Raw genomic sequence first — 57671 nt, forward strand, 5'->3', positions numbered from 1 at the left:
ACACCCGCGGGCGGCGACGCGTCCTATCGCCGCAAATTCACCGGCCGCTACGCGCACCGCACGCTGAAGGGCATCGGCCACAACGTGCCCCAGGAAGCCCCCGAAGCGTTCGCCCGGGCCGTCATGGACGTCGACGCCTTTTCGCGGCCCCGAGCGGAAGCCCGCCACGTGACACCCCGGCCGGCCGCTTCATGAACCGCGCGTCCACCGACGGCACCCGAACGGGCCAGCCGATTCGCTCCTCTGCTTCTCCGCGGGCGCGCGTGCGGCGCCGTCCGGAAAGGCTGGCGAGCGTCCCGCCCGTCCGGTGAAGGAGAGCTGCTGTGACGTCGTCCGCTGTGTCAAGGTCCCGTCGGCGTCGACTCCGCGGAACCGCCGCGCTGGTGACCGCGGCGGTGTTCGCGGTCTCGGCGCCCGCCGTCGCCGACGGGCAGCCCGCGGCCCTCGGTGGCGAGTCCCGCCCCGCCCGCGCCCGACCGACCGTCGTGCTGGTGCACGGTGCGTTCGCCGACTCCTCCAGCTGGAACGGGGTCGTCGCACGCCTCCAGAAGGACGGCTACCGCGTCGTCGCCGCCGCCAACCCGCTGCGCGGGCTGCCCACCGACTCCGCCTACGTGGCCGGCGTCCTGCGGAGCATCCAGGGCCCCGTCGTCCTGGTCGGCCACTCGTACGGCGGGGCCGTGATCAGCGCGGCGGCGACCGGGAACCCGCAGGTGAAGGCGCTCGTCTACGTCTCCGCGCTGATACCCGACAAGGGCGAAGTCCTCTCCACGCTGACCGCCAAGTTCCCCGGCAGCGCGCTCGACCCCGCCCTGCGGCGGGTCCCCTTCAAGAACGCGGACGGCACCACGGGCACGGACCTCTACGTCGCCCAGGAGGCGTTCCACGCGGTGTTCGCCGCGGACCTCCCTCGCACGACCACCTCGGTGATGGCCGCCACCCAACGGCCGATCGCCGCCGCGGCCTTCGCGGACCGGGCGACGTCCGCCGCGTGGCGCACCATCCCGTCCTGGGCCGCCGTCGCCACCCGCGACAAGGCCCTCCCGCCCGCCCTGGAGCGCTTCGAGGCCCGCCGAGCCGGCTCCCACACCATCGAGATCGACTCCTCGCACGTCGGGATGATCTCCCACCCCGACGCCATCACCGACCTCATCCGCGCCGCCGCCCGCGCCAAGTCCCCCGCCACGCCGTCCCCCGCCATGCCGTCCCTCGCCGGAACGGGCTCCCGCGCGCTCCGCCTGATCGGCGCGGCCGGCGGCCTGCTCCTCGCGGGAGCCGTCCTCCTCGCAGCCGGCCGCACCCGGCCGGCCTCCCGCCAGTGAGGACCGCGCCGACGACGGTCCGCCCGCCACACGAATCGGCGCCCTCAAGATGCGCAGGTCAGGATGGCGATGAGACTTGGGGTATGGCAGAGCAAGCCCGAACGCGGGGCGGGTCGGTGACGGCTGCCCGAAAGCGCAGGAAGACATCGGAGAACGGTCCCGGGGAAGCGGCGCACCGCGCCGCCGAACTGCTGCAGAGCCTCATCAATCACCGTGCCGAGGGTGTTTCGGCGGTACGGCGGACCGAGGACGGCTGGTGCGTCGAGGTCGACGTACTGGAGCTGGCGCGGATCCCGGACACCACGAGTCTTCTTGCGACGTACGAGGTGCGGCTCGACAAAGAGGGCGAACTCCTCGAGTACTACCGATGCCGCCGCTATCGACGAGGCGCGGCGGACCAGTGAACCCGCCCCTCCCCACCAGCTGAAAGGGCTGCTCAGATGGCCAGCACGTCTTATTCGGGATTGTCCGGTGAGGTCATTCCCTGCCCGCCCAGGGCGGGGACGCTGTACGACGTGATGGAACTCATCCTGGACCGGGGGATGGTCATCGATGTGTTCATACGCGTGTCCCTGGTCGGGATCGAAATCCTCAAGATCGACGCGCGCATCGTGGTGGCCAGCGTCGATACGTATCTGCGATTCGCCGAGGCGTGCAACCGGCTGGATCTGGAGAACACCACGCGCAGCACCACCGTCCCGGAACTGTTCGGCGGCCAGGCCGCGAAAAGCGCCGGAAAGAGCAAGGCCAAAAAGGCCGTCAAATCCGTTGGTGAGACCGTGCGCTCGGTGGTCGGCGCGGACGACGACTCGGATGACGAATCCGAGGAGGAAGCGCAGCCGGCGCGGCGTCGGCGCAGTACCGCGCGGGCGGGAGCCGGATCCCGCCGGCGTCGCTCGGAGGAGGAGTGAGCAGTGACCGACCACGGCGTCTACGTCTACGGCATCGTCCGGGCCGCGCACCCGCTGCCGTCGAACCTCGGCGGGGTGGGCGGGCCGCCGGGGATCGTGGCGAGGAGGGACGAGGGGCGGGTCGCCGCGGTCGTCAGCCCGGCGCCCCCGGACCTGCGGGCCCGCCGCCGCGACCTCATGGCGCACCAGGAGCTGCTGCTGGCGCTGGCCGCGGACGGCCCGGTCCTGCCGATGCGGTTCGGCATGGTCGCGCCGGACGAGGCAACGGTCCGCAGGCAACTGAGCGATGCCGAGGAGCGGCATCTGGCTGCCCTGGAGAGCCTCGCGGGCCGGGTCGAGATCAACGTCAAGGCGACGCCGGCCGACGATGCGCTCGCCGCACTCGTCGCAGCGGATGCCGGCATCCGCGGGCTGCGCGACGCGATGCGCCGGCGCCCCGGCTACGAGGCGAATGTGCGGCTCGGGGAGGCGGTGGCCACCGCGCTGGCACGCCGGGCCGCCGAGGCCGGTCACGACATCGTGGGTGAGCTGAGGAAGCGGGCCCATGCGAGCGCTGCCGGTCCGGAGGTCGCCGGGTGCCAGGTCAACATGTCGTTCCTGGTGAGCCGGGACGACAGTGCCGCATTCTGTGCGGAGGCGGAGCGTCTCGCCCGGCAGCGCCGGGACCGTGTCGTCCTGCGGGTGGCCGGCCCCCTGCCGTGCTACAGCTTCGTGGAACCGCGTACGCCGGTGAGCGCGGGGAGATGACATGGGGCTGATCAGCGGCGTGCTGACCCTGCCGCTCGCCCCCGTGCGGGGCGTGGTCTGGGTGGCCGACCAACTCGCGCAGGCGGCCGACCGTGAGCTGCACGACCCCTCAGTGATCCGTGCCCGGCTCGCTGCCCTGAACGAGGAGTACGAAGCCGGCCACCTCAGCACGGAGGCGTTCGAACGTGAAGAGCAGCAACTGCTGGACCTGTTGTACGGGTGCTGACCGGCCGCTTCTGAGAGGTGTCACGTGACCGACGTCGTTTCCGGACAGGCCGCCCCTCCCGCCTACGGCCCGGCCACCACGAACCTCGCCGACATCCTCGAACGCGTCCTGGACAAGGGCATCGTCATCGCCGGCGACATCAAGATCGACCTGCTCGACATCGAGCTCCTCACCATCAGGCTGCGCCTGTTCGTCTCCTCGGTGGAGACGGCCAGGAAGGCCGGCATCGACTGGTGGGAGACCGACCCCGCCCTCAGCTCCCGCGCGGCCCGGCACGAACTGCACGAGGAGAACCAGCGGTTGCGTGAGCGGGTGGCGGCGCTGGAGTCCGGTGACTCCGCCGGCTCGGCCGCTCCGAAGAGTGAGGCAGGAGCATGACCGGACACCCGGACGCGCCGGAAACCGCCACCGCGACCTATGTCTTCGCCGTGGGCCGGCGGCTCGACCCGGCCGTCCTGTCGGGCCTCACCGGCCTCGCCGCCGGCTTTCCGGTGCGCGGTCTGACGTTCGGGCCTCTCACTGCAGTCGTCCAGCACGTACCGGCCGACGAGTTCACCCAGGAGGCATGGCAGGAGCGGCTGTCGGACCGCGCCGAGCTGGAGCGGTGCGCACGCGCGCACCACGAGGTCGTGACCAGGGCCGCCACCTGCGGGCCGACCGTTCCGCTGGCGCTCGCCACCCTCTATCGCGGCGACGACAGGGCACGCCAGGCCCTCGCCGAGGACACCCACCGCTTCGCCGCGACGCTGGACCGCGTCGAAGGCCACGCGGAGTGGGGCGTGAAGGTCTGGGTGCCGGCCGCGGCGCCCAAGCGCCCCGAGACCGCGGCCGCGCCGTCCCTCCGGGGCGGTGGCGGGGCGGGCCGTGCGTACCTGGAACGAAAGCGAGGGCTGCGGCAGGCGCGCGAGCACCACCACGAGCGTGCCCTGCGGATCGCTGAGGACGTCGATGCCGCGCTCCGTCGCCTGGCGACCGCGGCCCGGCGGCTCCGCCCGCACACTTCGGAGATGACCGGCGAGAAGAACCGCGTGCAGGTCCTCAACGCCGCCTACCTGGTGACAGCCGTTCGGGAGAGGGAACTGCGCGACGCCGCGGAGACCTGGCGTCGACGCACCGGCGTGGACGTCGAGGTGTCGGGCCCCTGGGTTCCGTATTCCTTCGTGGGGGAGGGGTGAGCCGTGCTTGAGCGGGAGCCCGTCCCCTGGGACACCCCGGGTCCCCTCTCCGGGCCCCTCGGCGTACCGCTGGTCGACCTGCTGGACCGCCTCATGAACACCGGGATCGTGGTCAGCGGGGACCTGGTCATCGCCATCGCGGACGTGCCGCTGGTCCGGCTCTCCCTGCACGCACTGCTGTCGTCCGTCAATGAACGCGTACCTGCCCCCTGGGCGGACGGAGGCCCCCTGTGACGGAAGCGGTAACCGGCCCGTCCGTGGGCCGATTCGATATCGACCGCGACCAAATGGGCCGCGACCTGGTCTCGTTGGTGCTCACCGTGGTGGAGCTCCTGCGGCAGCTGATGGAACGACAGGCGATTCGCCGCGTGGAGCAGGGGGATCTGAGCGACGACCAGGTGGAACGCATCGGGGAGACGCTGATGTGTCTCGAAGAGCGCATGACTGAGCTGTGCGAACAGCACGGCCTGCGTCTCGAAGACCTCAACCTCGACCTCGGGCCCCTCGGCTCCCTCCTGCCACGCGACTGAGGCCCCGGCGGCCGCGGCCGGGCGACGGTCGAACGGTCCCGGAGGGGCCCTCGTCAGACGTCGACCGGCGGATAGGTCTCCACGTAGTGGTCGCATCAGCGCGCCATGCAATGACAACATATTCACTCACCGACAACATGTTGTCGATCTGCAGCTGCTCAGCATTGACAAAGCGGAACGCTGCTCCGTATGTTAATCGGAACAGTGTTCCGCTTTTGCTCGGCTGAAGCCGGACACTCCTGACCGCCTCCCTGCCCGCCGGTCGAACGGCACCGCCCGCAGGGGCCGTTGAAGGGAAGACGCCTCATGAGCGCATCGACGTACACAGCCGGCACCTTCGGCTCACCCGCTCCCGTCCTCTCGGTCAGCCCGGTGGTGCTGGCCGCTCCCGACCGAGCCGTGGACCTGGAGGTGCGGGTCTCCGCGCCCGTGACCGGGAGCGATCTGCCGGTCATCCTCCTCTCGCACGGCCAGGGCTACTCGAACCATCTCTCCTCACTGAACGGCTACGCCCCCCTCGTCAACTTCTGGGCGGCGCACGGCTTTGTCGTGATCCAGCCCACCCATCTGAGTTCCAGGACGCTGAGCCTGGATCCCGACACCCCCGGCGCGCCGTTGTACTGGCGATCGCGCGCCGAGGACATGCGGCGCATCCTCGATCAGCTCGACGTGATCGAGGCCGCCGTCCCGCAACTCCTCGGACGTCTGGACCGAAGCAGGGTCGCCGTAGCCGGGCACTCGATGGGCGGGCACACCGCGAGCCTGCTGCTGGGCGCCCGGCTCACCGATCCGCACGACGGAACGGAAGTGAACCTGGCCGAGCCGCGAATCAAGGCGGGGGTACTGCTGGCCGCACCCGGCAGTGGTGGCGATGCCGTCACCGACTTCGTGGCCGAGAACTATTCCTTCTTCCTGACCATGGAATTCTCCCAGATGTCGACGCCCACGCTCGTGGTGGCCGGTGACAAGGACGACTCCGCCCACCTGACGGTCCGGGGCCCGGACTGGCACGCCGATCCGTACGTCCTCTCCCCGGGCCCCAAGGCCCTGCTCACCCTGTTCGGCGCGGAGCACGGGCTCGGCGGGGTCTCCGGTTACGACGTCGCCGAGACCACCGACGAGAACCCGGAGCGAGTGGCCGCGGTCCAGCGGCTCACCTGGGCCTACCTCCGCACCGAGCTCTACCCCGGGGACTCCGCTTGGCAGACGGCGGGTGAGGCGCTGGCGAGCGCACCCGAACCGCTCGGACGCGTCGAATCCAAGTAGGCCGCAGAGATCCGTAAGTAAGCCGTAGAGGTCCGTTTCTGCAACGGGCCGGCGGCACGAGATGCCCGCCCTCATATCGGCGAGCAGGCTCGGCAACTCCTCCGTAAGGCTCCGGCCACCTCGCGTTCAATATCGCCAAGGTTTCCTGACGCGGGACGCGCTGGCATGCGCATGCCTAGCATGGCCGGTTGGATCGGATTCCCCCCTGCGGAAGGACAATCATGAGGAAGGCAACCGTCCGGAAAGCCACCTGGTACTTACTGCTCGCCCTGGGTGGCTGCGTGGTGGCGCTGGCCGGACCCGGCGAGGGCTCTGCCGCCGCCGTGCACCGTACCGCCGGAGCGGGAGGGCGGGCCGGTGGTGGGTGTGTGCGGGTGTACTTCGACCTCGGTGAGACGCTGGTGCACACCGCCGAGGACAAGAGCGTGCGCTACCTGCCCCACGCGGCCGAGCACCTGCGCGCTCTGCGTGCCCGTCACATCCCCGTCGGCCTGATCACCAACGTTCCGCCGTCCTGGGGCTCCACCGATGCGGAGCGCGCGGCAGAGCTGAAGAGGGTGGTCGACAAGGACTGGAAGGGCAGCCAGCCGTTCGCCTGGTCGGACTTCGGCGACCGTATCTTCACCCCGCGGACCGAGGCGGAACGCAAGCCCGCCCCCACCCTGTGGCAGCGCGCCAAGAAGGCCGCAGGATCCTGCCGGGTCGTCTACCAGGCGGAAACCACCGACGAGGTGGAGGCCGGCGCGTCGGCCGGCTATGTCTCCTATCAGGTCAACAGGCGCCACTGGCCGGCGTTCATGCCCGTACCGCTCATCGCCGCCCTGGCCCACCTGCCCGGCCGCGGACCGGATGAGGGCTGATAAGTACCCGTACGGGGCGTGGCGGTGAGCCGCGGGTCACTTACTCCCCTGACGGAAAGTCAATTCGGCACGTCCCTACGTCAGATGGCCCTGTGTGAGGTCGTCCCACTCGTCACTTGGCGGCGGAGCTGCAGTGCACCTCCGCCGCCGGGGGGCGGACCGAGCGGGGATCGGGGCGTTGTCAGTGGGCGCCCCTACAGTGGCGGCATGGTTCCTGAGACACCGCCGGGGGACTCCCCGCAGCAACTGCTTCAGCAGTGGATCGCGGACGTTCCGTATCAGCTTCTGCTCCTGGAGAAGGTGCTCCTTCCCGGGGCTTTCCTCTTCGACTACTCCGCCAGGTCGCTGGACACTCTGGAGGCGCTCCTGCTGGAGAAGTGTGACGAGGGATCTCCCCAACTGCCCGAGAGCCGGGCGGAGTTGCTGGGGAGTGCTACGGCCTACCTCGGTGAGGTGCTGCTCGGGATCGCGGGCGGCGGCTGGGGCTGGAACACCCGGCCGGTCGACGGTCTTCCGGGGCAGCCCGTCGTCTGGCCGGACCCGGAGCTGGCCCTCTCGCCCGTCGCGCCGCGGCTGCTGATCGCGCACGCTCTCCGCGTCCGCACCGGCACCGCGTTCGCCGAGGAGATCGCACGGCTGCGGCAGGCCGTGACGGCGCGGCAGCACGACGTGCCGGGGTGGGAGCCGGTCAAGGAGCACACGCCGCACGTGGACCCCGAGGCGCCGCTGCCGGAGGACCCCGTGCTGACGGCCTGGCTGGCCGAGCGGGAGGAGGCGCTGTACCCCTGGGCCGAGGACGCGTTCGAGGGAGCGTGGAGGTGGAACTTCCACCCCGACACGCTGGACTGGCTGGAAGTCGTCGTGAGGCGGCGGTTCGCCACGGTGGAGGAGTTCGACGCCGCGCGGGACGAGCCGTTCGTACAGGGCGCCTGCTGGTACCTGGGCGAGGTGATCCGGCGGAACAAGGGCGCGGTGTGGCAGTACGTCCCGTTCGACCCCGACGCCGAGCCCGGGGCCCCGGGCTCGCGGGAGAGTGTGTGGACCGAGGTGCCGTTCGTCGATCAGCCGGACAAACGGGTCGGGGGCGCGGCGATACCCCTGGGGTGCCTGCGCGAGCTGCTCCTCGATGCGGAGGGGGCGGACGGGGAGCAGGGGGACGACCGGCTGCGGGACGTGCTGGTCTGGTTCAGGGCGTCCTCGTACGCACACGTGGGAGCGCTCCTGCTGCGGATGGGCATGGTGACGCGGGAGAAGGTCGACAGCGTTCTCGCCGAGTACGCGGCATTCGCGCACGAGGAGCTGTCGCCCCATGAAGTGCCCGCCACGCTCGAAGCGTTCGGTGTGGCGATATCGGCCCACGGGGACGACGTCGACGATCTGGAGGAGAGCTACGCGCACATCCTGGAGAGGGCCGCGGCGCTCACCGACGGAGCCGTCGCCATCACCGATGTCCGGCTGCGTGCGGACAAGGAGCACGGCGAGGTCCTGGAGTTCGCCCGCAACGGCGTGGTGGTGACGCAGACCACCGACCACCAGTCGGACGACTACCTCGACCACCTGGCGATCATGGAGTTCATCGGCCACGTCGATCCCGACCCCGGCGACGACCCGCGCCGGTTCCACCTGGTCCAGTTCGTGCGCCTCATGGAGACCAACTTCGAGACCTACTTCGTCTTCGCCACGCCTGAACAGGCGACCGTGCTGGAGAAGGAACTCGGCCTGGCAATGCGCTGAGCGTGGCCCGGCGGGCGACCTCGGCACGCCGCTGGAGCGCGCGCATCGCGGGAAGCGTTCGGCTCGGGATTACCGTGTCGCCATGGTGCGCGCCGGCAGTCCCCAGGCCGATCGTCCGGACCGGCCCGCGGGTTCGGGCCGCCGGTCCCTGGCCCCACTGCTCGCGGTCTGTGCGGGCTACTTCATGGTCATCCTGGACGTGACCGTCATCAACGTCGCCGTTCCGGTGGTGGGACGGGAGCTGTCCGCCTCGCTCACCGGCATCCAGTGGATCACGGACGGCTACACCCTGGTCTTCGCCGGTCTGCTGCTCACCGGCGGCGCGCTGGGGGACCGGCTGGGCAACCGCCGGATCTTCTGCACCGGGGTGGTGGTCTTCACCGTCGCCTCGGCGGCCTGCGGCCTGGCCCGGACCGCCGGGTTCCTGGTCGCCGCCCGCCTGTTGGAAGGTCTCGGCGCCGCACTGATCGTGCCCGGTTCCCTCGCGCTCCTCCAACAGTCCTACCCCTCACCCGCCGAGCGCTCCCGGGCCTTCGGCCTGTGGGGCTCCATGGCGGGCATCGCCGCCTCCGCCGGCCCTCTCCTGGGGGGTCTGCTGGTCACCACCGTGGGCTGGCGCTGGGTGTTCTTCATCAACCTGCCCGTCGGCTGCGCCTGCCTGCTGCTGACGCTGCGTCGGGTGGCCGCTTCGGCCCGGCGGCCGGACCGCCCGGTGGACTGGCCGGCCCAGTGCGCGCTGATCGCGACGGTGGCCCTGCTGACCGCGGTACTCAATGAGGCCGGGCGGCGTGGCTGGGCGGACCCCCTGATCCTCGCCGGCGCCGGCCTGTGTGTGCTGGCAGCCGCCGGGTTCGTCCTGCGCGAGCGTCTGGCCCGCACCCCCGTGCTGCCCCTGCGGCTGCTGCGCTCCCGTCCGATGAGCGGGGGAGCGGCCATCGGCCTGCTGTTCAACTTCGCCTTCTACGGCATGATCTTCACCGCCAGCCTCTCCTTCCAGCACCACCGCGGGCTGACCGCGCTGCGCACCGGGCTCGCGCTCTTCCCGGCGGTGGCCATGACGATGTTCGCCTCCGTCCTGTCCGGGCGACTGGCACGCCGTACCGGCCACCGCCCGCTCGTGGTCACCGGCATGCTCCTGGGCGCGGCGGGACTGGCCGGCTGGGCCGCCGCCGGACCGGACCCGGCCTACCTGCTGCTCGTGACGCCCATGATGGCGTCGGGCTTCGGCACCTCCTTCGCCCTCACCGGCACCACCGCGACCGTCATGACAGCCGCCCCGGACACCTACTCCGGCACCGCGTCCGCCCTGTTCAACACCACCCGCCAGGTCGGCAGCGCGGCGGGCGTCGCGCTGGGAGGCTCCCTGCTGGCCGCCGCGGGCGGCTTCACCACCGGCCTCCGGATCAGCATGGCCACCGGCGCGGCGGCGTACCTGACGGCCGCCGCCCTCGCGCTCTTCTGCATCCCCCGACGGGCACCCGCCCGCGTCGGCGACGGTGCGACCTGACGGGGTGTCAGGTCGTGGCTCACCGGTCGCCGCGCCGTCGAGCGAGGGCGCCGCCGCCAGCCGCTCCCGGGCCGTGGTGGACCCGGCGTACCGCCCGTGCTGCCCTTACCGGCGTTCGCCTCGCGCCCGTCCCGAATACGTTCCGTAGCGACTCGTCACCACACCCCAGCAGTGGCCGCGGCGGCATGCGGGTGCGCCCCCGGGACATGTAACGCACGATGGAAGCGGGAACCCACCCAGGTGCCCCACAAGGTGACTCACATACCCGAATTGCTGGGGATTTCCGATGACGGAGCTTCCAGGAATTGCCTCTTCTGTGGTGACGACGTTGCGGATGGCGATGGTCGTGGCCCTCGTCGGCGTCAGCGCACTGTTCGGTGTCGTCCAGCCCCCCGGCACCGCCTCCGCGGCATCCAGGGCGCCGGGCGCCCCGGCCCACGCGGTCGCGGCGGTGCCCGGTCCGGTGGTGGCTCCTCCGCGGACACCGGTCGCTGCCTCGCCTCAGGCAGCGCCGATACAGCCCCAGCCCCAGCCCGATCCCGCGAACGTGGTCGTCTCATACTTCCTGGCCCTCAACGAGAATCAATTCGAAGCGGCCTGGGCGCTGGGCGGAAAGAACATCAGTGGCCAGCCGTACGAGAGCTTCGAGGCGTCGTACTTCGGCACGGACCACAACGTCCTCTCCGTCGTTCCCGTGGTCGGCAACGACGTCACCCTGACGCTTGAGGTGACGGAGAGCGATGGATCCCACCACCGCGAGGCCGGTACGTACACCGTCCAGGACGGGGTGATCGTCTCCGCCCGGACCCACCGCATCTGACGAGGCGAGGGCGGTCAGCGAGGGCGGTCAACTCCTGCCGTCATAGCGGGTTTACGAGCCGTGATCCGTCGTGGGAGGGCGCCGCAGGCCCGTAGCAGCAATCAGGATGGCAGCAGCCGGTCGGGCCTTCGCTCAACGCATTTCCAAAACTTGACGGGTTCTGTCAGGTATTGGCCGCAGAGTGGTACCCATCGGCCCGGCACACGGCGCGGGCTCGTATGAGAGGTGCCTCCCATGAACGCATTCGACCCCCGCCCCCAGTTCCTCGGCGCCCTGGACCAGTTGGAGAAGCTGGTGAGCGGCCTCGACCCGGCGCTCCTCGACCGGCCGACCCCCTGCGACGCGTACGACCTGAGGGGGCTGCTCGGCCACACCGTCGGCGCGATCCACCGCATCGCCTACATCGGTGAGGGCGGCCGCGGCTTGGACCTCCCCGCGGCGGTCGGGCAGATCGCCGACACCGACTGGGGCGGCGCGGTCGGCCGGGCCCGTGCCCGCGCGGCCGCGGCCTGGGCGAACGACGACAAGATCGACCGGGAGTTCGAGGTTCCGTGGGGCGTGGCCGCGGGCCGGATCGCCCTCAGCGGCTATGTGATGGAGACGGTCACCCACACCTGGGACATCGCCCAGGTCATCGCACCCGAGACGGAGCTGGACGAGGACCTGGCCGGCATGGCGTTCAGCCTCGCCCAGAAGATCCTGCCGGCCGAGCCGCGCGGCGGCGAGGTCCCCTTCGCCAAGGTCCAGCCGGTCCCGGACGACGCCGACATCCACCGCCGCCTGGCCGCCTGGCTCGGCCGCGCCGTCTGACCTCCCGGGCCGCCACCGAACGAAGCGAGACCTTGATGACCGACACCACCTCTTTCGAGGCGGAGGCGTTCGCCGCCCGGGCCGAGGACGCCGCGGCGTCCCGGCCGACCACCGGGCGGGGACGTGCCCGGACCGCGACCGCGTCGGCCACTGCGCCGGCGCCCGCACACTCGCGCACCCTCCGGCTGGCGGCCCGGCCCCCCTTCTCCTTCTCCGCCTCCCTCGCCTTCCTCCGCTCGTTCCCCGCCATGACGGGTCAGCAGGGCACGGCGCACGACGGGTTGACGCTGGCCCTGCGGGAGAACGGCACCACCCTGGGTGCCCGGGTGACGGCGGCTCCCGACGCGCCCGCCGTCGACTGCGTCCTCACCGCCGCCACCCCCCTCGGTGACGCCACCGCCGAGGCCGCCGCGAACCGGCTCTCCCACCACCTCGGCCTCGCCGACGACCTCACCGATTTCTATCGCCTGGCCCGTCTCGACCGGCCGTTCTCCCGTGTCGTGGAGCGCCTGTACGGCTACCACCAGGTCTCGTTCCCCTCGCCGCGGGAGCTGCTGTGCTGGGCGATCCTCTGCCAGCGCGTCCCCCTGCCGGTGGCCAGGACGATGAAGCAGGCCCTCGTCGAGGCGGCCGGCAACCGCATCACCGTCGACGGCGAACCCCGCTGGGCCTTCCCCGACGCCGAACAACTCGCCTGCTTCGACGAACCCACCCTCCAGCACCTCATCGGGAACCAGCGGAAGGCCGGCTACCTCCACCGCGCGATCCGCCAATGGCTCGACCTGGACGAGTCCTTCCTGCGCACCGGCCCCTACGACGAGGTCCGCGACCAGCTCCTGCGCCTCGCCGGCATCGGCCCCTGGTCGGCCTCCTTCCTCCTCATCCGGGGCCTCGGCCGCACCGAACACCTCACCCCCGACAAGGAAATGATGCGCGCCGCCCGACGCGTCTACGGCCACGACTTCGACGCCGCCGCCTTTGCCGCGCTCACCACCCGCTACGGCCGCCACCAGGGCTACTGGGGCCACTACCTCAGGGTCGGCGGCTGAGGAAACGACGATCCGGTCCGCGTCGGCGCTTCTCGGCGTCACCCGCGGCTTCGCCAAGAGGCCGCGGGAAGCGGAGTCACCGTCACTTCCCCGATCCTTCCCGGAGGGCTCCCGCGGCGTGGTTCAGAGCGACCTGACGGGATCCGATATCGGCAGCGACAAGTCATAAAATCGGAAAATGCTCTGCTAAGGTCCGGGTTCAGCGACTCGCGCGAAGGAATCCGCATGACCACGCCCGCCTCTCCCGAGGGCTCCTCGACCACGGGTCGACAGCCGCAGGACCACAATCCGTGGGCCCCGCCCTCCTCCCAAGCGGGCGAGGTGCGCCCTCTGCCGTACCCGGTGCCGACGGGGCAGCCCCGTAACGGCATGGGCATCACGGCGCTGGTGCTCGGCCTCGTCGGCCTCGTCCTCGGAATGTTCCTCATCCTGTTCTGGATCTCCTGGTTGCCGGCCCTGCTCGCCCTCATCTTCGGCGCGATCGGGGTGAACCAGGCGCGCAAGGGCCTGGCCACCAACAAGGCCATGGCAGTCAGCGGTCTCGTCATGGGCATCCTCGGTCTGCTGCTCGCCGCGGGCAGCGCGGCCTTCACCGTGGTGGCGATCAAGCATGTCGTCGACGACGCCCGAGGGAAGGTCAAGGAGGCCAAGGAGGAGCGGAAGGCGGCGGCGGCCGAGGAGAAGGCCCGGCATCTGTCCTTCGGCGAGCCGTACACCTTCGGCGACGGGCTGAAGGTCACGGTGGCCAAGCCGGAGCCGTTCACCCCTGACGCCTTCGCCCACGGCCACGCCAAGGGCAACAAGGCCGTACAAGTCACGGTCACCGTGGTCAACACCGGTAAGGAACGGGTCTCCGTCGAGACCGGGCTGCCGGACGTCAATGACGCCGACGGAGCCTCGGCCGAGCTGGTGATCGACGGCAGCGGCCGGCAGAAGGTCATCACCGGATACGTCCTGCCCGGCAGGAAGGCCGTCGGCAAGTACGCCTTCTCGCTGCCGCCCGCTGCCGCCGACCGGATCGAGGTCGAGTTCAGCCCGGACGCGATGCGGTGGGACGACGCCTACTGGAGCGGTTCCACCCGCTGATCGCCGTCCGCGTGACGCCCGGTGTCGTGGGCCCGGTGCGGTGGCCGACAACTGCGCCCTCTCATGACATCGGTTCCTCGCTGTCAGTCTTGCGGGCGGAGGACGCGAGGCGATCGGCGAACGCGACGACGAGGTCGCGCAGTTCATCGGGGCGCTCGATGACGAACGGCCGGTCGAGGGCGGCGAGCGCCGCAGGCAGCCAGTCGAGCCGCTCTGCCCGCAGTTCGACACGCCGCCAGCGCTCGGACGACCGGTCCTCACCTGCCGTCGGCTCGTACTCCTCCAGGCTCGCGACGGAGGCGGGAAGGCGGGCGCGGATCTGCTCGACCGTCCCGTGGATCCGCACGGTCACCTCATGCCGGTACGCAGCCGTGGCGAACCCTGACAGCACACGTTGTGCCGGATCGGGACTCCCGGGCCCCTCGAACGAGCCGGGCAGGGTCCTCGCGTCGGCGATGCGATCGAGCCGGAAAGTCCGGTCCTCGCCGGTCCCGGCGTCCGTGCCCGTGACGTACCACCGGCCCGCATGGGCGACGATCCCGTACGCGTGCAGCGTGCGTTCGCTGCGCCGGCCGCCGCCGTCGACGTATCTGAGGGAGACGGGTCGGCGGTGGCGTACCGCGTCGGCGAGGGTGAGCAGGACCCCGGCGTCCGGGGCGGCGAACTCACCGGGCTGATCCGTGAAGGCGAGCGAGTCCAGGAGCATGTCCAGCCGGCGAGCGAGGTGTTGGGGCAACACCCGCCGGATCTTGGCGGAGGCCGTCTCGCTCGCCGTGCGCTCCGTCGTCGTCAAGCCCGCTCGGCGGCCGGCGGCCAAGCCGAGCAGCACGGCCAGCGCCTCGTCGTCGCTGAGCATGAGGGGAGGCAGGCGGTACCCGGGGGCGAGCCGGTAGCCGCCGTACCGGCCGCGCACCGACTCCACGGGCACGTCGAGGTCGATCAGCTGGTCCACATACCGCCGCACGGTGCGCCCGTCGACGCCGAGCCGGTCGGCGAGTTCGGCCACCGTCCTGGTGCCGCCCGACTGAAGCAACTCCAGGAGTGTCAGCACGCGGCCGGTGGGTCGAGACATGTCCGCAGCCTAATGCGAATACAGGACCGATTCTGTCCACTATTTCTCCTAGCCTGCGAAGCCCAGTCACTCCAGCAGCCAAGGAGATCACCATGGACTTCGTCTCGATCCGCATCATCACCGGCGACGTCGCGCGCCTCGTCGAGTTCTACGAACGAGCCACAGGCGTGCGGGCGGTGTGGGCCACCGAGGACTTCGCCGAACTCAGGACCCCGCATGCCACCCTCGCGATCGCCGGTACCCGCACCGTCCCGTTGTTCGCTCCCGGCTCCGCCCGCCCGGCGGACAACCGCAGCGTGATCACCGAGTTCCTCGTCGACGACGTGGACCACGTGCACCAGAACCTGTCCGGCTTCGTCACCGACTTCGTCACCGAGCCCACCACGATGCCCTGGGGCAACCGGTCGCTGCTCTTCCGCGACCCCGACGGCAACCTCGTCAACTTCTTCACCCCCCTCTCCCCGGCGGCCAGGGAGAAGTTCGCACGGTGACGCCGCGCACCGCCATCGAGGACCAGGTGACCGCTCATCAGCGCGCGGAGGCGTTGTGGGCGGCCGGGCGCATCAGGAGGAGGTAGAGGGCCGAAGCGACGACGATGCCGACGGGGAGGGCGAGGTCGATGCCGCCAAGGGCCCGGGCGACGGGGCCGGTGTAGAGGGTGTTCATGCAGAGGGCGGCGCACGCGGTGCCGCCGATGAGCGCGAGGGCGCCCGCCCCGTTCACCCCGCGGGTGTACCAGAAGGGGCTGTCGGGGGTCTCGTCGGTGAGCGTGCGGCCGTCGTAGCGGTTGCGGCGCAGCAGGATGTCGGTGGCGTAGACGGCCATGGTGGGGCCGAGGAGACCGACCGTCAGCTGAAGGACGTTGCTGACGGTGTCGAGGAAGTTGGAGACCAGCAGCGCGTACAGGGTCAGGGAGACCGAGACGGTCCCGTCGGCGAGCACGCTGAGGGAGCGGCGGACCCGGAGGCCGACGGCCTGGAGGGCGAGACCTGCGCTGTATGCCGTCAGGGCGTTGAGGGCGACGGTGCCGAGGACCAGGGCGAGGAGGAAGAGCGGGACGAACCAGCCGGGAAGGAGCTTCTCCAGTGCGCGCTGCGGGTCGGTCATGTCGACCGCGGTCGCGGCGAACGCCCCCAGTGAGCAGACGAGCACGCCGGGCAGGAAGCCGCCCAGGGCCGTCCATCCCGCGACCGCCTTCGCGGAGGTGGAGCGCGGCAAGTAGCGGGAGAAGTCGGCGCTGGTGGTGTACGACAGCGGGCCCGAGGCGATGAGGGTGACGCCGCCGAGGAGGGCGGCCCAGAGGCCGGTGCCGGTGGGCGGTGTGGCGGGGGCGTACGAGAAGTCGGTGTGCCGGAGCACGTGGAAGGCGACGACGGCGAAGACGGTGGTGAGGACCAGGGTGATGGGGAGGTAGAGCTTCACGATCAGGGCGTGGCCGTAGACGCTGATGGTGAGGGTGAGGGCGGCGATCGCCACCACCACGGCGACCTTGACGCCGGTGGTGGTGGGGATGCCGGTCCTTGTGACGAGGGAGAAGGCGGCCGTTGCGGCGGCGGCCAGGTTGAGGGCGAAGTAGCAGACGGAGATCATCCACCCGGTCACCGCGTTGTTCACCCGGTTTCCGAGGATGCCGTACATCGCCCGTGTGATCACTTCGCTCGGTGCGCCGGCGGCCGGGCCGGATATGGCGAGCAGGCCGGTGAGGGCCCAGAAGAGGTTGCCCACCACGATGACGACGAGGGCCTGCCACAGGCTCAGGCCCATCAGGACCAGCGCGGCGCCGGTCACCAGGCTGAGGTAGTTGACGTTGGCCGCCGCCCAGACGGAGAACAGCTCGTGCGGGCGGCCGTGGCGTTCCGCGTCGGGGATGTGATCGATGCCGTGGGCCTCGACGTGACCTGCGCGGTCGGTGGCCGGGGGAGCTGCCGCGGGTGTGCCGTGTGTGCCGGGGTGCGGGTCGGGAAGTGTGGACGCCATGGTCCCTCCGGGATCTGGTCGGACCGACCTGGTTGCTTATTGGTCGCACACTCAATAGCATCCCGGGTATGTCGTCAAGCGTTCAACGGAAGCGGGTTCGCAAGGATCCGGCGGCACGGCGCGCGGAGATCGTCGCCATGGCGGCCACCGTCGCCCTGACCGAGGGGCTGGAGTGCATCACCCTCCGCAGGATCGGCGAGGAACTCGACGTCCGGCCCGGACTGATCAGTCACTACTTCCCGTCGGCCGAGGATCTGGTGGCGGAGGCTTTCGGCTACGCCGCCACCGCCGAGCTGGACAGCCTCGTGCCCGCCGAGCGGACCGGGGACAGCGCGGCCCGGCACCTGGCCCGGTTCTTCGCGCGTACGACGGGGGAGCGGTACGACGCCGTCAGCCGCCTCTGGCTCAACGCGCGCCACCTCAGCCGCTACCGCCCGGTGCTCCGCGACCGGGTCGCCGTGCAGGAGGCCGCCTGGCGCGGCCGGCTCTCCGACCTCATCGGTGACGGCGTCGAGCGCGGTGAATTCCGCACGGAGGAACCGCATATGACGGCAATTCAGATCCTGGTGGTGCTCGACGGGCTCGGGGCCCACGCCAACACCGACACCGGCGGCCACCCCGAAGCCGTGGCCCGCATGGCCGTCACCACGGCCGAGCGGGAACTCGGCCTGGCCCCCGGCACCCTCACCCGCCCCACCGACGCGGCCGGTTCCTGAGCGCGCCGGCCGCGGCACCCCGCCACCACCGTCACCCTCTTTCCCCTCCTCTCCTGTGTTTCCTGGAGCCGCTGTGCGCACCCCGCTCGTCCTGCTCTCCGCCCGCCTGCTCGACCCGCTCACCGGCACCTTCCTGCCGGAGACCGCCCTCGCCGTGTCCGACGGGCGGATCGCCGCCCTGGGCGACGACCGCGAGATCCGCGCGCTCGCCGGCCCCTCGACCACCGTGATCGACCTCAAGGGCGCCGTGGTGACGCCCGGCCTCGTCGACGGACACCTCCACCCGGTCTCCGGCGCCGAACTCACCCACGGACTCGACCTGTCGGGCTGTACCGGCCTGGACGCCGTACGCGAGGCACTGGCGGGCGAGGTGCGCCGGCTCGCCCCCGGGGCCTGGCTGCGCGGGTGGGGCCTGGACCCCAACGTCTTCGGGGACCGGCCGGTCACCTCCGCCGCCCTGGCCCCCGTCCTCGACGGCGTACCGGCCCTCCTCCAGCTCTTCGACGCGCACTCCGTGCTGGCCAGCGCGCGGGCCCTGGAACTCGCCGGCGTCGACGGCCCGCGGACCTTCGACCAGGCCGCCGAGGTCGTCTGCGACGACGCGGGCCGGCCGACCGGCCTGCTGCTGGAGGACGCCGCCTGCGAGCTGGTGGAGCGCGCCGCCCCGCAGCCCACGCGCGCGGAGCGGCGCGCCCGCCTCGCCACCGTCCTGGGGGCCATGGCCGCGGCCGGCCTCACCGGCGGCCACGCGATGGACGCGAACGGCGACAGCCTCACCTTCTACGCCGAACTCGACGCGGCCGGCGAGCTGCCGCTGCGCCTGCGGGTCGCTCCGTGGTGCCAGCCCGGCACCGACGCCGCCGGGATACGCGCGCTCATCGACGGGCAGGGCACCGGCGGCGCGCTGTGGCGCACCGAGGGCGTCAAGCTCTTCATGGACGGCACCATCGACAACGGCACGGCCTGGCTGGAACGCCCCGACTGCCACGGCGAGTCCACGCACGCCTTCTGGCCGGACCCCGACGCCTACACCCGCGCCCTCGGCCAACTCCACGCGGCCGGCGTGCCCACCGCCACCCACGCCATCGGCGACGCGGCCGTCCGGCACGCCCTCGACGCCGTCGAAAAGGCGCAGGCCGACGGGGGCCGGGGGGTGCGGCACCGGATCGAACACATCGAGACCGTCCCGGACGACACGCTGCGCCGGTTCGCCGAACTCGGCGTCATCGCCTCCATGCAGCCCACCCATTGCTGCGACTTCACCCGGGCCGACCACACCGACAACTGGTCACGCCGCCTGGGTGAGGAGCGGGCCTCCCGCGCCTGGCGCTGCCGTGACCTGAGCGATGCCGGAGCCACCGTCGTCCTCGGCTCGGACTGGCCCATCGCCCCCTATCCGCCGCTGGGCGTCATGGCGGGCGCCCGCCACCGCCGGCCCAGCCGCGACCTCACGAGGCCCCCGCACGGCCCCGACCAGGCACTCACCCCTCTGGAAGCGCTCCAGGGGATGACCGTCAACGCCGCCCGGGCGGCGGGCGAGGAGCACGAGGCCGGCCGGCTCGCCCCCGGCTTCCGCGCGGACCTCACCGTCCTCGCCGACAACCCGCTCACCACCGCCGCCACCGACCTGCCCGGCCTGCCCGTACTGCTCACCGTGCTGGGCGGGCGCCTGACCCACCGCGCTACGCGTCTGTGAGTCGGCGGCGGTGCCGTGGGGACGGTGGAGCGGCGCGCAGGCCCGACGGCCCACCGTAAGAAGGCAGTTGACGGGACGTCGGGCCGGTGTGTGAGGGGGCGCGGTGCCGCCCGACCGCCCTGCGGTGGCCGGCACCCCGGGGGGCGTGCGGTGCGGGCGTGTGGGGTGGCCGTGGCCGTCCCGGTCGGCCTGACCGTCGTTGCTCTCCTCATCGGGGAGGCGGCGTGACGGGGCGGCTCCGGCTGCCCCGGCCCGTGCCTACGCGGCGGGTGGCGGGGCCGGGCGGCGCTGCCGGGTGATCGCGAGAATGGCCATGTCGTCCTCGTGCGCCCCCTGGGTCCAGCGGCCGACGTCCTTGGTCAGGGCGTCCACCAGGGCCTCGGGCTCCGTGAAATGCCTGCGCATGCGCCGGGAGAGCACCGGATCGTAGAACGTACCCCGTTTGTCCCGCGCCTCGGTGACCCCGTCGGTGACCAGCAGCAACGAGGCCCCCGGGGGCAGCCGCACCACGTCGACAGGCACCGGGTCGACCGCGCTGAGGTCACCCAGCCCCACCCCGAGCGGCAGTTGCGGGACGGTCGGGTCGAGCCGTACGAGGGCCCCGCCCTGCACCAGGTACGGGGACGGATGGCCGCGGTTCACCAGGCTCAGCTCCTCGCCGTCGGGGGCCACCTCGGCAAGCACCGCGGTGGTGAAGCCCTCACTGGAGGTCACCGGGCCGCTCCGGGCCGCTGCCCTGGCCAGCGCCTCGTCCATCCGCTGGGCCAGCGTCACCAAGGAGAGGGCGTACTCGGCCTCCTGGCGGAACGCGCCGATCGCGACCGAGACCGCGGCGACCGCCGCGATGCCCTTGCCCCGCACATCGCCGATGATCAGCCGCACCCCGAAGGGCGTGTCCTGCACCGCGTAGAAATCACCGCCGATCCGCGCCTCGGCCTGCGCCGCCGTGTACCCGGCGGCCACGGCCAGCGGCCCGGCCTCCCGCGGCGGGGTCGGCAGCACCGCCCGCTGCACCGCCTCGGCGACGTCCCTGGCCAGCGCCAGATCGCGGCCCTGCCGCACGATGAGCCGGTTGACCCCGAGGGCCAGCACACCGATCAGGCCGACCACCGCCAGATCGACCAGCAGGGGCGTCGCCGGACGTCCCCGCTCGATGTCCACCGCCACCGAGACCACGCAGGTGACCACGACGACGGCGAACGCCGAGCGAAAGGAGAGCGTCGCGCCCGCGACCAGCGGCGCGGCGGCCAGCAGCGGGAGTCCGGTGTAGGGCTCCGGCGCGAGAACGTCCAGCAGGACGCCGATCACGAGGGCCAGTGCCGTGAGCAGCCACGGCACCTTCGCCGGCGTGGGTTGCAGGTCATTCACGGTGCATCTCCTGCTGCCGGGTCGCCCTCGCGAACCGGAAGGAACGGAGCCTTCACACAGCGTGCACTATCCATCATATGGGTACTTTCCGGTGACTTCAGAGGGGTGCCCCTGCGGGCCCGTACGGTGGGGCCGCTCTCAGTGCGGAGGCGAGTCGGGGGACGCGGTCAGGGGCTGTTCGGTCCAGATGATCTTTCCTTCGGGCGTGTAGCGGGTCCCCCAGCGTTCGGCGAGGTGGGCCACGAGATAGAGGCCCCGTCCGCCCTCGTCCGTGGTGGCCGCGTAGCGCAGATGCGGTGAGGTGCTGCTGGCGTCGAAGACCTCGCAGGTCAACACGCGGTCGCGCAGCAGGCGGACGGTGACCGGCGGGGTGCCGTAGCGGATCGCGTTGGTGATCAGCTCGCTGAGGATGAGTTCGGTGGTGAACGCCGCCTCCGCAAGGCCCCATTGGTGCAGTTGCCGGACGGCGGCCGTGCGGACGGGGGCGACCGCTTCGGGTTCGTGGGGCACCTCCCATACCGCGACGTGATCGGCGGGCAGCCGACGGGTGCGGGCGACGAGCAGCGCGATGTCGTCCTCCGCCCCCGGGGTCAGCAGCGCCCGGCACACCTCGACGCACGTCTGCTCGGCGGACCGGTCCGTGCGGGAGAGGGCCGCACGCAGGAGGTCCAGGCCCTCGTCGATGTCCCGGTCGCGGTGCTGGACGAGACCGTCGGTGTAGAGGACGAGGCGGCTGCCCTGGGGAAGGTCGATCTCGGTTGCCTCGAAAGGGAGTTGGGACAGGCCGAGGGGCTGCCCCGGGGGGACGTCCGGGAAGGTGACGGTGCCGTCCGGCCAGGCGACCGCGGGCGGCGGGTGGCCGGCCCGCGCCAGGGTGCACCGGCCGGAGACCGAGTCGTAGACGGCGTACAGGACGGTGGCGCCGGTGACGGAGAATCCCTCGCTGCCGTTCCTCCGGTCCTGGTCGATCCGGGCGACGAGTTCGTCGAGCCGGCTCAGGAGTTCGTCGGGCGGCAGATCCAGGGCGGCGAAGTTGTGGATCGCGGTGCGCAGGCGGCCCATGGTCGCCGCGGCGTGCAGACCGTGCCCCACCACGTCACCGACGACCAAGGCGACGCGCGCGCCCGGCAGCGCGATGACGTCGAACCAGTCGCCGCCCACGCCGCCCCTGGCCGGCTGATACCGGTGGGCGACCTCCAGGGCGTTCTGCTCGGGCAGCCCGCGCGGGAGCAGACTCCGTTGGAGGCTGACGGCCATGGCGTGCTCACGGGTGTACCGGCGGGCGTTGTCGATGCAGACCGCCGCGCGGGCGACCAGTTCCTCCGCGGCGGACAGGTCGTCCCTCTCGAACGGAGCGCGTGCGCCGGTGCGCCAGAAGTGGGCCACCCCCAGGGTGACCTCTCCCACGCAGATGGGCACGACGACCAGCGACCGCATGCCGTGCTCCAGGAGAGCCCGGGCCTGCTGCGGGTGCGGGCCGCGCCATCCGCTGTCCGCGGTCAGGTCGGCGAACAGAGCGGCCCGGCCGCCGTTGAAGGGCTGCGGGGTGTCGGGCAGGAAGGTGGCCGGCTCGTCCGGGAGCGGGGGAACGCCGGGTGCCGCGGCGGCGGCCGTCCGGCTCAGGGCAGTGGGCGCCTTCCCGCCGGGCTCCTCGCCGTGCAGGACGGGTTCCAGGAGGTCGACGGTCACGGCATCGGCGAAGCGCGGCACGGCCACCTGGGTCAGTTCCTCGGCGGTGCGGGTGACGTCCAGCGTCGTACCGACGCGTACCCCGGCGTCGTAGAGCAGTTGCAGCCGTTCGCGTGCCACCTCCGCCCGTCCGGTGAGCGCGCGCAGCTCCGTGGTGTCGCGCAGGGTGGCGACGCTCCCGCCGAGCTGACCGGTGGGCCGGCAGCTGATGGCCAGCAGACGGTCGTGGACCCGGTGGACCTCGTCGGTGACCTCCCGGCACGCGGCCAGCAGGTCGGCGAACTCCGGGGCCAGGCCGAGGTCATGGACCGGGCGTCCTTCGGAACGCGCGGGCAGTTCCAGCAGCCGCCGTGCTTCGTCGTTGGCCAGGAGCAGACGCTGGTCGCCGTCGACGATGAGGACCCCCTCACGCACGGAGTGCAGTACGGCGTCGTGGTGCTCGTACATGCGCGTCACCTCGGCGGGTTCCAGACCGTGCGTCTGCCGCTTCAGCCGTCGGCTCACCAGTGCCGCGCCGCCCACCGCCAGGGCGAGCGCCACGGCACCCGCTCCCAGGAGGAGGGGCAGCTCGCGGTTCACCACCTCCGAGACCGTCGTGACCTGGACGCCCGCGGTGACCACGCCGACGACCGAGCCGCGGGCATCGGTGACCGGAACCACGGCCCGAATCGCTTCGGAGGGCGCCCCCTTGAACTTCTCCGTGAAGGACTCGCCGCGCAGCGCCCGGGGCCAGTCGCCGGCGGCGCGGCGGCCGATCAGCCCGGGGGCGGGGTCGGTGTAGCGGATCCCGGAACGGTTCAGCACGGAGACGAAGTCCACGCCGGACGCACGCCGCGCCCGCTCCGCCGGCTCCTGGAGCACGGCCGTGGGATCGGCGGAGCGCAGCGCCGCCGGCACGCCCGGGGCCTGCGCGAAGCCCTCCGCCACGCCGAGCGACCGATGGCGGGCGTCACTCTCGCTCTCGTGGCGAGCGTGCAGCGCCAGGGCGAACGCGGTGGCGGCGATCACCAGCACCACGATGACCGACTGCAGCAGGAACACCTGGCCGGCGACGCTGCGCAGCCCGTACCAGTGGTGCTGCCGCCTCCCCTCAAGGGGCCCGGTGGGCGCGGCGCGTGACCGGCGGAACGGGTGCCTGATCTGACGTAGTTTGCGCCACATGTCGATACTTCTAGCACGTATGCACCGGCTCGTGACCGGCGGTCAAGGGGGAGTCGCGGGCGGACATGGCGACCCCGGCGCACGAGCGACCAATCTTCCGGGGAGCGGACCGGGCCGGCCACACCCGGACCGGGGGCGCGGGCACTCACTTTCCGCTTGAATTCCCGCTCAGACCCCTCCATGGGCCGCTCCGTGTCGAATCATGGGTGACCACATCGCAGTCAGGAGGTGTCCATGCCCGTCGCAGCCCGCGGCGACCGCTCCCCAGTGCCGCGTTCCGGGGCCCTGGAAGACCTGCTCGACCGTGTCTCACGCGGCGACCAGCAGGCGTTCGACAATCTCTACACGGCGGTCGCCGGTACGGTGCTGGGCCTGGTCCGGCGGGTGGTGCGGGACCCGGCGCAGTCCGAGGAGGTCGCGCAGGAAGTGCTCATCGAGGTGTGGCGGTCCGCCGCCCGCTTCGACGCGCGCCAGGGCAGTGCCATGGCCTGGATCATGACACTGACCCACCGGCGCGCGGTGGACCGGGTGCGGACCGCGCAGGCCGCCGCCGTCCGCGACCACAAGGTCGGCCTGGGCTCCTACACGCCGCCCTTCGACGAGGTGAGCGAGCAGGTCGAACGGCGCCTGGAGCGCGAGCAGGTACGCCGTTGCCTGCATCAACTGACCGACCTGCAACGGGAGTCGGTGACCCTCGCCTACTACCGCGGCTACACCTACAAGGAGACCGCGGACCTGCTGGGGACGGCGCTGGGCACCGTCAAGACGCGGTTGCGGGACGGCCTGATCCGGCTTCGCGACTGCCTGGGGGTGTCGGCATGAACACGGTCGACCCGCACACCCTCACCGGCGCCTACGCCCTGGGGGCACTGCCCGAGCACGAGGCGGCGCAGTTCGCCCGCCACCTGGCCCGGTGCCCGGCGTGCGACCTGGAGGTACGAGAGCTTCAGGAGACCGCGGCCCGGCTCGCGCTGGCGGTGGCCGAAGTGCCCCCGGCCGGTCTGCGCGCCCGGGTGCTGGCGGCGCTGCCCGAGGTACGGCAGCTGCCGCCGGTACCGCACCGGGCCACCGTGGTGCCGCTGCGCCCCCGGGCGCGGCCGCGGCTGCCGTACCTCGCGGCCGCCGCCTGCCTCGCGGCCGCCGTGGCCGCCGGTGGCCTGGCCGTCCGCGCCCAGCACGAGGCCGACCAGCAGCGCGACCGCAGCACCCGCGCGGAACAGCAGACAGCCGCGCTCAGCGCGCTGATGGCCGCCCCGGACGCCACCTTCCACACCACGGCGCTCAAGGGCGGCGGCAGCGGCACCGTCGTCGTCTCCGAGCAGCAGGGCCGTACCGCCTTCGTCTACCACGGCCTGCCGAAACTGCCCGAGGCGCGGGTCTACCAGCTCTGGTACAGCCGCGAGGGCGGCATGGTGCCCGCCGGACTCGTCGAGACGGGACGGGCCGGCGGCGCGATGCTGCTGACCGGCACCCCGCGGGGCGCCGTGGGGGTCGGCGTGACCGCCGAACCCCGCGGCGGCTCCAGCCGCCCGACGAGCCCGCCGCTGGCACTGGTTCCGGTGTAGTCGCCGGTGCCGACACGTCCGGTCGGGGAGTCAGCCTGTCGGGGAGTCAGCGGTCCGCCGACTCCCCGGCCGGAGGGGGCGTGTTCCGGGCCGCCAGGTCGTGGGCCGCGACGGCCGCGCGGTCCACCTTGCCGTTGGTGTTGAGGGGCAGTTCGGCGAGGTGGGTGAAGGAGCCCGGGATCATGTAGACGGGCACCAGGCGGCGCAGGAACGTGGTGAGTTCGGCGGCGGTGGTGGGGTCGCCTGAGTAGTACGCGACCAGGACGGAGTCCTCGCCGGTCTCCCGGACCAGGGCGACGGCATCGCGTACGGCGGGGTGGCGGGCCAGCGCCGCGTCGACATCGCCGAGTTCGATGCGCTGGCCCCGGACCTTGACCTGGTGGTCGAGGCGGCTGAGGAACACCAGGGCGCCGTCCTCGACCTGCACCCGGTCGCCGGTCCGGTACCAGTGTTCCGGCGTCAGGGGCGCGGTCCCGTCGTGGATCACGGCACGCTCGCCGGGACGCCAGGCCAGAAACCGGCCGATGTCGTCGGCGGGTTCCAGATAGCCGTCGAAGCGCTGGCTGCCGCGCAGGCACAGTTCACCCGTGGCCGCGGGCTCGCCCGACTCGTCGAGGACCACGTGCTCCAGATGGTCCGGTACCCGGCCGATCGGCAGCGTCCCGTTGGAACCGGCCGGCCGCAGCGAGGTGCCGCTGCCCAGTTCGTGTGCCGTGGAGACGATCGCGACCTCGGTCGGGCCGTACAGATTCCACAGCCGCGCGCCGGGCGCAGCCGCCGCCCACTGCTGGGCCTGCTCGCTGAGCAGCCGTTCGCCGCCGAACATCACCCCCACCATCGTCGGCATCGAGTCCGGCGTCAGCGCGCCCGTCCGGGCCGCGACGCTGCCGACCGACGGCACGCAGAACCAGCGCGTGATCCGCTGGGCGCTGACGAACGCCGACGGCCGCACCACGTCGTTCGGCCGCGGCACCACCAGCGCCGCACCGACCGACCACGTCGTGAAGAGTTCCAGCACGGCGACGTCGAAGGAGAGCTCGACGTTCTGCGACAGCCGGTCCTCCGGCCCGAAGCCGTGCTCCTCGACCAGCCACCGCAGGGTCGGCAGGACGTTGGCGTGCCGGATGGGAACCCCGCGGGGCCGGCCCGTCGAACCGGAGGTGTAGAGCACGTAGGCGATGTCCTGCGCCGATGTGGGGGCGGCGGCAGCGGCGCGGCCGTCCCCGGGGGCGTCCGCGCGGAGCCGGGCCAGTTCGGCGTCGGTGAGGGCGAGCATCGGGGGCAGCCGCACGCCGTCCGCCGCCGCCTGTGCGGTGAGGCGTTCGGCCGGCCGTGCGGCATCGTCGTCGGTGACGACGACGTCCAGGTCCGTGGTGGCCGCGATGGCCAGGATCCGGGAGGCCGGGAAGGACGGGTTCAGCGGTACGACGGCGGCGCCGGCGCGCAGGGCCGCCAGATATCCGGCGTACGCGGTCAGCGTCCGGGAGGCCAGCAGCCCGACCTTCGCGGGCCGCTGCGCGCCGTGCTCCGCCGCTACGGCGGTCAGCCGCTCGGCCAGGCGGGCGGTCAGCCGGTCCAGTTCGCCGTAGGTGAGGACCTCGCCCCGGACCTCCAGCGCACTCCGCTCCGGGTACCGCGCGGCACTCGCGGCGAAGAGCCCGAAGAGGGTGGTGGGGGCCGGGGGAGGCGTCGTGGGGGAGGGGGAGGTCATGACAGGTCCTGTTCGGTCGGCAGGCATACCGGTGGGCAGGGGGCGTCCCCGGGCCGGGGACCGGGTCGCGGGGCGCTCACACCAGCGCCTCAACGGTCTGCCACACCTCGGACCAGCGGTCCGTCAGATACATGTGGCCGCCGGGGAACTCCACCGCCGAGAAGGGCCCGGAGGTGAACGCCGACCAGTCCCGCCACTCGGCGGCGGGCGCCAGATGGTCCGCGTCGCCACGGAGCGCGGTGAGCGGCACCGGCAGCGGGGTGTGGGCAGGGGGCGCGTAGTCGGCCAGCAGGCCCACGTCGGCGCGCATCGCGGGGAGCAGCAGCGCCCGGGCCGTCGGATCGGCGAACACCTCGATCTCCCGGCCCGCGATGGCCGCGGCCTGGGCGGCCGCCACCTCGTCGTCGGCGTCGAGCGGCTCGGCCTGGCGGTGGCGCGGGCTGGTCGACCCGCTGACGACGAGGTGGGCCGGCAGCGGGCCGCCGGTGGCGACGAGGTGCCGGACGGCCTCGTAGGCCAGGATCGCGCCGAAGCTGTGCCCGAAGACGACGAACGGCTCCTTTCCCGCGGCCGCCCTGATCCGCTCGGCGGTACCGGCCGCGGCCTCCGCCATCGTCCGGTAGAACGGTGCGTTGAACTCCTCCTCCCGCCCCGGCACCTGGACGGGCACCGCGCGCAGCACCCCGGACTCCCGCCGGAACCAGGGCCGGTAGACCCCGGCTCCCGCACCGGCATAGGGCAGGCAGAACAGCGTCGTGGTCATGCGGGACCTTCCGGGTCGATAAGGTGCGGCGGGCCGGACTCGGGCGCCAGCAGGCCGAGTTGGGTACGGAAGCCGAGCATCAGGTCGGCGAGGCGGGGCGCCCAGGACCCGGTCAGCGGAGCCTGGAGCACACACTTCAGGGTCCCGTCGGGCAATGCGCACATCTGGAGCTGGATCTCGGCGACCGCCCCCACCGGCGGTACGGGCACGGTGTGCATCCGCACCGGGCCCGCCGGGTGCTCGACCCGCCGCCAGCTCTCGAACGCGAACACCGCCTGGTAGACCGGCATCCGCCGGCCCGCGACGGTCCGGGCGGCCCGCACGATCTCGTCGCAGGGCAGCGCGGACCCCACGATGGTGTCCCGGACCCCCGCCCACACCCGCTCGACCGCGCCGGGCGCGAACAGCTCCGGCATCCGGACCGGCAACGTGTTGATGAGGCAGCCGAGTTCGTCCTCCTGCCCGGCGGAACGGGCGACCACCGGGGTGCCCACGCAGAAGTCCGCGCCGCCGGTGAGCTCGGCCAGCGCCCTGCCGTACGCGGCCAGCAGCACCACGAACGGCGAGCAGGAGCTGCGCCGGGCCGCGGCGCACACCGCCTGCCAGACGCCGGGCGGGCAGATGTCCCGCCGCTCCGCGAGGCCGGCCTGTGCCAGGGCGCGCTGGCTCGGCGCCGGCCCGCCGCCCGGGACGGGCAGGTCGGCCGCGCCCGCCAGCACGGTGCGCCAGTGCGCGGTGAGTTCGGCGCGCTGCGCCGGAGCGGGGCCGGCCGGCGCCGGCCGCTCCCGTACCGGCAGGTCCGGCGCCCGGCCGCCGGCGGTCAGGCCGTAGGCGCGGGCCAGGTCGGTGGCGAACACCTCCTGCGACAGGCCGTCGAAGGCGATGTGGTGGACGGCGAGGAAGACCGTGGCGCCCTCCGCGTCGGGGGCGACCCCGGCCCGGTGGACCCGGCCCGCGGCGAGGTCGAAGGTGTCCGCACCGAGCAGTGCGGCGGCCGCCTCCGCGAAGCCCGTGCCGGCGGCCAGACGCAGCGGCGGCTCGGCCACCGGCTCGGCGAGGACGGTGCGCACCACCTGCCCGTCCTCGATGACGAAGGCGGTGCGCAGCGCCTCGTGCCGGCGGGCCACCGCGGACAGCGCCGCGTCGAGCACGGACAGGTCGACCGGGCCGTCGGCACGGACCTCGGCGAGCACCCAGTTGGCGCCGCTCGACGGGGCGATCTGCTCACCGAGCCAGAACTGCCGCTCCAGCGCGGAGGCGGGCTGCACCCGCAGCGCCGTCTCAGTCACGGGCCAGCTCCTTGTCCGCGCCCTCCGCACCGTCGCCGTCGGCGGCCTCGGGCGGGGTCAGGTCGTCCATCTCCCGCAGTGCCCGGTTGCGCAGCGAGACCAGGACCAGCACGACGTACGTCGCGCCGAAGGCCAGCAGGGTCCAGCGCAGTCCGATGCCGTGGATCGCCCAGCCGGCCACCAGGATGCCGACCGGGGCGGCGCTCATCGCGACGGCCGAGGTGAGCGCGAAGACCCGCCCGAACAGGGCCTGCGGCACCTTGTTGAGCATCACGGTCGACAGGACCGGGTTGAGCGGCCCGGCGGCCAGCCCCAGCAGGAACGAGATCGCGATGGACAGCACCGCGCCCGGCTGCCCGCCGAGCGCCAGCCGCAGTCCGCCGATGACCAGGAAGCAGCCCAGCAGCGTCCAGCGGCGGCTGGTGAGCACCCGCTTGCTGACGGGGCCGTACAGGAACGTGCCGGCGACGGCGCCGCAGCCGGAGGCGGCCACCAGCCAGCCGAGGTACTGGCCGCCGCCCAGCACCTGGTCCGAGTAGACCGGCAGGATGACCGGGGTGAAGGCGTCGTCGAGGAAGTTGGTGACGAACACGAACGAGGTCATCGCGCCGATCACCGGGAGCTGCTTGACGAGCCGGAGCCCCTCGGTGAGCTGCCCGACGAAGCCCGGCCGCTCGGCGGCCGGAGCGACCGGTCCACGCGGTACGGCGACCCCGACCAGCAGCGCGGACAGCAGGAACGTCGCGGCGTCCACGTACATGCCGACCACCGGCCCGGACACCGCCGCGAGCAGACCGCCGAGCGGCGCCCCGACCAGCAGGCCCAGCCGCGGGGCGCCCTGCATCCAGGAGTTGGCGCTCTCCAGCCGCACCCCGGCCCGGTCGGCGAGCGCCTTGAGCAGGCTCTGCCGGGCCGCGCCGGTCGGCGTGGAACCCAGGCTGCGGACGAAGAGCAGCCCCATCAGCACCGGAAGGGCGAGCCCCACCGTGTCGTTGAGCAGCGGGATCAGCCCGATGACGGTACCCGCGAGCAGATCGCAGACCACGCTCATCCGCTTGCCGCCGATGCGGTCGATCCAGACCCCGCCGACGGCGCCCGCGAAGATCAGCGGCAGCGTGTTGGCGAAGCCCGCCAGGCCCGTGGAGACGGAACTGCCGGTGACCCCGAGCACGTACAGCGGAATGGTCACCACCGTCACGGCATTGCCGAACGACGACAGGTAGTGGGCCAGCAGCAGGACCACCAGCGGCCGGCGTTCCGGCACCGCGGCGCCGCCGGGCCCGGGGGGCGAGGTCATCGGTTCTCCTGTTCCGCACCTTGGGTGCTGGCGAAAAGCTGTTCCAGGTACTCCTCCGAGACGCCCGCCCGGCCCGGGACCTCGGAGTCCGGGATGCCGGTCGGCGTCAGCGGGTTGCCGCGTGCCAGCAGCAGGTCGGTCAGGCCGGCCAGGGTGGTGTGCTCGGTGAGGTCCCGGGCGCCGGCCGGGAAGCCCCGGGCCGTCAGCAGCCGGGCGAGCCGGACGGCCAGCAGCGGGGTGCCGCCACTGGCGGCGAACGCGTCCCCCGGGTCGGCGGACGGGATGGCCAGCGCCTCGCACCAGGCGGCGCGCACCTGCTCGGCGGCGCGCCGTGCCGGGCTGCCGAGCGGGGTGTCGGGGGAGGTGGCGAAGACCTCGACCAGCTGGAGCAGCCGCCGGGCGAGCCGGTCGATGGTCTCCGGCTCGAACAGCGCGGTCCGGTACTCGAACCGCCCGTAGACGAGGTCGCCCAGGTGCCACCAGGCGACCGTCGCGTCCATCGAGGAGATGCCCTCGGGCACCGCGTTGGCGTAGACCGTGGCACCGGGCACCGTGTAGGACACCGTCTCGGCGAGGTCCAGGTGGACGAGCATGGTCCGCAGCAGCGGATAGCTGTGCACCGACCGCTCGGGGGCGACGGCCCGGACGATCTCGCCGAACGGCGTCTCGTGGTGTTCCGCGACGGCGGCACCGGCGGCCTGGGTGGCGGCCATGAAATCGTGCGGGGTGGGCTCCTCGGGCAGCCGGATCCGCAGCGGCACATTGGTGAGCAGGAAACCCACCAGGTCCTGGACGGCCGGCTCGCTGCGGGTCACGCTCGGCACCCCGAGGAGGATGTCGCCCGCACCGCTCTCCTCGTACAGCAGCGCCGCGTAGACCGCGGCCATCGCGTTGGCGACGGTGCTGCGGGCCTCCTTCGCGCGGGCGATGAAGGCGGCGGCCGTCCTCTGGTCCAGGACGAAGTTGTACTGCCGTCCGGTGCGGTCCTCGGACTCGGGGGAGTGGTCGTACGGCAGCAGCGGCCGGTCCGGGAGGTCGGACAGGTACGTGCGCCAGAACGCCCGGTGCCGCTCGCCGTGCCCGCTCTCGAAGTAGTCCCGCTGCCACTGCGCGTAGTCGCCGAACTGCACCGGCAGATCGGGCAGTTGGGGCTCCCGGCCTTCCCGGACGGCGCAGTAGGTCTCCAGCAGCTCGCTGTTGAGCCGTACGTACGACCACTGGTCGGTGAAGGAGTGCGGCATGGTCTGCACGATCTGGTGGTCACCGCCGCCCAGGTCGGCCACCCCGATCCGCAGCACCGGGTCCCGGGCCAGGTCGAAGGGGCGCCGGACCTGCTGCCGGATGAACTCCGCCCGGCGCCGCTCCCGTTCGCCGTCCGGCCCGTCGGACCGGTCGGTGAAGGTGAGGTCGGCGCCCCGCTCCGGGTGCAGCCGCAGCACCGGCCGTGCGCCGTCCGTCTCGATGGCCGAGCGCAGCAGCTCGTGCCGGCCCACCACGACGGCCACCGCCTCGCTGAAGGCATGCCGGTCGAACTCGCCGAGGAAGCGCAGCCCGAACCCCAGGGTGTACGTCGTGGTGCCGGGGTAGAGCTGGTCGAGGACCCACAGCCGTTCCTGGTCCATGCCCACGGGGAAGGTGTCGCGCGGCCCGGGGCGGGGCCGCAGCGGCTGCTTGCCGGAGCGCTGCTGCGACAGCCGGGCCAGCAGCGCGGCCCGCTTCTCCGGGGCGAGGCCGGCGAGCCGGGCCGCGAGCGCCGACTCCGCCGCGCTCATCGGGCACGCTCCGCGGGTATGCAGGCGAACAGGGCGGGCAGCGCGGCCAGCACGTCGTCGGTGGGCAGCCCGAAGTCCACCAGGAAACCCACCTCGTCGGCGCCCGCCTCGCGCAGCAGGCCGAGCACCCCCGCGGCCTTGTCGGGCGTGCCGAGGAGCGAGGGGCCCTGGAGGAAGTTGAGGTAGGCGCTCTCCAGGAGCACCGCCTCGTCCTCGCCGGACGCGGCCGTCTGACTGCGGTAGGCGCGCAGATAGCCGTGCATGGCCGGACGCAGGTAGTCCTCCAGGTCGGGCCGGTCGCTGACGTGGGCGTGCACCATGACCACCACGTCGCCGTCCCCGGCGTGGCCGGCCTCCCGCCAGGCCGCGCGGTAGCCGGCGATGTTCTCCCGCAGGACCGGCAGTGTCTGGCCGAGCAGTGCGGTCATCACGCCGTAACCGGCCCGGCCTGCGGCGGCGAAGGTCTCCCCGTGGCCCGCTGAGGTGAGCCAGACCGGGAGGTCCGGCCGCACGGGCCGGGGCCCGGTGCGGACCGATGCGGTGCCCCCCGCGGTGGTCGGATGGCTCACCGCCTCACCCCGCCAGTGCGCCCGCACCTGCTCGATGATCCGCAGGGTGTCCGCGCGCCGGTCGGCGTAGTCCGTACGAGCCAGCACGAAGTCGTCCGGGTGCCATCCGCTGGCGAAGGAGATGCCGCTCCGGCCGCCGGACAGGTTGTCGACCACCGACCAGTCCTCGGCGATCCGCGCCGGGTGGTGCAGCGGCGCGGCGACGCTGCCGGCGCGGATCTGCAGGTTCTCGGTGCGTACGGCGACCGCGGCGGCCAGCACCGCCGGATTCGGCGAGTGTCCGCCGAAGTCCACGAAGTGCCGCTCCGGCAGCCATACGGCGTTCAGTCCGGCCGCGTCGGCCTGCACCGCCGCGTCGAGGACGAAGCGGTAGTACTCCTGAGGGGAGACCGTGTCCGCGCTGGCGAAGAAGTACAGGCTCTGCCGGGCGGGTGCGCCCGGCGTCTCGGCGGCGGCCGCCGGCCCGGTCCGGGCGGCGCGGCGGCGCATCTCCTGGCCCAGGACGCGCCGTTGTTCGGGCGAGAGGGCGGCCAGTCGCTGGGAGAGGTCGTTCACGGGGTCCCTTCGATCTCGTCGAGCAGCCGCAGCAGTTCGGCGTCGTCCCGCGCGGCCGCGAGCTCCTCGGCGCGGCTGATGAAGGCACCGAGGTCGGAGTGCTCGTAGAGGTCCCCGAGTGCGACGCCGAGCAGCAGCGTGTCGTTGACGACCGTGAGGAGCTGGGCGGCCTGCAGCGACGTACCGCCGAGGGTGAAGAAGTTGTCGGACGGCCCCAGCGGCTCGCCGCCGAACGCCTCCTGCCAGATGGCGGTGATCGCGACGGCGAGGTCGCCGGCCGTCTCCGCCGCGTCGTCCGCGGGAGTGGACGGCTCCGGCTGCGGCACCGGCGCGAGGACCGGGGCGGCGGCAGCGGCGGGCCGTTCGTGGGGCAGGGCCCCCGTCGCCTCGATCCAGTGCCGGGTGGCCGCGAACGGGTAACGCGGCAGCGGGACGGGCGAGGTGACCTGGGGGACGTCGAAGTCCACCGGGCAGCCGGCCGCCCAGAGACGCGCCAGCGCGTCCTCGTGGGCCAGCGCCTCGTCCGCACCGGAGCGCCCGAGCAGCTCGATGATCGTCGGCGGGTGCTCCAGGCCCAGCAGGCGGGCGGTGTGCCGTACGGGGTTGGTCAGCGCGCGGCCGCCGTGGATGCCGACGACCGCGGCGGGGCGGCCCGCCAGCAGGGTCCGGATCCCGTCGGCCAGCCGCACGGTCCCGCGCAACTGCCCTGCCCAGTAGGCGGGGTCGGTGGCCTGCTCGGCGGTCAGCTCCGCGCCGGTGCGGTTGGAGATGACGGTCAGCCGGGGGGCGGACAGCGGCAGGGTCGCGAGGAACTCCCCGAACCCGGCGGCGGCCTCCTCCATCGCGCGGGAGTGGAAGGCGTGCGCGGTCTCCAGCCGTTGCGCGGAGAGCCCGCGCCCGGCGCAACGCCGCTCCAGCTCGGCGACCGTGTCCGGGTCGCCGCCGAGCACCGTGGTGTCGGGGCCGTTGACGCCGCAGACGTCGGCGGGCAGCCCGGCGGCGAGGTCGCGGGCGGCGTCCTCGTCCAGCGGGACGGCCAGCATCGCCCCGGCCGGGGCCCGGCTCATCAGCGCACCGCGCCGTACGACGGCCGCTGCCGCGTCCTCCACGCCGAACACCCCGGCGTACGCGGCCGCGGTCAGTTCGCCGACGCTGTGGCCGAGCAGCGCGCGCGCCCGTACGCCCCGGCGTTCCAGCCGCCACAGGTGCGCCAGGCCGACCACGAACAGCAGCGGCTGCACCACGGAGGTGTCCAGCAGCCGCGGGTCGTCGCCCTCCCAGGTCTCGAAGCCGCGCAGATCGGGGCCACCGGCCCGCAGCACGGCGGCGTACAGCCGGGCGAGGTCCTCGCCGAAGCGGGGGTCCTCGGCGGCCGACGCTCCGGTGCCCGTCAGGCGGGTGCCCTGCCCGGGCAGCAGCACGGCCACCGGGGCGTCGGCCACCGCCGGTGGCGCGTCGGCTCCCTTCGCCGTCTCCAGCAGCCACTGCCGCAGTTGTTCGCGGGCGGCGGCCGGGTCGGTGGGCAGCGCGGCGGCGGACCGGCGGGCGAGTTGGCGCCGGCCGTGCCACAGGGTGCCGAGCACGCCGGGGAGGGCGCTGCGCGCACCGGGGCCGTCGAGCCAGTCGGCCAGGTCCTTGGCCTTGTCGCGCAGGGCCTGTGGGGTCGCGGCGGAGAGCACCGCCACCCGGGGTCGGGCGTCCGGTGCCGCGGCGGGTTCCGGGGCGGGTTCGGCGGGGGCGAGGATCACGTGCGCGTTGGTGCCGCCGAAGCCGAACGAGCTGACCGCGGCCCGGCGCGGGACCTCGGCGCTCCACGTCGTGGGCTTTCGCGGCAGGAAGAACCGGGCCGCGCCGAGATCCGCGTCCGGGCCGTCGCCCGGCTGGGCGGCGACCGGCAGCAGCATGTCGTGCTGGAGCGCCAGCACCGTCTTGATCAGGCCGAGCACCCCGGCCGCGCTGTCGGTGTGGCCGATGTTCGGCTTCACCGTGCCGATCGCGCAGCGGGGAGCGGCGGTACCGGTGCCGTAGACCTCGGCCAGCGCCGCCAGTTCGACCTGGTCGCCGAGGACGGTGCCGGTGCCGTGCGCCTCGATGTAGCCGATGTCCGCGGGGGAGAGCCCGGAGACCTCCAGGGCCTCGCGGAGCACGTCGGCCTGGCCCCGCGGACTGGGCGCGGTCATGCCCATCCGGTCGGCGCCGTCGTTGTTGACCGCGCTGCCGACGATGTGCGCCCGGGCGCGACCGGGGCTGTCGGCGAGGTCGGCCGACCGGCGCAGCACCACGATGCCGGCGCCGCTCGACGGGACCGTCCCCCGGCTGCCCTGGGTGAAGCTGCGGCAGCGGCCGTCGGGCGCGTAGATGCCGCCCTCGGGCCCCTCGTGCTCGGGCCGTTCGACCGGGAAGACGGTGATCCCGCCCGCGAGCGCCACATCGCATTCGTAGGTGAGGAGACTGCGCACGGCCTGGTGGACGGCGACCAGGGAGGTGGAGCAGGCCGTCTGCACCGTCATGCTCGGGCCGGTGAAGCCGAGCCGGTAGGAGAGCGCGGTGGCGAGGAAGTCACGGGAGTTGCCGAGCATGATCTGCTCGGTGCCGTGGGCCCGTACGGTCCGCTGGTCCGGCAGCACGTTGCGGTGCAGGTAGATGTCGGGGCCACCGCCGACGAAGACGCCGACCCGGTCGCCGGCGCGCTGGGTGTCCAGGCAGGCGTCCTCCATGGCCTCCCAGACCAGCTCGGCGATCACCCGGTGCTGAGGGTCCGTCAGCGCCGCGTGGGCGGGAGCCATCCCGAACAACTCGGCGTCGAACTCGGCGAAGCGGTCGATCTGCCCGCTGAGCAGCCTGCCGTTGTCGGTCCGTTCCCCCCGGGCCGCCGGCAGCGAGACCTCGCCCCCGGCGAGACGGGCGAGGAAGGTCTCCGGATCCGATGCGCCCGGGGCCCGCAGGGACAGCCCCACCACGGCCACGGCATTGTCCAGCTCTGTCATGCCGGTTCTCCTTCCATTACGTACGACCTGCTCGGCTGCGGTCCGCTCGGCGGGACCCGCAGGGGCGGCCTCATGCGTCTGTCCGCGGGGCGACCGCGGCGGCCAGCCGGCGGGGGGTGGAGTTGCGGAAGATGTCCCGCAACCGGATGGCGGGGTAGTTCTCCTCGCGCAGGGCGGTGGCCAGCAGCACGGCCTGCACGGAGGTGCCACCGAGGTCGAAGAAGTTGTCGTCGGGGCCCACCGGAAGGCCCAGGACCCGCTCCCAGAGGGCGGCCATGGCCGTCTCGGGGCCCGAGGTCTCCGCCGGGGCGGGTGCCGAGGAGGGCTGCGCGGGCCGGGGGTCGGGCAGCAGTGCGGTGTCGAGCTTCCCGTTGGCGGTGAGGGGCAGTTCGGGCACGGCGGTCAGGGTGGCGGGCAGCAGATAGCCGGGCAGCCGCTCGGCGAGCCGCTGCCGGATGTCCGCCAGCTCCCGGGGCGCGTCGGTGACCACGTAGGCGTCGATCCGTGCGGTCGCCGGCCCGTCGGGGGCCCGTACCAAGGAGGCGGCCGCGCGGACCCGGTCGTCCTCCAGCAGGGCGTGCCGGATCTCGCCGAGCTCGATGCGGTGCCCGCGGATCTTCACCTGGTCGTCGCGCCGGCCGAGGTACTCGATCTGCCCGTCGGGCAGGAACCGGCCGAGGTCGCCGCTGCGGTAGAGGCGGGCACCGGGCGTGCCTGTCAGGTGGTCCTCGGTGAAGCGTTCGGCGTTCAGTTCCGGCCGGTCGAGGTAGCCCTGGGTGACCCCGGCCCCGCCGACCCAGATCTCGCCGGGCACGCCGGGTGCGGCCGGGCGGCCGCGGTCGTCGCGTACATAGAGGTCCCACCCGGGTATCGGCCGCCCGATCGAGCGGCTGCCGCGCAGTGCCTCGGCACGGTCGACGGGGTGCCAGGTGCAGAAGACGGTGGTCTCGGTGATCCCGTACATGTTGACGGGCCGGCAGACGTCCTCGGGGTAGCGGTCCAGCCAGGGCAGCAGCACCCCGCGGTCGAGGGCCTCCCCGCCGAAGATCAGCAGGCGCACCGCCAGGCCGCCGGCGCGGAACGCCTCGGTGTTCACCAACTGCGCGAACGCCGAAGGGGTTTGGTTGAGCACCGTCACGCCCTCGGCGCGCAGCAGCTCGTGGAACGCCTCCGCGTCGCGGGAGACGTCGTAGGGGACGACGACCAGCCGGCCGCCGGTGAGCAGGCACCCCCAGATCTCCCAGACGGAGAAGTCGAAGGCGAGCGAGTGGAAGTACGACCAGACGTCGCGGACGCCCGGCGCGTACTCCTCGCGGGTCGCGGCGAGCAGGGCGGCCACATTGCGGTGGCTGACCCGGACACCCTTCGGGCGGCCGGTCGAGCCGGAGGTGTGGATGATGTACGCGGTGGCCTCGGGGTCCACGACGGGCAGCGACAGCCCGGGATCCTCGGGTGCGGCGTCCGGTGCGACCCGGTGCAGGCCGGGGACGTCCGAGAGCAGCCCGCCCTCGGTGACGACGGTCCGCAGCCCGGTGTCCTCGATGACGAAGGCGAGGCGCTGCGGCGGGTAGTCGGGGTCGAGGGGGACGTACGCGGCGCCCGCGCGGAGCACGGCGAGCACGGCGGCGATCTGCCCGACGCCCCGGTCCAGACAGACCCCGACCCGGTCGCCGGGGCGGACCCCCGACTCGATCAGCGCGAGCGCCAACTGCCGTGAGTGCGCGTCGAGTTCGCCGTAGCTGGCGCGTTCGTCCCGGCAGACCACGGCGGTGCGTCCGGCCGCCTCGCGCACCCGGTGCGCGAACAGCTCGGGGAGGGCCGCCGGTGGATCCGTGAGCCGCGCGCCCCGGCCGGTGGCGAGCAGAGCGGTGAGTTCCTCGGCCGGCAGGGTGTCCACGTCGTCCAGACGCCGGTCGGGGTGGTCGGTGAAGTGGGCGAGCACCGCCGTCAGTTGGCGGAAGAAGAGGGCGGCGGCCTCCTCGGTGACCAGGGCCCGCTGGTGGCGCAGCAGCATCCGGATCCCGTCCGTGCGCCCGTGCTCCTGGTACAGGCCGAGGGTCAGCGGGAAGTGGGCGGTGCCCAGGCCCTGGTCCTCGTGCGGGACGGCGTGCCGGTCCCCTTCGCGCAGTGCGGGCAGCGTGTCGATGGCCGACACGACCAGCTGGGGCGCGGTGAGGCCGGCCCCCGGCAGTACGGAGGACAGCGGCAGGTCGGCGTCGCGGTACGCCTGCACACCGCGCTGGTGCACCTCCCGCAGGAAGTCCGCCACCGTGGCCTGCCCGTCGAGGAGGACCGGGACGGGAGTGGTGTTGTTGAAGTACCCGACGGTCGTGGCGTGCGCCGGTGAACGCCGCGAGACGGTGGTGCCGATGACCGGGCGCGCGGCGCCGGAGTTGCGGCCGAGGACGAGGGCCGCCGCGGCGAGGACGGCCGAATAGGGGGTGACTCCCAGTTCGGTGCCGAGGTCGCGGAGGCTGCGGTGCAGCGCGGCGGGGAGCAGCGCCTCGGCGACGCCACCGCCGGTCGTGTCTCCGGCTCCGGGGGCGTCGCCGGCGGCGCCCGCCCAGTCCAGGGAGGGGACGACGTCGGCCGTGGCCAGCTCGGCCCGGATCTCGGCCGCGCGGCCGGCGCGCCGGGGCAGCCGGGCGCGGGCCGCGGCCGCCCAGTCGGCCCAGTCGGCGGCGGGCTCGGTGGTCTCGTCCGTCAGCACACCGCGCGCGATCAGTTCCATGGACCGCCCGTCGACCACGAGGTGGTGGGCGATGAGCACGAGGTCGGCGGTGTCCGGCGCGTACCGGAGCAGGACGGCCCGGCACATCGGCCCCTTGGCGAGGTCCAGGGGCCGGGTCAGCTCCTCGCGCAGCCGCAGGCGGGCGGCCGCGCCGTCCGGTGCGTCCGCGACCTGCACGGAGCGCAGCTGCGGCGGGTCCGGCGCGGCCTCCAGGAACCACGCTCCGTCGTCCTCCACCACGCGGGAGGCGAGTACGGGGTAGGTCTCACCCAGGCGCGCGAAGCGCTCGGCGAGCAGGGGCTCGTCGGCGGGACCGGTGATCCGGTAGACGCAGTTGACGAGATAGGTCGAGGGGTCCTCGGCGGCCTGGTCGGCCGTGTAGAGGTCGACCTGATTGGGGGACAGCTCCCAGCGCATGGTCAGCTCCCCGCGACGTCGGCCGTGAGCAGGCGGGCGATCGCGCCGGCCCCGTCGGCCTCCAGGACGTCGAGGTACTCGACCTCCCGGCCGGTCAGCTCGTAGAGCCGACTGCTCAGCAGGACCGCGCGGAACGAGTCCCCGCCGTTCTCCAGGAATCCTTTACCGAGATCTGCACTGTTCCCGAGGATTTCTTTCCAGAGATTCTCCGCCACTTCAGCCGAATTTTCGGAGGAGGGCAAGGAGGGGTCAGTATCGAATTCCATTGGACAGCCCCCGAATTCTATGAGTCCGAATTCCCCGCTTCTGTGCCAATGTTCTGTCACAGGGTGTGTCACCGGGGGGTGGTCGGCTCCATCCAGTTTCCACGGCCGCCGGGCCCAATTACCCGCCACAGCGGTTTGGTTGACGCTACAGCGCCTCCAGGAAGTTGATCAATGTGATGTAGATCACGGTGTCGCGCTTCTTGAATTACCTCGCTTAGTGTGCGGCGCCGCCCAAGAATTCTTCTTGACAAGATCAAACGGCCTCCATAGCCTGGCGCGACTAATTCCGGTGAGGATTTCAGTCGGGGGGCTGTTCGGTGACGAGCATTGACGATCCCGGGAATGCGGTCAGGCTGGCCGACTCGGGACAGACCCGGTTTTTCCTGCTCGACCAGCAGGGCGGCAGAGCGACCACACTGCTCCAACACCTCCGCATCGACGGCCCCGTCGACCTGGAGCGGATGACCGCGGCCGCGCGAGCGGTCTGCCAGGCACAGCCGGCGCTGCGGACGTCCCTGCACCCGACGGCGGAAGGGCTCGTCCAGCGCACCCACCCCGTCACCGAGGTCGACCTCCGGACCGGGTGGGTGGACGACGAGGGCGCCCTCGACGGATGGATCGACGAGGCCCGCGCACCGTTCCCGCACGGCGCGGGACCGCTGTGCCGGATCCGGATCGTCGGTGCCCCCGGGCGCGCGCACTGCCTCGTCGGCGTGCACCACGCCGTGTTCGACGAGGACTCCGCGGCCATCCTGCTGCGGCAGCTCGCCCGCGCGTACACCGACGGGCCCGAGGCGCTCCCCGTCGCCGCCGCACACCGGCCCCCGCCACAGCCCGCCCGCCTCGCGGCCCTGCACGCCTTCTGGTCCGGCCACCTCGCCGGCGCGCCCGCGGACACCGCCCTGCCGTCCCTCACGGCCGACCCGGCTGCCGGGCACGGCGCGGTGTCCCTGCCACTGGACGCCGAACTCACCGCCGCGCTGCGCCGGTTGACCCGGGAAAGCGGGGCCACACCCTTCGCGCAGCTCCTGGCCGCCGTCGCCGTGGTCGTCGGCTGGTACAGCGACTCCGAGGACGTCGTGCTCGCCACCGTCGCCACCACCCGCGCCGCGGCGGACGAAGACGTCATCGGCTGTCTCCAGAACACCCTGCCGGTACGCCTGCCGCTGCACGGCGCCGACACCGGCACGGTGCTCGACCGGACCGTCGACGCGCTGTTCGACGCCCTCGACCACTGCGACCTGCCCCTTGAGGACATCCTGACCGCGTCGGGCACGCCCCGCCGTCCCGGCCGGACACCGCTGACGCAGATCATCTGCACCCAGGCCACCGCGCCCGCCCCGTTGACCACCGGCGACCTGCGCTGGCAGCTCGTGCCGGCCGACGAGGTACGCAGCGAGTACGGCCTCTCCGTCACCCTCCAGCAGGAGTCCTCGGGCGCCCTCGCCCTGACGGTCGGGTACGACCGCGGCACGCTGCCCGCGGCCTCGGCGCGCCTGTTCGCCGAGCATCTGGCCGGCGCGCTCGCGGCGTTCGGCACCGCACCGGCGGTCCCGCTCACCGCGCTGCGCCTGTTCGACCCCGCCGCACCGCCCGCACCCACCGGCACCACCGCGGCCGGCCCGGCGGTGCCCGAGCTGATCGCCGAGCACGCCCGGCGCACCCCCGACGCCGTCGCCCTGATCGCGGGGGCCGAGCGGGTGTCCTACGCCGAACTGGACCGCCGGGTAAGGGAACTCGCGGCCGCGCTGATCGAAGCCGGTGTGCGGCCCGGCGACCGGGTCGGCGTGTGCCTGCCGAGGACGGCGGACCTGCTCGTGGCCCTGGTCGCCGCGTGGCGGGCGGGTGCGGCGTACCTGCCGCTCGACCCCGGCTACCCGGAGGGCCGGCTCCGGCTGATGGTGGAGGACGCCCGGCCGGCCGTGGTCATCGGCGACGCCCCGGCCGCGCAGATCCTGGGCGCCACCGGCGTCCGGCTGGTCGCCCCCGACGCCGTGGCCGGCCGCGCGCCCGGCGAGTGGCCGGTGCTCGCGCCGCAGGACCCCGCCTACGTCATCCACACCTCCGGCTCGACCGGCCGGCCCAAGGGCGTCATCGTCCGGCACGACAACCTGGCCGCGCTGTTCGCCGCCTTCGCGCAGGAACTGCCCGCGCCGCCCCAGGTGTCGGTCGCCGGCGCGAGCGTCTCCTTCGACATCAGCGTGCTGGAGCTGTTCTGGCCGCTGGCCACCGGCCGCACGGTGCTGTTGACCAGCCACCGGCAGGTCGCCGACGCCGAGGTGCCGCGCGGCGCGCTCTACCAGTGCACCCCCACCATGGCCCGGATCCTGGCCGACGACCCGGCCGGCCGGCGACTGCTCGGCAGTCTCGCGGTCCTGTTCGTCGGCGGCGAACCGCTGGCCCGCGACCTGGCCGAGCGGCTGACCGACCTGGTGCCGGGGCCGGTGTTCAACTGCTACGGCCCGACCGAGACCACCGTCTGGTCGACGGTGTGGCGGGTCCGGCCCCAGGTACCCGTGCACATCGGCAGTCCGCTGGCCGGCGAGGAGTGCCGGGTGGTCGACAGCCACGGCCGCCCGCTGCCGCCCGGCGTCCCCGGCCGGCTGCTGATCCTCGGGGCGGGGGTGGGATCGGGCTACTGGCAGCGGCCGGACCTGACCGCCGAGCGCTTCGCCGCGTACGACGGCCGCAGCTGCTACGACACCGGGGACCTGGCCGTCCTCGACCCCGAGGAGGGGCTGCGCTTCCTCGGCCGGGCCGACACCCAGGTCAAGATCCTCGGCCAGCGGATCGAACTCGTCGAGATCGAGACCGTGTTGCGCGCCCACCCCGCCGTCCAGGAAGCCGCGGTCACCGTCACCGGCGACGGCACCGCGGTCACCGCCTGCCTGATCCCCACCGACCCGGCGGGCGCACCCGGCGCCGGGCGCCCCGCACCGGCGCCCGCCGAACTCGCCGACGCACTCCGCCGGCACGCGGCCGTCTCGCTCGTGCCCGCGATGATCCCGGCCGCCTGGCTGCTGGTCGAGGCACTGCCCCAGCTGCCCAACGGCAAACTGGACCGCGCCGCGGTGGCCGAGTGGGCGGCCGGGGCGCCGACGGCGGTGCCCGAAGCCGCGCCGGCCGAGCCGTCGGCGGGGCCGCTCTCCGACCGGGCCACCGAGGTGGTCCGGCGCGCCTGGGAACACGTTCTCGGTGCCCCCGTCCACGGCCTGGACACCCACTTCTTCGACCTGGGCGGCACCTCCGGACAGATCGTGCGGGTGCTCGCCCTCCTCCAGAGCCCGTACCCGGAGCTCACCACGGCCGACCTCTTCCGCTACACCACCGTCCGTGCCATCGCCCGCCATGTCGACGCGACCGGCGAGGACGGCGGGGGAGCCCCCGGCGGCACCCGGCCCGTGGTGCGTGCCGCCGCCCGGACGCAGGCCCTCAGCGGCTGGCGCCGGCGAACCGAACGATCTCGATAGCAGACCGGTGACAGAAGGGCCGACGATCAGTGAGCACCCATGAGGCGGACCGGGCAGCTGCACCGGAAGGAGCGCGTCCGGCCCGTACGGTCGCCGCGACGCCCCTGCAGCAACAGCTCTACCTCGCCTACGAACTGACCGAGGACCACGCCCCCCACCACCTGGCGCTGGACCTCACCCTCGACGGCGTGCCGGACGCGACGGCGCTGCGGTCGGCACTGGACGACGTGGTCGACCGCCACGAGGCACTGCGCACCCGCTTCCGCTTCGAGGGCACGGCGCTGGTGCAGTCGGTCGCCGACCACCTGCCACCGCTGTGGGAGACCACCGGCCACCCCGGTGCGGAACCCGCCGGCTCCGCGGACGCGCCGGCCCGGCCGTTCGACCTCGAAAACGGGCCCCTGGTACGCGCCACCGCGCACCGCACCGGCGACACCGCGCTCCGGCTGCGGCTCACGCTCCCGCGCCTCGTCGCCGACGAGCGGTCCGTCGACCTCCTGCTGGACGACCTGCTGGCCACCTACCGCGCCCGCCTCACCCCGCACGCCCCGGCACCCGAGCCGCCCAAGCGCCAATTCGGCGACCTGTACGCGGAACCGCTCGACGCCCCCGGGCCGCCCCCGGAGCCCGGCGAGGACCTCCCCGTACCGGAACTCCCGCTGACCACCGGCCGCACGGCCGGGCGGCCGCACCAGGTGCCGCTGCCCGCCGGGGCGCTGCCCGCGCTCGACGCGCTGTGCACCGCCGCCGGCGCCACCCTCGGCGACGGGCTGCTCGCGGCGCTCGCCGTCCTGCTCCAGCGCTACACCGACGCCGACGACCTCCTGCTCGCCGCGCCGGGCCCCGACGGCCGCGGCGACGACTTCGCGCGGACCATCGGCCCGTTCGCCGGCCCCACGACCGTGCACGTCCCGCTCGCCGGGAACCCCGGCTTCCGCACGCTGCTCGGGCGGCTGCGGAGGCTGCCCCCGCGCGACCCGTCCGCCGACTGGTCGGCGCCGGAACAGCCGCCGCTCCCGGTGGGCTTCGCGCTGCGCGAGCCGTACCCCATCCGCCGGGAACTGCCCGGAGGTGCCACGGTCACCCGGCACGCGCCGCCCGAGGCACACGGCCACGCACTGCGCGTCGTGGTGACGACCGACGGCGCGGCCCGCTTCGAAAGCGTCTGGCCGGACTGGATGAGCGCGCAGTTCGCCCGGCACTTCACCGAGCTGCTGAGCGAACTCGTGCGCCGTCCGGACCACCCGGTGCACGATCTGACGCTGAGCTCCTTCGAAGCCGAAGCCGAAGCCGAAGCCATCGGGGACGCCGCGGCCGGCGGTCCGGGCCGCACGCCTGCCGGAGCCGCCCGCAGTCCCGAGGAGGAAGAAGCCGCCACCGTCCTGGAGCGCTTCGCCCGCCACGCGGCCCTGCGCCCCGACGCCGTCGCCGTCAGCCACGGGGACACCCACCTCACCTACGGCGCACTCGACCGGCGCGCCAACCAACTCGCACGGCACCTGCGAACCCTCGGCGTCGGCCCCGAAACCCTCGTCGGCCTCGCCGCCGAGCGCTCCCCGGACCTCGTCGTGGCGATACTGGGCATCCAGAAGGCCGGCGGGGCCTACGTACCGCTGGACCCGGCGTACCCCGACGCCCGGCTGGCGTACATCCTGCGGGACGCCGCGCTGGCCCATGTGGTCGTCCAGGGCCGGCCCGGCGGCTGGCTCGACGCATTCAGCGGCACCGTGGTCCGCCTCGACGAGGGCGCCGCGGCCCTGGCCGCCCTCCCGGACGAGCCGCTCGCCCACCGGCCCGCACCCGAGGACCTGGCGTACGTCATCCACACCTCGGGCTCCACGGGGGAGCCCAAGGGCACCCTCGTCACGCACCGCAACGTCGACCGGCTCCTCACCGCCACCCGGCCCTGGTTCGGCTTCGGCGAGGACGACGTCTGGACGCTGTTCCACTCGTACGCCTTCGACTTCTCGGTGTGGGAGCTGTGGGGCGCACTGGCCCACGGAGGACGCCTCGTCGTCGTTCCGCACGAGGTCAGCCGTTCCCCCGAGGACTTCCTGCGCCTGCTGCGCACCGAGCGCGTCACCGTCCTCAATCAGACCCCGTCGGCCTTCGCCCTGCTGCTGCGGGAGGAACTGCGGGTCGAGCAGCGGCTCCCGCTCGCCCTGCGCTACGTCGTCTTCGGCGGCGAGGCGCTGGACCCGCGCGCGCTCCGCCCGTGGTTCGAGCGGCACCCGGACGGCCCGCAACTGGTCAACATGTACGGCATCACCGAGACCACCGTGCACGTCACCTACCGGCCGATCCGCAAGGAGGACACCGACAGCGACAGCAGCGTGATCGGCGTGCCGATCCCGGACCTGAGTCTGGACCTGCTCGACCGCCGGGGCCGGCCGGTGCCGACCGGCGTCACCGGTGAACTCCACGTACGGGGCGCGGGCCTGGCACGCGGCTATCTGCGCCGGCCCGAACTCGACGCGGCCCGCTTCCTCGCGCTCCCCGGCGGGCGGGCCTACCGCACCGGCGACCTGGCCCGCCGGCTGCCGACCGGCGAACTGGAGTACCGCGGCCGCATCGACGACCAGGTGAAGATCCGCGGCTACCGGATCGAGCCCGGCGAGATCGAGGCCGCGCTGGCCGGACACCCGGACGTCTCCGAGGCCCTGGTGACCGCCGAACCGGACCACACCGGCGAGCGCCGCCTGGTCGGCTACGCGGTCTCCGCCCGCACCGGCCTGGGCGCCGCCGAACTGCGTGCCCACCTGGCCGGCGTGCTGCCCGCCCACATGATCCCCGCTGCCTTCGTGGTGCTGGACCGCTTCCCGCTCACCGTCAACGGCAAGGTCGACCGCCGGCGGCTGCCCGCCCCGGACCGTCCCACCGGCGCCCCCGCCACCGCCTCCGCCAACCGGGCGGAGGAGATCCTCGTCCAGGTCTGGAGCGAGGTGCTCGGGGTCGACGGCGTGGGCACCGACGAGAACTACTTCCTCCTCGGCGGCGACTCGATCCGCACCATCGCCATCCTCGGCCGGGCCCGCGAACTCGGCCTGGACTTCGAGCTCCAGGACCTGCTGCGCCACCAGACGATCCGGGAGCTGGCCCCGCACACCACCCTCGGTACGCCGGGAGCCGGCCGCCGGGACCACCGGCCGCTGGCCCTGCTCTCCGACGCCGACCGCGCCCTGCTGCCGGCCGACGTCGAGGACGCCTACCCGCTCTCCCGCCTGCAGGCCGGCATGCTCTACCACAGCGGCCTCAACGCGGCCGAACGGATCTACCACAACGTGGCGGGCTACCACCTCAGGGCCGGCTGGTCCGAGACCGCGTGGCGGTCCGCCCTGGAATCGATGCTCGCCGACCATCCCGTCCTGCGGACCTCCTTCGACCTGGACACGTACGGCGAACCGCTCCAGCTGGTGCACCGCGAGGTCACCGCGCCGATCACCTTCGAAGACCTCCGCCGGCTGTCGGCCGCCGACCGGCAGACCGCCATGGACCAGCGGTTCGAGGACGAGAAGCGCCGGGAGTTCTCGTGGGGACGGGCCCCGCTGATCCGCTTCCACCTCCAGCGGCTCACCGACGAGACCTTCGAGCTGTGGGTGACCGAACACCACGTGATCCTCGACGGCTGGAGCGAACGCTCCCTGATCACTGAGCTGTTCGAGCGCTACCTCAGCCTGCTCGGCGGTTCCCCGGGCCCGTTCCGGGAACCACCCCGCGCACACTTCGGCGCCTTCATCGCCGAGGAGCAGGCGGCCATCGCCTCGGACGAGCACCGTGCCTTCTGGACCGCTGAACTGGCCGGCAGCGACTTCGGCGCGCTGCCCCGACTCGTCCCGCCCGGCGACCGGCCCGACATGCGCCTCACCCCCGTCGAGCTGCCCGCCGAGGTCTCCGAGGGCGTGGTCCGGTGCGCCCGCCGGGTCGGCGTACCCGTCCGCACCGTGCTGCTCGCCGTCCACGCGCACGTCGTCGGCATGCTGACCGGCACCACGGACGTCGTCACCGGCGTGGTGAACAACGGCCGTACCGAGGACCGGGACGGCGACCGCGTCCTCGGCATGTTCCTCAACACCCTGCCGTTCCGCGCCCGGCTGACCGGCGGCAGCTGGGACGACCTCGTCGCCGCGGTGGGCCGCACCGACATCGACGTCCAGCAGCACCGCCGCTACCCCATGCCCGAGATCCGCCGGGCGCTCGGCGGCCGGGAGCTGTTCGAGACCTTCTTCAACTTCACCCGCTTCAGCGTCTACCGGTCCGTCCTGGAGCGGTCCGACGAGCTGGAGGTTCTCGACGAGCGGCGGATCACCAACACCAGCATCCCGTTCGGCGCCGAGTTCGCCCAGGACCTCACCTCGTCCGAGGTCAACCTCCATCTGCGGCACGACGCCGCCCAGTTCACCGAGGAGCAGGTGCGGCTGATCGGTGGCTACTACCGCCGCGCGCTCACCGCCCTGGCGACCACCCCGCAGGACCGCCACGAGCAGACCGTCCTGCTCTCCGCCGAGGAACTGCGCCAACTCGACGGCTGGCACGGCACCTCCCACCCCCGCAGCACCGACCGCCCCTTCCCCCGCCTGCTGGAGGAACGGGCGCAGGCCCAGCCGGAAGCCCCAGCCGTCATCTGCGGCCGCACGGTGCTCGACTATGCGGAGCTCAACGCCCGGGCCAACCGCCTCGCCCGTGAACTCCTCGCCCACGGCGTGGAAACCGGGGGAATCGTGGCCATCTCCGCGCCCCGCTCCGCCGACCTGCTGATCGCCATGATCGCCGTCCTCAAGGCCGGCGCCGCCTACCTGCCCATCGACCCCGCCTACCCGGCCGAGCGGATCGCGCTGCTGCTCGACGACGCCGCCCCCGCCCTGCTGCTGAGCACCCTCGACACGGCCGGCGCCCTGCCCGCTGACGACACCCCGCGACTGGTGCTCGACGCGCCGGCGACCCTGCGGCGGCTCGCCGACCGTTCCGACGCCGACCTCACCGACAACGAACGCACCCGGCCGCTGGACCCCGCCGACCCGGCCTACCTCATCTACACCTCCGGCTCCACCGGCCGGCCCAAGGGCGTGATCGTCTCGCACGCCAACATGGCCGACCTGATGGCCTGGATCGCCGGATTCCTCGGCCCGGACGGCCTGGACCGGGTGCAGGCCACCACCTCGGTCAGCTTCGACGTCTCGATCTTCGAGATCTTCGGGCCGCTCGCCGCCGGCGGCACCGTACGGCTGCACCGCGACCTGCTCGCCCTGGGCGAACCGGAGGCCCTGGAAGCCGGCCCGATCACCGCACCCGCCCTGGTCAGCGGCGTTCCCTCGGTCTTCGCCGGCCTCCTTGCGCGGCTGGACCCGCAGGTGACCGCCGGAACCGTCGTGCTGGCGGGCGAGGCGCTCAGCGCCCCGGTGGCCAACGAGATCGCCGCGGCCTTCCCCGGCGCCCGGATCGCCAACATCTACGGCCCCAGCGAGGCCCCGGTGTACGCCACCGCCTGGCTCGGCACCGGCCCCTTCGACACCGCCCCACCGATCGGGCGGCCCTCCTGGAACACCCGGGCCTACGTCCTCGACCACGGCCTGCGCCGGGTGCCGCCCGGCGTCCCCGGCGAGCTCTACCTCGGCGGCCCGGGCCTGGCCACCGGCTACCTCGGCCGCCCCACCCTGACCGCCGAACGCTTCCTCGCCGACCCGTACGGCGAACCCGGCGCGCGGATGTACCGCACCGGAGACCTCGTACGCTGGCGCCCCGACGGCGAGTTGGAGTTCCTCGGCCGGCTCGACGACCAGGTGAAGATCCGCGGCTTCCGGATCGAGCTGGGCGAGGTGGAGGCGGCAGTCCGCGACCACCCCCAGGTCGCCCGGGCCGCCGTCGTCGTACGGGAGGACCGGCCCGGGGACCAGCGGCTGGTCGCCTATGCCGTCCGCACCCCCGGCGCCACGGCCGCCGCCCTCGACCTGCGCCGCCACGTCGAGCGCCGGCTGCCCCGGCACATGGTGCCGCTCGTCGTCGTACTGGACGCCCTGCCGCTCACCCCCAACGGCAAGCTCGACCGGCGCGCCCTGCCGGCGCCGGAAGCGGAGGCCGTCGCACCCGGCGCGACCAGCCGGGCCCCGCGCACGCCCCTGGAGGCCCAACTGCTCGCCCTGTTCGCCGAGGTGCTGGGCATCGACCTCAGCGGCGCCGGTGGCACCGGCCGGCTGGGCATCGACGACAGCTTCTTCGAACGCGGCGGACACTCCCTGCTCGCCTTCCGCCTCGCCGGGCGGGTGCGCAGTGCCCTCGGCGCCGACCTCGGCATCGCCACGCTCTTCCGTACGCCCACCGTCGCCGGGATCGCCGCGCTGCTGACCGACCCCGACCGGCCCACCGACCCGTCCGACGCGCTGGACGTCCTCGTGCCGCTGCGCCCGCAGGGCGCCCGCGAGCCGCTGTTCTGCGTCCACCCGGGCGTCGGCATCGGCTGGGTCTACTCCGGGCTGCTGCGTCACCTGGACGCCGACCGCCCGGTGTACGCCCTCCAGTCACGCGGGCTCGACGGCTCCCGGCCACCGGCCGCGGACCTGGCGGAGATGGCCCGCGACTACGTTGCCCGGCTGCGCACCGTCCAGCCGCACGGCCCGTACCACCTCCTCGGCTGGTCCATGGGCGGGATCGTCGCCCACGAGATGGCCCGGCTGCTGCGGGCCGACGGCGAGCAGGTCGCCCTGCTGGCACTGCTCGACGCGTACCCCCGGCTCCCCGACGCCCGGCCCGAGGACCTCGACGAGCCGCAGGCGCTGGCGGAGGTCCTGCACTCGCTCGGCCTCCGGCAGCCGGACGACGTGTCCCTCACACCCGAGTCCGCACTGCGCCTGCTCAAGGAGCACGGCAGCGCACTCGCCACGCTCGGTCCCCGTCAACTGTCCGCGGTGGCCACCGTCTTCACGCACAACGTCAACGCCCAGCGCCGGCACGACTCCCGGCCGCTCGACGCGGACCTGCTGTTCTTCGAGGCGACCGAGGACAAGGGACCGGACCCCGAACGGCCGGTGAACTGGGCGCCGTACGTCCGCGGTCGGATCGACAGCCATCCGGTCGCCTGCCGGCACGGCGACATGCTCGCGCCCGAGCCGCTGGCCGAGATCGCCGCCGTCCTCGCCGCCCGCCTCCGCGCACTGCCCCGCGTGGCGCCCGCGCCGACCACCCCTCAGGAGACCAGGTGAACAGGCCGCTCGCAGACCCCCGCCCGGACGCCGGTCGTCCCGGCAGCACCGCACCGCGTCACACCATCCCGTTCGCACTGATCGACCCCGCGGTCCACCAGGACCCCGATGCCTGCGACGCCTGGCGCACCCTCCGCGACACCCATCCGGTCTCCTGGTGCGAGGCCGAGGGCGACCGCCCCGGCTTCTGGGTGATCACCCGCTACCAGGACATCGCCGCGGTCTACCGCGACACCGCCCGGCTCAGCTCCGAGCAGGGCAACATGCTCGACACGCTGCTCACCGGGGGCGACTCCGCGGGCGGCCGGATGCTGGTCGTCACCGACCCGCCCCGGCACTCCGCGGTGCGCAAGGTGCTGCAGGGCGCCTTCTCCGCCCGGGCCATGGCGCAGGTCGCCGACAGCGTCCGGACCGCGACCAAGGACCTGGTGGCGGCCGTCGTCGACGCGGGCGGCGGAGACTTCGTCGCCGACGTCGCCGCCCAGATCCCGCTCATGGCCATCTGCGAACTGCTCGACGTGCCACCTGCCGACCGCGCGCTGATGCTCGACCTGACCATGGCGGCGATGGGCGCGGACGGCACCGCCGAGGCCGCTGAGGCGGCGGCCGACGCCCAGGAGGACATCCTGCTCTACTACGCCGGACTGCTGCCCGGCCGACGGGAGTTCCCGGGCGACGACGTGGTCAGCCTGCTGGCGAACGGCGAGGCCGGCGGCAAGCCGCTCAGCGACGCCGAAGTGCTGCTGAACTGCTACAACATCATCATCGGCGGCGACGAGACCACCCGGCTGTCCTCCGCCGGTGCCGTACTGGCCCTGATCGACCACCCCGAGCAGTGGCGGCGCCTGCGCGAGGACGAGGGCCTGCTCGACTCCGCCGTCGAGGAGGTCCTGCGCTGGACGACGCCGGTGACGCACCTCGGGCGGACCGCCACGACGGACCTCACCCTGCACGGCTGCGACATCGCGGCGGGGGACATCGTCACCCTCTGGAACACCTCGGCCAACCGCGACCCGGACGTCTTCCCGGACCCCTACCGCTTCGACGTCTCCCGCACCCCGAACCGGCACCTCACCCTCGGCCACGGCCCGCACTTCTGCCTCGGCGGGCCGCTGGCCAGGGTCGAACTCCGGGTCATGCTGGAGGAGTTGCGGAACCAGATCGGCGGTCTGGAGCTGGCCGGACCGGTCGAACGGATCAGGTCCAGCTTCCTGACCGGCATCAGCCGGCTGCCGATCCGCTGCACCGCCGCCGGCCCGGCAGCCTCCGTCTGAACGCGCCCACCCGCCCCCGGAAGCGGCTCCTCAGCCCCTGAGGGCCTCGGTGATCCGGCGGCGGGTGGTCTGCGCGGCGAACCCGCACACCCCGGTGGGACCCGCCCCCACCCGGCGGCAACGGCGGCGCTACTCCGGCCCCGCTGACCCCTCTACGGTTCCGCGCTCGCCGGCCGTGTCCCGGAGGTTCGCGGCCAGCTTCCGCAGCGTCGGAAAGCGGTACAGGTCGACCAAGGTGACCTCGGGTACCTGCGTCATGCTGCGCAGGGCCTTCATCGAGTCGCCGCCCAGGGCGAAGAAGTCGTCGTCCCGCCCGATCGCCTCGACCCCCAGGACCTCACGCCACGCCGCGGCGATCCGCTCCTCCCAGGGGCCGCCGGGAGCCTCCTCCGCCGACACGGCGCCGCCCTCGTGCCGACCGTGCGGGGACGGCGGCGCCGGGAGCGCCTTGCGGTCGAGCTTCCCGTTCGGGCTCAGCGGCATGGCGGGCAGCACCAGCAGCGCACCGGGCACCATATGGGCCGGCAGCCGGGTCGCGAGCCGGCCGCGGACCTCCTCGGGGTCGAGGTCCTTGCCCTCGCGCGGCACCGCATAACCGACCAGGGCGGGCGCACCCGTCCGGTCCGGCCGCGCCGCCACCGCGGCTTCCTTGATCCGGGGATGGTCCCGGAGCACCGACTCGATCTCGGTCAGCTCCACCCGCAACCCGTGGATCTTGACCTGGAGGTCGGTGCGGCCGAGGAGCTCGATCAGCCCGTCGGCACCGAACCTGGCCAGGTCACCCGTGCGGTACAGCCGCTCGTCGGTCACCGGACCGTACGACCAGCGCAGGAACCGCTCGGCGGTGAGGTCGGGCAGGTCCAGGTAGCCCACCGCGAGGCCGTCGCCCGCGAGGTACAACTCGCCGGCCACCCCCGGCGGAACGGGCCGCAGCGCCTCGTCCAGGATGTACGTCCGCTGATTGGCCATCGGGCGGCCGTACGGGATGCTGGTCCAGGCGGGGTCGGTCGCCTCGACCTCGAACAGCGTCGAGTAGATCGAGGCTTCGGTGGCCCCGCCGAGGGAGATGAAGCGGGCGTCCGGCGCGAACTGCCGTGTCCGGTCGGGCATCTTCACCGGAATCCAGTCCCCGGCGAGCATGATCAGCCGCAGGGTGCCCAGCGGCGAGGGACCACCCGCGGCGGTGCGCTCGACGTGTTCGAGTACCAGGTCCAGCAGGGCCGGTGCGGTGTTCCAGACGGTGACGCCGTGCTGCGCGGCCAGTTCCGCCCAGTGGCCCGGGTCCTTGGCCCGGCCCGGCGCCGGAAGCACCAGGGTGCCGCCGGCCGCGGTCATGCCGAGGAACTCGTAGACCGACATGTCGAAACTCGGGGAGGACAGCCCGAGCACGCTGTCGCCGGCGGCCACGCCGAAGCGGGTGTTGAGGTCCGCGATGTTGTTCAGCACGCCGCGGTGGCGCAGCGCGATCGGCTTGGGGCGGCCCGTGGAGCCCGAGGTGTGGATCACGTAGCAGAGGTTGTCCGGGCCGGCCACCGGCTCCGGGGCGTGGTCCGGCCGGGCGGCCAGGGCCGCGGCGTCGCGGTCCAGCAGCACGAGGTGGCCCCGCACCACGGGGTGCTCGCCGTCGCTCAGCGCGGCGGCTTGCTCGGCCCGGCTGACCAGGGCCACGCAGGAGGCGCCGGTGATCATCGTGGTCAGCCTGGCGCGGGGATACGCGGGGTCGAGCGGCACGTAGGCGCCGCCGGCCTTGAGCACACCGAGCACGGCGACGAGCAGGTCGGGCGACGGGCCGAGAAAGAGGCCGACCCGGTCGTCCGGGCCGACGCCGAGGTCCCGCAGGTGGTGGGCCAGCCGGTTGGCCGCGGCATCGATCTCCCGGTACGTCAGCCGAACCGCGCCCTGGGCCACGGCAACCGCGTCCGGCGCCTGCCGGGTGCGCTCCTCGAACACCTCGTGCAGACACCTGCCCTCGTGGGGCAGCGCCGCGGCGGTGTCGTTCCAGTCCAGCAGGAAGCGGCGCTGCTCGGCCTCGGTGAGCAGGGTGAGTTCCGCCAGCGGCCGGTCCGGGTGGCGTACGCCGTCGGTGAGCAGCTGCCCGTAGTGGGCGAGCAGCCGCTGCGCCGTCGCGGGATCGAAGAGCCGCTCGTCGAAGTGGAGCGCGGCCCAGCGGGACCCCTCCTCCACCGTGGGCAGGACCAACTGGGCCTCGTACGGCCGGTCGTCGCCGGCCCCCGGGGCCCCGCCGACGCGGACGCCGAGGCGGGCGGGCTCCGGTCCGGGACGGGCCACCGCACCGGCCTCACCCGCCAGGCCGCGGAACGTGCTCCCGCCGGTGACCGAAAAGCGCAGCAGCGCCTCCTTGCCGCCCTCCTGGACGGCCCGGAACTCCACGTGGTTCTCCCCGGAGTACCGGTGGACCAGCGCGGCGAATGCCGCGAGCAGCACATTTTCCGGAGTGGACGCGCAGGATGCCGCCACCGCGCCCACGGCGCCGTCGTACAGACCGGGTATCTCCTGGCGCACCACGGCCCTGCACGCCGGTACGTCGACGCCACGGGGCCGGTCCGTGGGGAGTTGGGCGGCATGCGAGGACAATGACCGTCTCCTGTCTCAGAGTTTCTCGACATCGCGGATGCACTTCGGCGGCGGGCGATCGACGGGGCGCAGCTGCGCACCGCGGCCGGGTCGGGAACCTCCGAGTCCGGGAACGGCTCCGACTCAGTGGCCAATCCGGGCTGCGCGCCCGGCTGTTGGGACAGTATCCGGCCACGATCACCGCCACAATGTGGCGGGCGTCACATCCCGTGACCCGGTGCTGCCGCATAATCTTGTGGCCTCCCCAAGGGGGCCTCGACGTTGACGAACGCGGGGGAATCCGTCGCCGTCCCCCTGTCGCGCGGCAACGCACCGACCGGTCCGAACGGCGCCGCGCCGACCGACCGACTGGGGGAACTGCCCTGTGAGCACTGACATTTCGCCGGCCGATCTCGTCGCCGTCGACCCGTACCGCCTCGCACAACGCGACGGCGAGAAATGGGCCACCGCCGGCGACGGCATGCTGTCCTCGTGGGTTGCCGACATGGACTTCCCGACCGCGCCCGCGATCCGCGAGGCGCTGATGCGCCGCGCGGACGGCGACCTCGGCTACCCCACGTGGTTCGACGAGAGCCGCGGTGGCCCGCTGGGGGAGGTGTTCGCCGAGCGGACGCTCCGGCGGTACGGCCACCGGCCCGACCCGACGCACACCCGGCTGTTCACCGACATCAACCAGGCGATGCTGGCGACGCTCCAGGTCGCCACCGAACCGGGCGACGCGGTGCTGCTGCACACCCCCGCCTGCCCGCCGTTCGTCGAGGTCATCGAGAAGATCGGCCGCAGACCGCTGACCGTGCCCGTCGAAGAGGCCGACGGCGGCTGGGAGTTCGACCCCGCCCGCATGGCACGCGCCGCGGCGGACGGCACGTCCGGACGCTGCCGGGTGCTCTTCCTGGTGAACCCGCACAACCCCACCGGACGGGTGTTCCGTCGTGACGAACTGGAGTCGCTGGCGGAGCTGGTGCTGCGGAACGACCTGCTGGTGATCTCCGACGAGGTGCACGCCGACCTGACCCACGCCCCGCACCGCCACATCCCCTTCGCCTCGCTCGGCGCGGAGATCGCCGCCCGCACCGTCACCCTCACCTCGGGCAGCAAGGCGTTCAACCTCGCCGGGATCCGCTGCGCGGTGGCCCACATCGGACCACCGGCCGTCCGCGAGGCCGTGGACGCCCGGCGCGGGCTGCTGTTCGGCCAGGTCGGCGTCCTCGCGGTCGAGGCGCTGAAGGCCGCCTGGACGGCCGGCGACGACTGGCTGGACGAGGTGATGGCGGTCCTCGCCCGCAACCGGCGGCGGCTGGCCGAGCGGCTGCCCCGGGGGATCCGCTGCCGGACGCCGGAGGCCACCTTCCTCGCCTGGCTGGACTGCCGGCAGGCCGGGCTCGACGCCGACCCCATGCCGTTCTTCCGTGACGAGGCCAAGGTGCTGCTCTTCTCCGGGCCGGCCTTCGGCGCCGCCGGCGAGGGATTCGTCCGGCTCAATTTCGGTACCTCACCGCAGATCCTCGAAGAGACCCTGGACCGCATGGACAAGGCCCTGCGGCGGCGCGACGGGGATTGAAACCCCGGCCGGGGCGCCCGGGCCGAAAGCGACAATGCGGAAAGTTTTTCCTTTGTCGTTGACGTGCGCAGGGCAGCTGCTAGTACAGTTCGGAATGATCACGGGGGACAAAGTCGGGGGACTTTCCCGGGAGTTCGGGCCTACGCCGAGAACTCCCCGGCCACCACCGGAAGAATGTGACCCGGCCTTTTGTGCCGTCCCACCGGATCCAGCGCGTCATCCATGTCCGCGTTCCGGGCCGAAGTCCCGGAGAAATCGGAATCCGGAGGGCTGATGACCACCCATGCCATGGAAAAGGTGTATTCCGGGGACGGCGCCGTACGGCTGCATCGCGCCGGGGAAGAGACCGACCCCGACGCCTTCCGGGCAAGGCGGCGCACGCGAAGAAAACGCCTTGCCGAGCAACTGGCCGACGGCAGCGCGAAAACCCGGTATTTTCCGGTGCTGTCCGTTCTCGCACCCGTCATGACCCAGTCCGAGGGGGAAATCACCTACCCCGGCGACCCGATGTGCCTCTACACGGCGCTGAGCCTCGCCGTGCACCGCGCGGTGGCGGACGCCGGGCCGCTGGCGGACGCCACGCACTACAGCGACCTCGCGCCCGAATGGACCCGGTTCCCGGACAAGACCTACCGGCTCTCCTCCGGCGACGACGGATACCGGTCCTACGGCACCTCCCCGAACACCGACCAGACCGTCTTCGACCCCCGGGTCTGGGACGACGACGCCCGCGCGCGCTGGACCCGCCTGCTGCGCGAGGTCCGCCCCCGGGTCGTGCTCATCAGCGCCGTCTCACCCGCGCACCGCTACGCCCTGCAGATCGCGGAACTGGCCAAGCGCGAGGTCCCCGACACCTTCGTGATCCTCGGTGGCCGGCACGTCGACGAAACCACCGCGGTCACCCCCGACGGCCGGGCCCTGCTCCTCAAGCCCAGCAGCACCCTGGCCGTCATGCAGGAGGGCAAGGCACCCCGCGTGGTCGACGCGGTCGTCAGCGGCGAGGCGTACCACGCGGTGGACCTCCTCATGCGGGCCCTCGCCCTGGCCACCGACCTCGACCGGCGCCGGGTGGACCGCGACCAGGTGCTGCCGTGTCTTCAGGGGCTGCTCGCCGAGGAAGGCCCCGGCGCAGGCAGCTCCCTCATCGCCCTGACGACCACGGACGCCGTCGACGCCGTGCCGCTGCGCGGCCGCGCGCTCGACCTCGGCTCGCTGCCCTCGCCGTACGCGGCCTTCGCGATCCGCTCCCGCTTCCCGATCTTCACCCGCCCGGAAACGGCGGAGCCGCTGCGCACCGCGCACTTCATGGTGTCCAACGCCTGTCCCTACCGCTGCAATTTCTGCTCCGAATCCGCCCAGTTGAGCAACGGCCTCAAACGGTTCAAGGACGATGCCATCGGCACCGCGGTACAGCGGGTCTGCGAATACCTCAGCTACGGCGCCGAATCGCTCTTCTTCGACGACTCGGTCTTCTGGAGCGGCCGCTACCGCGACATCGGGAATTTCTGCGACGAACTCAGCCGCATCCGCCGCACCCCGCCCGAATCCCTCGACCCGCGATACCGGCAATTCCTCGCCGACGAGGACGACGTCGAGCGGCTGCGCGGACTCCAATGGGGCGCTCAACTCACCGTCGACACCCTCGTTGCACTCCATTCCGCCGACGCATCGGCCGACATCCTTCGGAAGATGAAGGAAGCCGGTTGCACCTACGTCTACATCGGCATCGAAAGCATGTCGACGCAGGTCATGGACCATATCCACAAAAACCTCCGGCGGGAGGAAGGAAAGCCCTGGCGGGAAAAGGTCCGGGAGGCCGCCTCACTGGTCAAGGAACAGGGCCTGCAATTGGGCACCTCGGTCCTCTTCGGCCTGGACGGCGAGACCCGGGCCAGCATCGACGAGACGATCCACGAGGTGGGCCGGCTCATCGA

The 57671-nt window shown here is 73.0% G+C and carries 42 protein-coding genes (2 of these 42 only partly in view); 28 read left to right on the forward strand and 14 right to left on the reverse strand.

Annotated elements, in window-relative coordinates; translation table 11 throughout:
- The 18 genes from OO62_RS00515 to OO62_RS00605 all read left to right on the forward strand — a co-directional run.
- Nucleotides 1-195, forward strand: partial view of an alpha/beta fold hydrolase gene (locus OO62_RS00515; RefSeq protein ID WP_051732425.1) — the 3' portion only. The gene continues 912 nt to the left of window position 1, outside the view; only the last 195 of its 1107 coding nucleotides appear in the window; its start codon lies beyond the left edge, outside the window; its stop codon occupies nt 193-195.
- A 188-nt stretch (nt 196-383) separates the two neighbouring features.
- Nucleotides 384-1322 (forward strand): alpha/beta fold hydrolase, encoded by a 939-nt coding sequence (locus OO62_RS00520; RefSeq protein WP_323135797.1) that lies wholly within the window; start codon nt 384-386, stop codon nt 1320-1322.
- 83 nt (nt 1323-1405) lie between these two features.
- On the forward strand, nt 1406-1726 hold the full coding sequence (locus OO62_RS00525; RefSeq protein ID WP_033265074.1) for a gas vesicle protein GvpO: 321 nt from the start codon (nt 1406-1408) through the stop codon (nt 1724-1726).
- A 36-nt stretch (nt 1727-1762) separates the two neighbouring features.
- Nucleotides 1763-2233, forward strand: a complete 471-nt coding sequence (gvpJ, locus tag OO62_RS00530; RefSeq protein WP_033265075.1) for a gas vesicle protein GvpJ — start codon at nt 1763-1765, stop codon at nt 2231-2233.
- A 3-nt stretch (nt 2234-2236) separates the two neighbouring features.
- Nucleotides 2237-2980, forward strand: a complete 744-nt coding sequence (locus tag OO62_RS00535) for a GvpL/GvpF family gas vesicle protein (protein WP_033265076.1) — start codon at nt 2237-2239, stop codon at nt 2978-2980.
- A 1-nt stretch (nt 2981) separates the two neighbouring features.
- Nucleotides 2982-3206 (forward strand): gas vesicle protein GvpG, encoded by a 225-nt coding sequence (locus OO62_RS00540; protein WP_033265077.1) that lies wholly within the window; start codon nt 2982-2984, stop codon nt 3204-3206.
- A gap of 24 nt (nt 3207-3230) precedes the next feature.
- Nucleotides 3231-3584, forward strand: a complete 354-nt coding sequence (locus OO62_RS00545; RefSeq protein WP_033265078.1) for a gas vesicle protein — start codon at nt 3231-3233, stop codon at nt 3582-3584.
- Entirely contained in the window at nt 3581-4381 is an 801-nt protein-coding gene (locus OO62_RS00550) for a GvpL/GvpF family gas vesicle protein (protein ID WP_033265079.1), read from the forward strand. The genes OO62_RS00545 and OO62_RS00550 overlap by 4 nt, the downstream gene beginning before the upstream one ends.
- Nucleotides 4382-4384: 3 nt before the next feature.
- Nucleotides 4385-4615, forward strand: a complete 231-nt coding sequence (locus tag OO62_RS00555) for a gas vesicle protein (protein ID WP_033265080.1) — start codon at nt 4385-4387, stop codon at nt 4613-4615.
- The gene (locus OO62_RS00560; RefSeq protein ID WP_033265081.1) at nt 4612-4911 is read left to right on the forward strand and encodes a gas vesicle protein K; all 300 of its coding nucleotides are present in this window, start codon (nt 4612-4614) and stop codon (nt 4909-4911) included. The genes OO62_RS00555 and OO62_RS00560 overlap by 4 nt, the downstream gene beginning before the upstream one ends.
- Nucleotides 4912-5217: 306 nt before the next feature.
- Complete coding sequence (locus tag OO62_RS00565) at nt 5218-6177, forward strand: alpha/beta hydrolase family protein (protein ID WP_033265082.1); 960 nt, start codon at nt 5218-5220, stop codon at nt 6175-6177.
- A 221-nt stretch (nt 6178-6398) separates the two neighbouring features.
- Entirely contained in the window at nt 6399-7037 is a 639-nt protein-coding gene (locus OO62_RS00570) for an HAD family hydrolase (protein ID WP_033265083.1), read from the forward strand.
- 207 nt (nt 7038-7244) lie between these two features.
- Nucleotides 7245-8771, forward strand: coding sequence for a hypothetical protein (locus tag OO62_RS37515; protein ID WP_051732426.1), 1527 nt, complete (start codon nt 7245-7247; stop codon nt 8769-8771).
- Between the two features lie 82 nt (nt 8772-8853).
- The gene (locus tag OO62_RS00585; protein ID WP_206738459.1) at nt 8854-10278 is read left to right on the forward strand and encodes an MFS transporter; all 1425 of its coding nucleotides are present in this window, start codon (nt 8854-8856) and stop codon (nt 10276-10278) included.
- A 286-nt stretch (nt 10279-10564) separates the two neighbouring features.
- A complete protein-coding gene (locus OO62_RS36850; RefSeq protein ID WP_129322935.1) occupies nt 10565-11098 on the forward strand; it encodes a hypothetical protein in 534 nt (177 codons plus the stop codon).
- A gap of 234 nt (nt 11099-11332) precedes the next feature.
- The gene (locus OO62_RS00595) at nt 11333-11908 is read left to right on the forward strand and encodes a TIGR03086 family metal-binding protein (protein ID WP_033265084.1); all 576 of its coding nucleotides are present in this window, start codon (nt 11333-11335) and stop codon (nt 11906-11908) included.
- A 35-nt stretch (nt 11909-11943) separates the two neighbouring features.
- Nucleotides 11944-12957 (forward strand): DNA-3-methyladenine glycosylase family protein, encoded by a 1014-nt coding sequence (locus OO62_RS00600; RefSeq protein WP_078616946.1) that lies wholly within the window; start codon nt 11944-11946, stop codon nt 12955-12957.
- Nucleotides 12958-13182: 225 nt separating this feature from the next.
- Nucleotides 13183-14043, forward strand: a complete 861-nt coding sequence (locus OO62_RS00605; protein ID WP_033265085.1) for a DUF4190 domain-containing protein — start codon at nt 13183-13185, stop codon at nt 14041-14043.
- A gap of 61 nt (nt 14044-14104) precedes the next feature.
- Here the strand turns inward: OO62_RS00605 and OO62_RS00610 are convergent, their stop codons facing one another.
- On the reverse strand, nt 14105-15115 hold the full coding sequence (locus OO62_RS00610; RefSeq protein WP_033265086.1) for a helix-turn-helix transcriptional regulator: 1011 nt from the start codon (nt 15113-15115) through the stop codon (nt 14105-14107).
- A gap of 92 nt (nt 15116-15207) precedes the next feature.
- Between OO62_RS00610 and OO62_RS00615 the strand changes: the two genes are divergently transcribed.
- Complete coding sequence (locus tag OO62_RS00615) at nt 15208-15606, forward strand: VOC family protein (protein ID WP_033265087.1); 399 nt, start codon at nt 15208-15210, stop codon at nt 15604-15606.
- 37 nt (nt 15607-15643) lie between these two features.
- On the opposite strand, the gene OO62_RS00620 is transcribed toward OO62_RS00615, so the two are convergent.
- Nucleotides 15644-17092: a purine-cytosine permease family protein gene (locus OO62_RS00620; RefSeq protein ID WP_033265088.1), complete on the reverse strand. Its 1449-nt coding sequence runs from the start codon at nt 17090-17092 to the stop codon at nt 15644-15646.
- Between the two features lie 68 nt (nt 17093-17160).
- Between OO62_RS00620 and OO62_RS00625 the strand changes: the two genes are divergently transcribed.
- Nucleotides 17161-17808, forward strand: a complete 648-nt coding sequence (locus OO62_RS00625) for a TetR/AcrR family transcriptional regulator (protein ID WP_033265089.1) — start codon at nt 17161-17163, stop codon at nt 17806-17808.
- Nucleotides 17809-17881: 73 nt separating this feature from the next.
- Nucleotides 17882-19504: an amidohydrolase gene (locus tag OO62_RS00630; RefSeq protein WP_033265090.1), complete on the forward strand. Its 1623-nt coding sequence runs from the start codon at nt 17882-17884 to the stop codon at nt 19502-19504.
- A 258-nt stretch (nt 19505-19762) separates the two neighbouring features.
- On the opposite strand, the gene OO62_RS00635 is transcribed toward OO62_RS00630, so the two are convergent.
- Entirely contained in the window at nt 19763-20872 is a 1110-nt protein-coding gene (locus tag OO62_RS00635) for a PP2C family protein-serine/threonine phosphatase (protein WP_078616947.1), read from the reverse strand.
- A gap of 138 nt (nt 20873-21010) precedes the next feature.
- Nucleotides 21011-23722, reverse strand: a complete 2712-nt coding sequence (locus OO62_RS00640) for a SpoIIE family protein phosphatase (RefSeq protein WP_078616948.1) — start codon at nt 23720-23722, stop codon at nt 21011-21013.
- Nucleotides 23723-23956: 234 nt separating this feature from the next.
- On the opposite strand from OO62_RS00640, the gene OO62_RS00645 reads away from it, so the two are divergent.
- A complete protein-coding gene (locus OO62_RS00645) occupies nt 23957-24544 on the forward strand; it encodes a sigma-70 family RNA polymerase sigma factor (RefSeq protein WP_051732431.1) in 588 nt (195 codons plus the stop codon).
- On the forward strand, nt 24541-25287 hold the full coding sequence (locus OO62_RS00650; RefSeq protein ID WP_033265091.1) for an anti-sigma factor: 747 nt from the start codon (nt 24541-24543) through the stop codon (nt 25285-25287). Before OO62_RS00645 ends, OO62_RS00650 begins: the two co-directional genes overlap by 4 nt.
- Nucleotides 25288-25333: 46 nt before the next feature.
- On the opposite strand, the gene OO62_RS00655 is transcribed toward OO62_RS00650, so the two are convergent.
- From OO62_RS00655 to OO62_RS00695, 9 genes are all read right to left on the reverse strand, one after another.
- Nucleotides 25334-26998, reverse strand: a complete 1665-nt coding sequence (locus OO62_RS00655; RefSeq protein ID WP_051732433.1) for an amino acid adenylation domain-containing protein — start codon at nt 26996-26998, stop codon at nt 25334-25336.
- Nucleotides 26999-27074: 76 nt separating this feature from the next.
- Complete coding sequence (locus OO62_RS00660) at nt 27075-27761, reverse strand: thioesterase II family protein (protein ID WP_033265092.1); 687 nt, start codon at nt 27759-27761, stop codon at nt 27075-27077.
- The gene (locus tag OO62_RS00665; protein ID WP_033265093.1) at nt 27758-29050 is read right to left on the reverse strand and encodes a condensation domain-containing protein; all 1293 of its coding nucleotides are present in this window, start codon (nt 29048-29050) and stop codon (nt 27758-27760) included. Before OO62_RS00665 ends, OO62_RS00660 begins: the two co-directional genes overlap by 4 nt.
- Entirely contained in the window at nt 29043-30347 is a 1305-nt protein-coding gene (locus tag OO62_RS00670) for an MFS transporter (protein WP_051732434.1), read from the reverse strand. Before OO62_RS00670 ends, OO62_RS00665 begins: the two co-directional genes overlap by 8 nt.
- The gene (locus tag OO62_RS00675; protein ID WP_033265094.1) at nt 30344-32119 is read right to left on the reverse strand and encodes a condensation domain-containing protein; all 1776 of its coding nucleotides are present in this window, start codon (nt 32117-32119) and stop codon (nt 30344-30346) included. Before OO62_RS00675 ends, OO62_RS00670 begins: the two co-directional genes overlap by 4 nt.
- Nucleotides 32116-33243 carry a MupA/Atu3671 family FMN-dependent luciferase-like monooxygenase gene (locus tag OO62_RS00680; protein WP_051732436.1) on the reverse strand — a complete coding sequence of 376 codons (1128 nt, stop codon included), beginning with the start codon at nt 33241-33243 and terminating at the stop codon, nt 32116-32118. The genes OO62_RS00675 and OO62_RS00680 overlap by 4 nt, the downstream gene beginning before the upstream one ends.
- Entirely contained in the window at nt 33240-36230 is a 2991-nt protein-coding gene (locus OO62_RS00685; RefSeq protein WP_051732438.1) for a type I polyketide synthase, read from the reverse strand. Before OO62_RS00685 ends, OO62_RS00680 begins: the two co-directional genes overlap by 4 nt.
- Nucleotides 36231-36300: 70 nt before the next feature.
- Nucleotides 36301-39378, reverse strand: coding sequence for a non-ribosomal peptide synthetase (locus OO62_RS40365; protein WP_051732439.1), 3078 nt, complete (start codon nt 39376-39378; stop codon nt 36301-36303).
- 2 nt (nt 39379-39380) lie between these two features.
- Nucleotides 39381-39593, reverse strand: a complete 213-nt coding sequence (locus OO62_RS00695; RefSeq protein WP_033265095.1) for a hypothetical protein — start codon at nt 39591-39593, stop codon at nt 39381-39383.
- 368 nt (nt 39594-39961) lie between these two features.
- Between OO62_RS00695 and OO62_RS00700 the strand changes: the two genes are divergently transcribed.
- The 3 genes from OO62_RS00700 to OO62_RS00710 are packed head-to-tail and all read left to right on the forward strand — an operon-like array spanning nt 39962 to nt 51581.
- Nucleotides 39962-43114 (forward strand): non-ribosomal peptide synthetase, encoded by a 3153-nt coding sequence (locus OO62_RS00700; protein ID WP_033265096.1) that lies wholly within the window; start codon nt 39962-39964, stop codon nt 43112-43114.
- A 29-nt stretch (nt 43115-43143) separates the two neighbouring features.
- A complete protein-coding gene (locus tag OO62_RS00705; protein WP_051732441.1) occupies nt 43144-50307 on the forward strand; it encodes an amino acid adenylation domain-containing protein in 7164 nt (2387 codons plus the stop codon).
- On the forward strand, nt 50304-51581 hold the full coding sequence (locus OO62_RS00710; RefSeq protein WP_033265097.1) for a cytochrome P450: 1278 nt from the start codon (nt 50304-50306) through the stop codon (nt 51579-51581). Before OO62_RS00705 ends, OO62_RS00710 begins: the two co-directional genes overlap by 4 nt.
- A 129-nt stretch (nt 51582-51710) precedes the next feature.
- Here the strand turns inward: OO62_RS00710 and OO62_RS00715 are convergent, their stop codons facing one another.
- Nucleotides 51711-54176: a non-ribosomal peptide synthetase gene (locus OO62_RS00715; protein WP_051732443.1), complete on the reverse strand. Its 2466-nt coding sequence runs from the start codon at nt 54174-54176 to the stop codon at nt 51711-51713.
- Between the two features lie 364 nt (nt 54177-54540).
- On the opposite strand from OO62_RS00715, the gene OO62_RS00720 reads away from it, so the two are divergent.
- Nucleotides 54541-55737 (forward strand): MalY/PatB family protein, encoded by a 1197-nt coding sequence (locus OO62_RS00720; RefSeq protein ID WP_228332370.1) that lies wholly within the window; start codon nt 54541-54543, stop codon nt 55735-55737.
- A gap of 273 nt (nt 55738-56010) precedes the next feature.
- On the forward strand, nt 56011-57671 hold the 5' portion of the coding sequence (locus OO62_RS00725; RefSeq protein WP_206738458.1) for a B12-binding domain-containing radical SAM protein. It continues 274 nt past the right edge of the window; only the first 1661 of its 1935 coding nucleotides appear in the window; it begins with the start codon at nt 56011-56013; its stop codon lies beyond the right edge, outside the window.

This window comes from Streptomyces lydicus, assembly GCF_000717345.1.
Lineage (GTDB): Bacteria > Actinomycetota > Actinomycetes > Streptomycetales > Streptomycetaceae > Streptomyces > Streptomyces lydicus.

Bases quoted from the DNA above. Each gene is read 5' to 3' on its own strand.
- OO62_RS00620 (WP_033265088.1), bottom strand. From the start codon at position 17,092: ATGGCGTCCACACTTCCCGACCCGCACCCCGGCACACACGGCACACCC.
- OO62_RS00600 (WP_078616946.1), top strand. From the start codon at position 11,944: ATGACCGACACCACCTCTTTCGAGGCGGAGGCGTTCGCCGCCCGGGCC.
- OO62_RS00685 (WP_051732438.1), bottom strand. From the start codon at position 36,230: ATGACAGAGCTGGACAATGCCGTGGCCGTGGTGGGGCTGTCCCTGCGG.
- OO62_RS00565 (WP_033265082.1), top strand. From the start codon at position 5,218: ATGAGCGCATCGACGTACACAGCCGGCACCTTCGGCTCACCCGCTCCC.
- OO62_RS00660 (WP_033265092.1), bottom strand. From the start codon at position 27,761: ATGACCACGACGCTGTTCTGCCTGCCCTATGCCGGTGCGGGAGCCGGG.
- OO62_RS36850 (WP_129322935.1), top strand. From the start codon at position 10,565: ATGACGGAGCTTCCAGGAATTGCCTCTTCTGTGGTGACGACGTTGCGG.
- OO62_RS00570 (WP_033265083.1), top strand. From the start codon at position 6,399: ATGAGGAAGGCAACCGTCCGGAAAGCCACCTGGTACTTACTGCTCGCC.
- OO62_RS00615 (WP_033265087.1), top strand. From the start codon at position 15,208: ATGGACTTCGTCTCGATCCGCATCATCACCGGCGACGTCGCGCGCCTC.
- OO62_RS00605 (WP_033265085.1), top strand. From the start codon at position 13,183: ATGACCACGCCCGCCTCTCCCGAGGGCTCCTCGACCACGGGTCGACAG.
- OO62_RS00670 (WP_051732434.1), bottom strand. From the start codon at position 30,347: ATGACCTCGCCCCCCGGGCCCGGCGGCGCCGCGGTGCCGGAACGCCGG.
- OO62_RS00645 (WP_051732431.1), top strand. From the start codon at position 23,957: ATGCCCGTCGCAGCCCGCGGCGACCGCTCCCCAGTGCCGCGTTCCGGG.
- OO62_RS00525 (WP_033265074.1), top strand. From the start codon at position 1,406: ATGGCAGAGCAAGCCCGAACGCGGGGCGGGTCGGTGACGGCTGCCCGA.
- OO62_RS00540 (WP_033265077.1), top strand. From the start codon at position 2,982: ATGGGGCTGATCAGCGGCGTGCTGACCCTGCCGCTCGCCCCCGTGCGG.
- OO62_RS00675 (WP_033265094.1), bottom strand. From the start codon at position 32,119: ATGAGCGCGGCGGAGTCGGCGCTCGCGGCCCGGCTCGCCGGCCTCGCC.
- OO62_RS00655 (WP_051732433.1), bottom strand. From the start codon at position 26,998: ATGACCTCCCCCTCCCCCACGACGCCTCCCCCGGCCCCCACCACCCTC.
- OO62_RS37515 (WP_051732426.1), top strand. From the start codon at position 7,245: ATGGTTCCTGAGACACCGCCGGGGGACTCCCCGCAGCAACTGCTTCAG.
- OO62_RS00585 (WP_206738459.1), top strand. From the start codon at position 8,854: ATGGTGCGCGCCGGCAGTCCCCAGGCCGATCGTCCGGACCGGCCCGCG.
- OO62_RS40365 (WP_051732439.1), bottom strand. From the start codon at position 39,378: ATGCGCTGGGAGCTGTCCCCCAATCAGGTCGACCTCTACACGGCCGAC.
- gvpJ (WP_033265075.1), top strand. From the start codon at position 1,763: ATGGCCAGCACGTCTTATTCGGGATTGTCCGGTGAGGTCATTCCCTGC.
- OO62_RS00610 (WP_033265086.1), bottom strand. From the start codon at position 15,115: ATGTCTCGACCCACCGGCCGCGTGCTGACACTCCTGGAGTTGCTTCAG.
- OO62_RS00650 (WP_033265091.1), top strand. From the start codon at position 24,541: ATGAACACGGTCGACCCGCACACCCTCACCGGCGCCTACGCCCTGGGG.
- OO62_RS00640 (WP_078616948.1), bottom strand. From the start codon at position 23,722: ATGTGGCGCAAACTACGTCAGATCAGGCACCCGTTCCGCCGGTCACGC.
- OO62_RS00595 (WP_033265084.1), top strand. From the start codon at position 11,333: ATGAACGCATTCGACCCCCGCCCCCAGTTCCTCGGCGCCCTGGACCAG.
- OO62_RS00550 (WP_033265079.1), top strand. From the start codon at position 3,581: ATGACCGGACACCCGGACGCGCCGGAAACCGCCACCGCGACCTATGTC.
- OO62_RS00625 (WP_033265089.1), top strand. From the start codon at position 17,161: ATGTCGTCAAGCGTTCAACGGAAGCGGGTTCGCAAGGATCCGGCGGCA.